At 34.2% G+C, this 57671-nt stretch carries 46 protein-coding genes (2 of these 46 cut by a window edge); 32 read left to right on the top strand and 14 right to left on the bottom strand.

The window, feature by feature from the left end; translation table 11 throughout:
- From B0E44_RS06510 to B0E44_RS06460, 11 genes are all read left to right on the top strand, one after another.
- Positions 1–640: the 3' portion of a PolC-type DNA polymerase III gene (locus B0E44_RS06510; RefSeq protein WP_077371800.1), read on the top strand. The gene continues 29 nt to the left of window position 1, outside the view; only the last 640 of its 669 coding nucleotides appear in the window; its start codon lies beyond the left edge, outside the window; the stop codon is at positions 638–640.
- A gap of 417 nt (positions 641–1057) precedes the next feature.
- Positions 1058–2503 carry an MFS transporter gene (locus tag B0E44_RS06505; protein ID WP_077371797.1) on the top strand — a complete coding sequence of 482 codons (1446 nt, stop codon included), beginning with the start codon at positions 1058–1060 and terminating at the stop codon, positions 2501–2503.
- Positions 2504–2663: 160 nt separating this feature from the next.
- Positions 2664–3500: a 5-dehydro-4-deoxy-D-glucuronate isomerase gene (kduI, locus tag B0E44_RS06500; RefSeq protein WP_077371794.1), complete on the top strand. Its 837-nt coding sequence runs from the start codon at positions 2664–2666 to the stop codon at positions 3498–3500.
- Between the two features lie 23 nt (positions 3501–3523).
- The gene (locus B0E44_RS06495; protein WP_077371791.1) at positions 3524–4318 is read left to right on the top strand and encodes a gluconate 5-dehydrogenase; all 795 of its coding nucleotides are present in this window, start codon (positions 3524–3526) and stop codon (positions 4316–4318) included.
- A 21-nt stretch (positions 4319–4339) separates the two neighbouring features.
- Entirely contained in the window at positions 4340–5740 is a 1401-nt protein-coding gene (gene uxaC, locus B0E44_RS06490) for a glucuronate isomerase (protein ID WP_077371788.1), read from the top strand.
- Positions 5741–5768: 28 nt separating this feature from the next.
- Positions 5769–6113: a cupin domain-containing protein gene (locus B0E44_RS06485; protein ID WP_077371785.1), complete on the top strand. Its 345-nt coding sequence runs from the start codon at positions 5769–5771 to the stop codon at positions 6111–6113.
- 24 nt (positions 6114–6137) lie between these two features.
- Positions 6138–7157 carry a sugar kinase gene (locus B0E44_RS06480; protein ID WP_077371782.1) on the top strand — a complete coding sequence of 340 codons (1020 nt, stop codon included), beginning with the start codon at positions 6138–6140 and terminating at the stop codon, positions 7155–7157.
- 10 nt (positions 7158–7167) lie between these two features.
- The gene (locus B0E44_RS06475) at positions 7168–7842 is read left to right on the top strand and encodes a bifunctional 4-hydroxy-2-oxoglutarate aldolase/2-dehydro-3-deoxy-phosphogluconate aldolase (protein WP_077371779.1); all 675 of its coding nucleotides are present in this window, start codon (positions 7168–7170) and stop codon (positions 7840–7842) included.
- Positions 7843–7931: 89 nt separating this feature from the next.
- Positions 7932–8747, top strand: a complete 816-nt coding sequence (locus B0E44_RS06470; RefSeq protein ID WP_077371776.1) for an SDR family oxidoreductase — start codon at positions 7932–7934, stop codon at positions 8745–8747.
- A 190-nt stretch (positions 8748–8937) separates the two neighbouring features.
- On the top strand, positions 8938–10398 hold the full coding sequence (locus B0E44_RS06465) for a tagaturonate reductase (RefSeq protein ID WP_077371773.1): 1461 nt from the start codon (positions 8938–8940) through the stop codon (positions 10396–10398).
- 144 nt (positions 10399–10542) lie between these two features.
- Positions 10543–12159, top strand: coding sequence for a UxaA family hydrolase (locus B0E44_RS06460; protein ID WP_077371770.1), 1617 nt, complete (start codon positions 10543–10545; stop codon positions 12157–12159).
- A 109-nt stretch (positions 12160–12268) separates the two neighbouring features.
- On the opposite strand, the gene B0E44_RS06455 is transcribed toward B0E44_RS06460, so the two are convergent.
- On the bottom strand, positions 12269–13291 hold the full coding sequence (locus tag B0E44_RS06455; protein ID WP_077371767.1) for a LacI family DNA-binding transcriptional regulator: 1023 nt from the start codon (positions 13289–13291) through the stop codon (positions 12269–12271).
- Positions 13292–13588: 297 nt separating this feature from the next.
- On the opposite strand from B0E44_RS06455, the gene B0E44_RS06450 reads away from it, so the two are divergent.
- The 11 genes from B0E44_RS06450 (at position 13589) to fbp (ending at position 30007) form a co-directional block, all read left to right on the top strand.
- Positions 13589–15037, top strand: coding sequence for a glycoside hydrolase family 28 protein (locus tag B0E44_RS06450; RefSeq protein WP_077371764.1), 1449 nt, complete (start codon positions 13589–13591; stop codon positions 15035–15037).
- A gap of 36 nt (positions 15038–15073) precedes the next feature.
- Positions 15074–18184: a SusC/RagA family TonB-linked outer membrane protein gene (locus B0E44_RS06445; protein ID WP_077371761.1), complete on the top strand. Its 3111-nt coding sequence runs from the start codon at positions 15074–15076 to the stop codon at positions 18182–18184.
- 12 nt (positions 18185–18196) lie between these two features.
- Positions 18197–19855, top strand: coding sequence for a RagB/SusD family nutrient uptake outer membrane protein (locus tag B0E44_RS06440; protein ID WP_077371758.1), 1659 nt, complete (start codon positions 18197–18199; stop codon positions 19853–19855).
- Between the two features lie 103 nt (positions 19856–19958).
- Positions 19959–20894 carry an alpha/beta hydrolase gene (locus B0E44_RS06435; protein ID WP_077371756.1) on the top strand — a complete coding sequence of 312 codons (936 nt, stop codon included), beginning with the start codon at positions 19959–19961 and terminating at the stop codon, positions 20892–20894.
- A 10-nt stretch (positions 20895–20904) separates the two neighbouring features.
- On the top strand, positions 20905–21873 hold the full coding sequence (locus B0E44_RS06430; RefSeq protein WP_077371753.1) for a DUF4861 family protein: 969 nt from the start codon (positions 20905–20907) through the stop codon (positions 21871–21873).
- 34 nt (positions 21874–21907) lie between these two features.
- Positions 21908–23143: a glycoside hydrolase family 105 protein gene (locus B0E44_RS06425; RefSeq protein WP_077372045.1), complete on the top strand. Its 1236-nt coding sequence runs from the start codon at positions 21908–21910 to the stop codon at positions 23141–23143.
- Between the two features lie 19 nt (positions 23144–23162).
- The gene (locus B0E44_RS06420; protein ID WP_077371750.1) at positions 23163–24797 is read left to right on the top strand and encodes a glycoside hydrolase 43 family protein; all 1635 of its coding nucleotides are present in this window, start codon (positions 23163–23165) and stop codon (positions 24795–24797) included.
- A gap of 10 nt (positions 24798–24807) precedes the next feature.
- A complete protein-coding gene (gene pelA, locus B0E44_RS06415; protein WP_077371747.1) occupies positions 24808–26838 on the top strand; it encodes a pectate lyase in 2031 nt (676 codons plus the stop codon).
- A 12-nt stretch (positions 26839–26850) separates the two neighbouring features.
- Entirely contained in the window at positions 26851–28200 is a 1350-nt protein-coding gene (locus B0E44_RS06410) for a glycoside hydrolase family 28 protein (RefSeq protein ID WP_077371744.1), read from the top strand.
- A gap of 20 nt (positions 28201–28220) precedes the next feature.
- Positions 28221–28952, top strand: a complete 732-nt coding sequence (locus tag B0E44_RS06405; RefSeq protein WP_077371741.1) for a rhamnogalacturonan acetylesterase — start codon at positions 28221–28223, stop codon at positions 28950–28952.
- 35 nt (positions 28953–28987) lie between these two features.
- A complete protein-coding gene (fbp, locus tag B0E44_RS06400; protein ID WP_077371738.1) occupies positions 28988–30007 on the top strand; it encodes a class 1 fructose-bisphosphatase in 1020 nt (339 codons plus the stop codon).
- Between the two features lie 145 nt (positions 30008–30152).
- Here fbp and B0E44_RS06395 read toward each other — a convergent pair whose 3' ends face one another.
- The 10 genes from B0E44_RS06395 to B0E44_RS06350 form a co-directional block, all read right to left on the bottom strand.
- Positions 30153–32879, bottom strand: a complete 2727-nt coding sequence (locus tag B0E44_RS06395; RefSeq protein ID WP_077371735.1) for a DNA gyrase/topoisomerase IV subunit A — start codon at positions 32877–32879, stop codon at positions 30153–30155.
- Positions 32880–33986, bottom strand: coding sequence for a YhcG family protein (locus B0E44_RS06390; protein WP_077371730.1), 1107 nt, complete (start codon positions 33984–33986; stop codon positions 32880–32882).
- Positions 33987–33999: 13 nt separating this feature from the next.
- Positions 34000–35871 (bottom strand): DNA topoisomerase IV subunit B, encoded by a 1872-nt coding sequence (locus tag B0E44_RS06385; protein ID WP_077371727.1) that lies wholly within the window; start codon positions 35869–35871, stop codon positions 34000–34002.
- Positions 35872–36041: 170 nt separating this feature from the next.
- Positions 36042–36344 (bottom strand): DUF6787 family protein, encoded by a 303-nt coding sequence (locus B0E44_RS06380; protein ID WP_077371724.1) that lies wholly within the window; start codon positions 36342–36344, stop codon positions 36042–36044.
- Positions 36345–36451: 107 nt separating this feature from the next.
- Complete coding sequence (locus B0E44_RS06375) at positions 36452–38557, bottom strand: ATP-binding protein (protein ID WP_077371721.1); 2106 nt, start codon at positions 38555–38557, stop codon at positions 36452–36454.
- 324 nt (positions 38558–38881) lie between these two features.
- Complete coding sequence (locus tag B0E44_RS06370; protein WP_077371718.1) at positions 38882–39313, bottom strand: DUF6146 family protein; 432 nt, start codon at positions 39311–39313, stop codon at positions 38882–38884.
- A gap of 213 nt (positions 39314–39526) precedes the next feature.
- Positions 39527–40084 (bottom strand): DUF937 domain-containing protein, encoded by a 558-nt coding sequence (locus tag B0E44_RS06365; protein ID WP_077372042.1) that lies wholly within the window; start codon positions 40082–40084, stop codon positions 39527–39529.
- A gap of 107 nt (positions 40085–40191) precedes the next feature.
- Complete coding sequence (locus tag B0E44_RS06360; RefSeq protein WP_077371715.1) at positions 40192–41157, bottom strand: D-2-hydroxyacid dehydrogenase; 966 nt, start codon at positions 41155–41157, stop codon at positions 40192–40194.
- 116 nt (positions 41158–41273) lie between these two features.
- Positions 41274–42344 (bottom strand): 3-phosphoserine/phosphohydroxythreonine transaminase, encoded by a 1071-nt coding sequence (serC, locus tag B0E44_RS06355; RefSeq protein WP_077371712.1) that lies wholly within the window; start codon positions 42342–42344, stop codon positions 41274–41276.
- Positions 42345–42536: 192 nt separating this feature from the next.
- Positions 42537–43595 (bottom strand): acyl-CoA reductase, encoded by a 1059-nt coding sequence (locus B0E44_RS06350; protein WP_077371710.1) that lies wholly within the window; start codon positions 43593–43595, stop codon positions 42537–42539.
- A gap of 147 nt (positions 43596–43742) precedes the next feature.
- On the opposite strand from B0E44_RS06350, the gene B0E44_RS06345 reads away from it, so the two are divergent.
- On the top strand, positions 43743–44093 hold the full coding sequence (locus B0E44_RS06345) for a 4Fe-4S dicluster domain-containing protein (protein WP_077371707.1): 351 nt from the start codon (positions 43743–43745) through the stop codon (positions 44091–44093).
- A gap of 156 nt (positions 44094–44249) precedes the next feature.
- Positions 44250–45413 (top strand): hypothetical protein, encoded by a 1164-nt coding sequence (locus tag B0E44_RS06340; RefSeq protein ID WP_077371704.1) that lies wholly within the window; start codon positions 44250–44252, stop codon positions 45411–45413.
- Here B0E44_RS06340 and B0E44_RS06335 read toward each other — a convergent pair.
- Both B0E44_RS06335 and B0E44_RS06330 read right to left on the bottom strand, forming a co-directional pair.
- On the bottom strand, positions 45397–46140 hold the full coding sequence (locus tag B0E44_RS06335) for a class I SAM-dependent methyltransferase (RefSeq protein WP_077371701.1): 744 nt from the start codon (positions 46138–46140) through the stop codon (positions 45397–45399). The two genes, B0E44_RS06340 and B0E44_RS06335, sit on opposite strands and share 17 nt — an antisense overlap.
- 79 nt (positions 46141–46219) lie before the next feature.
- A complete protein-coding gene (locus tag B0E44_RS06330) occupies positions 46220–48895 on the bottom strand; it encodes a TonB-dependent receptor (protein ID WP_077371698.1) in 2676 nt (891 codons plus the stop codon).
- A 505-nt stretch (positions 48896–49400) separates the two neighbouring features.
- Between B0E44_RS06330 and ychF the strand changes: the two genes are divergently transcribed.
- The 3 genes from ychF (at position 49401) to B0E44_RS06315 (ending at position 52160) form a co-directional block, all read left to right on the top strand.
- Positions 49401–50495: a redox-regulated ATPase YchF gene (gene ychF / locus B0E44_RS06325; RefSeq protein ID WP_077371695.1), complete on the top strand. Its 1095-nt coding sequence runs from the start codon at positions 49401–49403 to the stop codon at positions 50493–50495.
- A 208-nt stretch (positions 50496–50703) separates the two neighbouring features.
- Positions 50704–51621 (top strand): YihY/virulence factor BrkB family protein, encoded by a 918-nt coding sequence (locus B0E44_RS06320; protein ID WP_077371692.1) that lies wholly within the window; start codon positions 50704–50706, stop codon positions 51619–51621.
- Positions 51622–51632: 11 nt separating this feature from the next.
- Positions 51633–52160, top strand: a complete 528-nt coding sequence (locus tag B0E44_RS06315; RefSeq protein WP_077371689.1) for an NADPH-dependent FMN reductase — start codon at positions 51633–51635, stop codon at positions 52158–52160.
- Positions 52161–52169: 9 nt separating this feature from the next.
- On the opposite strand, the gene B0E44_RS06310 is transcribed toward B0E44_RS06315, so the two are convergent.
- Entirely contained in the window at positions 52170–52487 is a 318-nt protein-coding gene (locus tag B0E44_RS06310) for a hypothetical protein (RefSeq protein ID WP_077372039.1), read from the bottom strand.
- 193 nt (positions 52488–52680) lie between these two features.
- On the opposite strand from B0E44_RS06310, the gene B0E44_RS06305 reads away from it, so the two are divergent.
- From B0E44_RS06305 to B0E44_RS06285, 5 genes are all read left to right on the top strand, one after another.
- Entirely contained in the window at positions 52681–53373 is a 693-nt protein-coding gene (locus B0E44_RS06305; protein WP_077371686.1) for an ABC transporter ATP-binding protein, read from the top strand.
- 1 nt (position 53374) lies between these two features.
- Complete coding sequence (locus B0E44_RS06300; protein ID WP_077371683.1) at positions 53375–55072, top strand: hypothetical protein; 1698 nt, start codon at positions 53375–53377, stop codon at positions 55070–55072.
- Between the two features lie 4 nt (positions 55073–55076).
- The gene (locus tag B0E44_RS06295) at positions 55077–55841 is read left to right on the top strand and encodes a TIGR02757 family protein (RefSeq protein ID WP_077372036.1); all 765 of its coding nucleotides are present in this window, start codon (positions 55077–55079) and stop codon (positions 55839–55841) included.
- Positions 55842–56098: 257 nt separating this feature from the next.
- On the top strand, positions 56099–57160 hold the full coding sequence (locus B0E44_RS06290; RefSeq protein WP_077371679.1) for a HEAT repeat domain-containing protein: 1062 nt from the start codon (positions 56099–56101) through the stop codon (positions 57158–57160).
- Between the two features lie 101 nt (positions 57161–57261).
- Positions 57262–57671, top strand: the 5' portion of a protein-coding gene (locus B0E44_RS06285) for a glycosyltransferase (RefSeq protein WP_217341295.1). 1033 nt of this gene lie beyond the right edge of the window; 410 of the gene's 1443 nt are visible here — the first part of the coding sequence; the start codon lies at positions 57262–57264; its stop codon lies off the right edge, out of view.

The following is a 57671-nucleotide window of genomic DNA, read 5'->3' as shown; positions in this document are numbered from 1 at the left end:
CATACTATTTGATTTTTTAAAAATAACTAAAAAACCAATTGATGAAGTTCTTCTTAACAGCGTAGAAAGCACCCGTTTTGTAGTCCTAGACACTGAAACTACTGGTTTTGATTATGACAATGACCGAATGCTTTGCATAGGTGCGATTACTTTGAAAAATGGTGTTATTGCCATTTCTGAAAGTTTTGAAATGTACATACAACAAGAACATTATGACAAAAATAGTGTTCAAATTCATGGTATTCTAAGAGATTTGGTCATAAAAAAACCTAGTGAGGCAGAAGTATTACAGCAATTTTTGACTTTCTTGGGAGATTCCATTATCATTGCTCATCACACTATTTTTGATGTCACAATGATTAATCGGGCATTGGAGCGAAATGGACTTCCACTGTTAACCAACAAAACATTGGATACTGCATATCTTTATAAAAAAACGCTCATAATGTCCAATCTCTTGGAACGAAAGGAAAAATACGCTTTGGATGACCTCGCCGATAAATTTGACATTTCAAAAAAAGACCGCCATACCGCAATGGGAGACGCTTATATAACAGCTATTGCTTTCCTTAAAATTGTAAAAAAATTAAAAGATCTAAAAGGGAAAACAGAATTTACTTTAAGAGATTTGTTTAGGTAAAACTCAGCCCAATAAATATCATTTTATCGATAAGTTATACTAAATTCCGAGAGATAACTAATATAGCAATCCTCATTTTGGCCATGAAGTAGTTAAGATTCAATACTTATAAAATCTTAATTATTTCATGGCCTTTCTCATTTCATAAAAATTACTGATTCTGAGATTCTTATTAAAAAAACACTGATACTTATGGAAAAAAAACTTAATATCAAATGCAACATATTGCAAAACCTATTCTGTCGTAGAATACCTAATTAAAACCAAAATATACCGTTACAATAAAAAATAGCATCATTATTTATTACATCAAAAAAAAACTAGTTAAAAAATTGTATATATAAAAATAAAAACTATTTTTGTGTAATCGATTACATAAATAAAATATTGATAACTAACCAACCAATTATCTCAACAATGAGTGAAACAAATAAAAAGACTGGAAACTACCGTTGGACGATATGTTCTCTATTATTCTTCGCAACAACAATTAATTACCTAGATCGTCAAGTTCTTTCGTTGACATGGAGCGATTTCATTGCGCCTGAATTTCACTGGACCAATAATGATTATGGAAATATTACCGCTTTATTTTCAACTTTTTATGCAGTTTCTTTATTTTTTGCAGGTAGATTCGTGGATTGGTTAGATACTAAAAAAGGATTTCTTTGGGCAATTGGAATATGGTCGATTGGTGCTTGTTTGCATGCATTTTGCGGCATTGCAACTGCAGGATATATAACTGGAAATTGGTTTGTTGGTTTTGAAGGCGCAAAAGAAATAATCAGTACTATAGGTGATACTGGAATGGTCATTAACGTAAGTGTTACTTTATTCATCTTTGCTCGATTCATTTTAGCGCTGGGTGAAGCTGGAAATTTTCCTGCAGCAATTAAAACTACTGCTGAATATTTCCCTAAAAAAGACCGTGCTTTCTCTACAAGTATCTTCAATGCGGGTGCAACAATTGGAGCATTAGCAGCTCCAATAACAATTCCTTTTATTGCAAAAGCCTATGGTTGGGAAATGTCATTTATTATCATAGGTGCCTTAGGTTTTATTTGGATGGGATTTTGGGTTTATATGTACGATAAACCCGAAAGAAATCCAAAAGTTAGTGCTGCAGAATTAGAATACATTCAACAAGATATAATTGCCGATAGTAAATTGGTTGGTTATGTTCCTGAAACAGCTGAGAAGGTTTCTTTTGCAGCATGTTTTAAACACAAACAAACCTGGGCTTTCATTTTTGGCAAATTTATGACAGATGGTGTATGGTGGTTCTTTTTGTTTTGGACACCGGCTTATTTGAGTTCTGTCTATGGAATGGATTCTACTCAAGCTGCTTTCCCTTTATTTATCTTATATTTAATTACGTTACTTTCAATTTTTGGAGGATGGTTACCAACTTATTTTGTTGATAAAAAAGGAATGAATCCATACGAAGGCCGAATGAAGTCGATGCTTATTTTTGCATTTTTTCCATTACTGGCATTGCTTGCTCAGCCTTTAGGACACTATAGTTATTGGTTACCAATCATTATAATTGGTATTGCATTGGCAGCTCATCAGTCGTGGTCGGCAAATATTTTTACAACTGTGGGTGATATGTTTCCTAAAAAAGCAATTGCTACCATTGTTGGTATTGGTGGATTAGCCGGAGGCATTGGTTCAACAGTGATAAACAAAAGTTCCGGGCTGTTATTTGATTATAGCAAAGAAACCAACATGTCATTTATGGGTTTTAATGGTATTGAGGCTGGATATTTTATCATTTTTTCTATTTGCTCAGTTTGCTATTTAATTGGATGGACAGTAATGAAAATATTAGTACCGAAATACACTCCAATTACTGATTTGTAAACCAAAATAGAAATTGTAGCTCAAACCTAATATCTTTAAAGGTTGCTGTAATTCATTTACAACAATAAAAAACTCAACAAGTTAAAAAAACAGCATAAAACATTGTTTATTAAAAATTTAAAATTACTTTTGTGTAATCGATTACATTAAATTTTTCACCATGACAAATTATAGCTCAAGATACGCTTCAAGTCCAAAGGCTGTTAAGCAATACGACACCAAACAATTAAGAGAGGAATTCTTGATTGAAAATTTAATGACTGAAGGAGAAATTACTTTTACCTACTCTCATTATGACCGTTACATTGCCGGTTCTGCAGTGCCTATAACTCCCCTAACGCTTGAAACCATTGAACCTCTAAAATCTGCTTACTTTTTGGAGCGAAGAGAATTGGGGATTATCAATGTTGGAGGAGATGGCTCTGTTGTTGTGGAAGGAACTGTTTATAAATTGGGATTTAAAGATGCACTGTACATCGGCTGTGGGAATGTTGAAGTAATATTCAAAAGTGATGATGTCAAAAATCCGGCTAAATATTATCTGAATTCGGCTCCTGCGCACAAGAACTATCCGACAAAAAAAGTCAGTTTGGCAGAAGCCAACAAACTGCAGTTAGGTACAATGGAAACAGCCAATCACCGAACGGTGAATCAGATGATTATTGGCGGAATTGTAACTACCTGCCAATTGCAAATGGGCATGACCGAATTAAAACCTGGAAGTGTTTGGAACACCATGCCAGCACATGTTCATGATCGCAGAATGGAAGTTTATTTTTATCTCGATATTCCCGAAAATCAAGCTGTTTGCCACTTCATGGGAGAACCTCAGGAAACAAGACATATTTGGATGAACAATCATCAGGCAGTTATTTCTCCGCCTTGGTCTATCCACTCAGGTGCAGGAACTAGCAATTATACTTTTATATGGGGAATGGCTGGTGAAAATTTGGATTACGGAGATATGGATGTTTGCAAAATAACCGATTTAAGATAACTACTAACAATTAAATAAAAAATATGTCAATCAATCTTTTTGATTTAACTGGAAAAACAGCACTAGTAACTGGAGCAGTTCATGGCCTTGGAATGGCAATGGCAAAAGGACTTGGTCATGCAGGTGCAAAAATTGTAATAAACGACCGTTCTTCACGAGAAACTGTAGATAATGCTGTTGCTGAATACAAATCAGTAGGAATTGACGCTTACGGATATATATTTGATGTAACCGACGAAGCTGCCGTTATTGAAAATATAAAAAAAATAGAAGCTGAAGTAGGTCCAATCGATATTTTAATCAATAACGCTGGAATTATCAAAAGAACGCCTATCGTTGAAATGGAAGTGAAGGATTTTGCCGAAGTTATCAATGTAGATTTAATTAGTCCCTTTATCATGTCAAAAGCAGTTGCCAAAGGTATGATTGCTCGTGGAAGCGGAGGAAAAATCATCAACATCTGTTCCATGATGAGCGAATTAGGAAGAGATACCGTAAGTGCTTATGCTTCTGCAAAAGGCGGTTTAAAAATGCTGACTAAAAGCATGGCAACAGAATGGGCTAAATTTAATATCCAAACAAATGGAATTGGGCCTGGATACTTTGCTACAACCCAAACGGCTCCTATTAGAGTAGACGGTCATCCATTTAACGATTTCATTATTAGCAGAACTCCAGCAAATCGTTGGGGTGATCCTGAGGATTTACAAGGCGCAGCTATCTTCTTGTCTTCTAAAGCAAGTGATTTTGTAAACGGCCACATTCTCTATGTTGATGGTGGTATATTGGCTACTATCGGGAAACCATCAAACGAATAATAATATTTTAATAAAATTATAATGAGCGCAACATTCATACATGATAATTTTTTATTAGAAAATAAATACGCTGAAGAATTATACCATAATTACTCTAAAAATCAGCCTATTATTGATTATCACAATCACTTATCGCCACAACATATTGCTGAGAACACTATTTTTGATAACATTACCAAAGTTTGGATAAATGGAGATCATTACAAATGGCGTGCGATGCGTACATTGGGGATAAATGAAGAATTTATCACTGGCAACGGTTCTGATAAAGATAAATTTATGAATTGGGCGAAAACAGTTCCATATACCATGCGTAATCCATTATATCATTGGACGCATTTGGAATTAGCCCGTTATTTTGATATTCATGATTTATTAAACGAAAAATCAGCAGAATCAATTTACGAACAAGCTTCTGCAAAAATAAATTCAGCTGAATACAGTACAAGAAACTTACTTACAAAAATAAATGCGGAATTTGTATGTACTACCGAAGACCCAATTGACAACTTAGAATACCATCAAAAATTAGCAGTAAGTGACTTTACTACAAAAGTAAGTACCGCTTTTAGACCTGATAAAGCGATTCTAATTTCAAATGACGGCTACAACGATTATATTGATACATTGGGTCAAGTGGCTGGAATTGCTATTAACTCTTTTGCAGATTTATGTTCAGCATTAAAAAACAGGATTGAATATTTTGATAAAAATGGCTGTAAACTTTGCGATCATGGATTAGATCAAATATATTTTGAAAACTTTACCGAAAATCAGATAAATGTCATTTTCAAAAGAAAAAGAGACAATCAAAATATAACTTCTGAAGAGGCATTGAAATTTCAAAGTGCCATCTTGCTATTTTTATCCGAAACCTACCATGAATACGGATGGGTACAGCAATTTCACTTAGGAGCATTGAGAAATAACAATGCCCGTATGCACCGAATTTTAGGCCCTGATACTGGTTGGGATTCTATTGGAGATTATCCGCAGGCACAAAAATTGTCTGGTTTTCTAAATGCTTTAGACAGTAAAGACAAATTAACAAAAACAATTATTTACAATTTGAATCCTGCCGACAATGAAGTTATGGCTACCATGATTGGTAATTTTAATGACGGAAGCGTTAAGGGAAAAGTTCAATTTGGATCAGGATGGTGGTTTTTGGATCAAAAAGACGGAATGACCAAACAACTGAATGCGCTCTCCAATATGGGATTAATCAGTTGTTTTATCGGTATGTTGACAGATTCCAGAAGCTTTTTGTCATTTCCAAGACACGAATATTTCAGACGTGTTCTTTGTAATCTTCTTGGTGACGAAATCAAAAGAGGCGAACTTCCAAATGATATGGAATGGATTGGCAAAATGGTTTCGGACATCAGTTATAATAATGCAAAAGAATATTTCAAATTTTAAAAATAAAATTTAATTCAATAATTAAAATATGGCATTTCCTAAAAGCAATCTATTTTTCAAAGAAGACGAAACCCCTTGGAAAGTTGCAGGTGAAGGAGTACTGCGCCAAATTTTAGGATATGATGACCGGATTATGATGGTCAATGTGAAATTTGAAAAAGGTGCAATTGGTTATTTACACCATCATCACCATACACAAGTTACCCATATTGCTGCAGGAACATTCGAAGTAACTATTGAAGAAGAAACAAGAATACTGAAAAAAGGTGATTCCTTTTATATTCCTTCCAATAAAATACACGGTGTCGTATGCTTAGAAGCAGGAATTCTTATAGATGTTTTTAGTCCCATAAGAGAAGATTTTATCAAATAGAAAAAAATTAATTCTATACTATAAATGAGTAAAGTAGTTACATTCGGCGAAATCATGTTACGCCTTTCGACAGAAAGACATTTGCGTTTCTCACAGGCAAAGGCCTTTGGCGCTTCCTATGGAGGCGGCGAATTTAATGTGGCCGTATCATTGGCTAATTATGGTGTAACCGCAGAATTCATAACAAGACTACCCGAAAATGAAATTGGAGGTTGCGCTGTAAAAGAAATGCGAAAAATGAACGTCGAGTCCAAAAATATAATTTATGGAGGAGAACGTTTGGGAATCTATTTTCTGGAGACCGGTGCAGGAACACGAGGCAGTAATGTAGTCTATGACCGCGCCCACAGCTCGATGGCAACAATTGAAAAAGGAATGATTGATTGGGAAAAAGTACTCGAAGGAGCATCCTGGTTTCACTGGAGCGGTATTACTGCTGCCATTTCGGAGAGTGCTGCCGAAGCTTGTCTCGAAGCCATTAAAGTAGCTCATAAATTAGGTTTAACTATTTCCTGCGATTTGAACTACCGTTCCAAATTATGGCAATATGGTAAAACTCCAAGTGAAGTAATGCCCGAACTATTGCAATACAGCACTGTTATTTTGGGAGATATTGATACTGCCTATTTTATGCTGGGCGAAGCCAAAGTAAATCCAAATTATCAGGATGAGAAATCACTTCCTGTTTTGTATACTAAACTCTTTGAATTATGTCCAAACTTAAAAACAGTTGCTACCACATTACGTTATTCCGTAAGTGCTTCACACCAAAGAATTGGCGGTATTTTATTTGACGGAAAAACAATTTATACAGCAGCTGTAAAAGAAGTAACCCCTGTAATTGATCGTGTTGGTAGTGGTGATGCCTTTATGGGAGGATTAATTTACGGATTGCTGGAATACTCAAATAACCAAAGAGCTTTAGATTTTGCTGTCGCTGCTTGTTGTTTAAAACACACCATTGCAGGCGATTATAATTTGGTTACCTTAAAAGAAGTTGAAAATATGCTAGATGGTGATTCAGCTGGATTAGTGTCAAGATAAAAATATAGATATGGCAAAATATACAAGAATAGAAGTTGCAGCAGCGATGAAGGAAACGGGATTGGTTCCCCTATTTTATCATACGGATGTTTCACTAGGAAAAAAAGTAATAAAAGCGTGTTATGACGGTGGTGCACGATTGATGGAGTTTACAAGCAGAGGTGATTTTGCTTTCGAAATTTTCGGGGAACTTAATAAATATGCATTGGCAGAATTACCCGGAATGATTCTGGGTGTAGGTTCCGTTACCGATGCAGCGGCGGCTTCCCTTTATATGCAATTGGGTGCAAATTTCATTGTTACCCCTGTTTTTAGAGAAGATATAGCCATTGTTTGCAATCGCAGAAAAGTGCTATGGTCACCTGGTTGTGGTTCTCTAACTGAAATTGCCCGAGCCGAAGAATTAGGATGTGAGATTGTAAAATTATTTCCTGGTGATGTTTATGGGCCACAATTTATAAAAGGAATAAAAGGTCCTTGTCCATGGACGAGTATTATGCCCACAGGTGGAGTAAACACAACAAAAGAAAATCTAAAAAGTTGGTTTGACGCTGGTGCAACCTGTGTGGGTATTGGTTCCCAATTGATTACCAACGAGATATTATTGAGCAGAGATTTAGATGTATTACAAGTGAGTGTTAGAAAAACATTGGCTACGATTAAGGAAGTGAGAAGTGAGAAGTGAGATTGCAGATTTCAGAACGCTGAAAACAATATTGAAGTTGGAAGTTGAGATTCTTCAAGAGTGATTATAACTTAGAATAAAACAATATTTTGGAGAATAATTTTTCATTAAAAGACAAAGTAATAGTAGTAACTGGTGGTACTGGAATAATAGGTAATGCTTTTATAAACGGTATTGTAGCTGCTGGAGGAACGGTTGGAATACTGGGTCGGAATGAAAGAATAGCAGAAGAAAGAGTCCAAAACATTATTGATAAAGGAGGACTTGCCATTGCCCTGATTGCTGATGTGACTGACGAGTTACAACTAATTGCATCAAAAGAAAAAATGCTGTCCAAATTTGGAAAAATCGACGGTTTGGTGAATGCAGCCGGCGGAAATATGCCCGATGCAATAATAGAACCTGAACAGGATATTTTCAAATTGAATGTTACCGCCTTGGAAGAAGTAATGCGATTGAACCTTTTGGGTACTATTTTGCCAACACAGGTTTTTGGTGAAGCTATAAAAAATAACGGTTCTGGAAGCATAGTAAATATTTCGTCGGTGGTGTCGCAATTGGCAGTTACCAAAGTGTTGGGATACAGTTTGGCCAAATCTTCGATAGATTCTTATACAAAATGGTTTGCTGTGGAATTAGCAAGAAGATATGGAGATACAATACGAATGAATTCTATTGCTCCCGGTTTTTTCCTGACCGAACAAAATAAAACGCTCTTAACTAATCTTGACGGAAGTTTAACCGAAAGAGGGAATTTGGTCATCAAGAATACACCTTTCAATCGGTTTGGAAATCCGGACGAACTCATAGGAGCTTTAGTATGGCTGTTGAGTGATGCATCCAAATTTGTTACTGGTTCAAAAATTACTGTAGATGGCGGATTTACCATTTATAGTGGAGTCTAAAATACTTTATAAAAAAAGGCTATAATAAGCGGCTTGAAAAATTAGAGCTCAAGAATTCATTCCCCAATCCTCATTAAAGGTTTGAAAACTTACATTCTAAAACACGAGTCGTTTATTATAATCCAAACAAAAATACAGTCCGATGATTAAAAAGAATCAGTTAATAGAAACACCATTTTAAAGAGATAAAATGAAAAATTTAAACAGAAAAAATACAGGATTAGAAACTTTGCAACCCATAAAAGTGGTGCAATTTGGCGAAGGAAATTTTCTAAGGGCTTTTGTTGATTATGCTTTCCAGGAGCTGAATGATACCGTAGATTTTAATGCAGGTATAGCTGTTGTGCAACCCATTGAAAACGGGATGGTCGATTTGATAAACAGTCAAGACGGGCTGTACACTTTGTTTATGAAAGGATTGGACAAAGGAAAAGAAATTCAAGATAAAAAACTGATTTCCAATCTTGTGAAAGGCATCAATCCCTATTCAAATTTTGAAGATTACTTGGCTTTGGCCAAAGAGGAAGAATTAGCTTTTATCATTTCGAATACAACTGAATCCGGAATAGCTTATGTAGATACCGATACTCCATTGATGCAACCACCGAGTTCATATCCGGCAAAACTAACGCTTCTTTTGTATAACAGATACAAACATTTTAATGGAGATCCGTCTAAAGGATTGGCGATTATTCCTTGCGAATTAATCAATAACAATGCCGATACCTTGAAGGAAATCATTCTGCAATACTATCAAGATTGGAAACTGGAAGAAGGTTTTAAAACTTGGATTTTGGAAAGTAATACATTCCACAATACACTAGTAGACAGGATTGTGCCGGGTTACCCAAGAGCCGAAATTGAGGAATACAATAAACAACTCGATTATAGCGATAACTTAATCGTTACCGCCGAGACTTTTTTCCTTTGGGTAATTGAAGGCGGGGAAGATTTGACACAAAAACTTCCATTCCATAAAACCAAACTGGATGTAAAAATCGTTTCGGATATGCAACCGTATCGCACTCGAAAAGTGCGAATCCTTAATGGTGCGCATACAGCAATGGTTCCGTTTTCATTGCTTTTTGGAAATGAAACGGTTAAAGAAACGGTTGATCATTCGTTCACCGGAGATTTTATTAACAAAGCGATTTTTGATGAAATAAACGAAACCATCGAAATGGACAAATCGGAATTGGACAGTTTTGCCGAAGACGTTTTGGATCGTTTTCGAAATCCGTTTATTAAACATAATTTATCAAGTATTGCCCTGAATTCGATTTCAAAATTCAAAGTGAGAGTGTTACCAAGTTTATTGGGTTATGTTTCTAAATACGGGAAAGTCCCAACACATTTGAGCTTTGCATTTGCCTGTTTGATTTTGTTTTACAAAGGAACATGGAAAGGACAAGTACTTGCTGTAGATGACAGTACGGATATTACAGATGCTTTTGCAGCAATTTGGAAATCAGATGACATCAAACAAGTTGTTCAAAAAACACTTTCAACAGTTCCTTTTTGGGATGAAGATTTAACTAAAATAAATGGTTTGTCGGAAGCGCTGGTTCTGGCTATAGATGAAATAAACAATAACGGAGTTGAAGCAGGTTTTAAGAATTATAGCAAAGTTTATCAGTTGCAAAATTCGTAATTGATAAAAAAAATGGGCCACAGATAGTACGGATTAAACGGATTGTCACCGATTTTTTAAAACAAAAAAATAGAAATGCCCTGTTAGTTTTCTGGCTTATCCGCCCAAAAATAAAAAAGTATCAACATTTTATAATTGATTAAAATGCAAAAAAAATTAATAAAAGTAAACCCTTCGGATAATGTTGCCGTGGCATTGGTGAATCTTACCGCTGGCGAAATAATTTCGTTTGAGGGAGAAAACATCACAATCGAGTCGGATGTAAAAATGAAACATAAAATTGCGATGACTCCTTTGAATATAGGTGATCGAATTATTATGTATGGTGTTTTGGTGGGGAAAGCGAGTGCTAGAATTGAAAAAGGAGGACTACTTTCGACATTAAATGTAAAACACGAAAGTGATAAAGTAACCGGAAAAACAGAAACTATCGGTTGGACAGTTCCAAATGTAGACAAGTGGAAAGACAGAACTTTTCAAGGGTATCATAGAGAAGATGGACAAGTAGGAACTGAGAATGTTTGGTTGTTTTTTCCGTTGGTTTTTTGTGAAAACAGAAATATCGAAATCCTAAAAGATATTTTTGAAAAGGAGTTAATGAAGCCAAAAGAGAATGATTATCAGCTATTGCTTCGTTCTTTGGTAAAAACGGAAACTGGAGGAGCTGGGAATGAAGCCGCTTCAAATGATGCTAATTTATTTAATAATATTGAAGTAAAATTCATCACGCATCAAGGTGGTTGTGGTGGGATTCGTCAAGATTCACATAGCTTGGCAAAGCTTTTGGCTGGTTATGTGAATAATCCAAATGTGGCTGGAGCAACAGTTTTGAGTTTGGGTTGTCAAAATCTGCAAATTCAAATCTTTAAAGACGCCTTGTATGAAATTAATCCAAACAGTAAAAAACCTGTTTTGATATATGACCAACAGTCAATTGGAACAATAGAAGCAATGATGAGCAGTGTTGTAAAAGACACTTTCGCAGCAATTAAAGAAGCTAATAAAATAGAAAGAACTCCTGCCCCATTGTCTAAACTGACAATTGGTTTGGAATGTGGGGGTTCTGATGGTTTTTCCGGGATTTCGGCTAATCCAACATTGGGAGTAACTTCGGATTTGCTAACGGCATTGGGCGGAACTACTATTCTTTCTGAATTCCCCGAATTGTGTGGTGTTGAGCAGGAATTGGTAAACCGTTGCAATGAAGATGGAGATGGAAAACGCTTTTTGGAATTAATGAAATGGTATGAAAAAACCGTTGTCGATGCAGGATCAGGATTTGATATGAATCCGTCGCCTGGAAACATCAAAGACGGGTTAATTACCGATGCAATGAAATCGGCTGGAGCTGCCAAAAAAGGCGGAACCTCCCCTATTGTTGGCGTTTCGGATTATGGCGAATACATTACGAAACCCGGTCTGAATTTATTGTGTACACCTGGAAATGATGTAGAATGTACAACGGCTATGGTTGGTTCTGGAGCCAATATGGTACTATTTACTACCGGTTTAGGAACTCCAACAGGGAATCCAATTGCACCGGTTGTAAAAGTTTCATCAAACTCTGAACTCGCCAGAAAAATGTCTGACATTATAGATATTGATACTGGTGAAATTATAACCGGTGAAAAATCAATAGATGAAATGGCAGACGAAATGCTGGAGTTTATTATAAATGTGGCTAGTGGTACTATCAAAACCAAAGCGGCCATTTTGAATCAAAATGATTTTATTCCTTGGAAAAGAGGAGTTTCATTATAATATTTTTTGGGTTTTATTTTGTTTAAAAAAAAAGCTGTTAGAATTCATTTTCTAACAGCTTTTGTGTTTTTTCAAAAGTTAAACAGTGAATAAAATATTATACTTTTCTTTATTTTCTGGTAGATGATTTACGGATGTGTAATTCGGGAGTAAGTACAACTTTCTTTTCAATCTTAATATTATCAGTATTATTGATTTGTTCCAAGAATACTTTGGCTGCCATTTTGCCCATCTCCAGCGGTGACTGATCTACAGAGGAAATTGACAATTCCATGAAACGCGTAAAAGGTTCGTTACCAAAACCAAAAACGCAAAACTCCTCGGGAATTTTAACCCCTCTTTCCCTCAACTCCTGAATAGCACCTAATGCAGCGAAATCACTTGAAGAGAAAATTCCATCTGGAGGAGGATTCATACTTAATAATTTTTCAACAGCCTGTCTTCCAGCGTCAACATTACTTTTGGTTTGGAACACATAATTTTCGTTTAACTCTAAACCACTATCTGCTAAAGCTTTCTTAAATCCATTATTTCTATGTTCAAATATTTCCAGTGATTGGTCACCTGTTAAATGAGCAATACGTTTACAACCTTGTTCAATAAGATTTTTTGTTGCCAAATAACCTCCTTCAAAGTCATTAATAGTTACCGAACTCACACCTTCCATCTTTTTCTTTCTATCAAAAAAGATTAAAGGAACGTTTTTATCTACCACATTTTTAATTACATGATCATTTTCTTTGGAGACATTTGAAATTGACATCAAAATCCCATCGACTTGAGCATTTAATAAAGTGGTAATGTTTTCAATTTCTCTTTTTTCGTCCTCATGCGTCTGACATATAATAACATGGTAACCTTCCGGATGCAATTCCTCTTCGATTCCACGAATAACGGAAGCAAAAAAGTTACTGTCAATACGGGGAACGATTACACCAACATTATTACTCTTACCGCTTCGAAGCGATTGTGCCAATCGATTCTGCTTGTAATTCATTTTGTCAGCAGTTTCCAATACCAGCTTTCTGGTAGCTTCGCTGATCTTAGGATTATTATTTAAAGCCCTCGATACAGTGGCTGCAGTGATGTCAAGCCTCTTCGCTATATCGTAAATTGTCGTTTTTTGATCCATATATGGAAATAAAGTATAATATTATATTTGTAAAAATAAATAAAAAAAAACAATAAACACAGACAATGTTATCGATTACATTAAAATAAAAATATTTCTTATGATTTTATTTTAAACCACCTTTTTAAACACAAAATATTCATGCTTTTTAATCTTTTGCATAGAATATCATAAAAATATCCACTTTTAATTTTATTTCTAATTTTTTTAAGGACTTTTTTTTGTTTATATAAAAATTATATGTAGGTTTGTGTAATCGATTACATAATTGCATTTTTAAATTCAAAACATCGTTTAATGAAACCATTCAATACAAATCAAATTTTGAAAGCATTTATACCAAAAACCTTTTTTATACTTGCTTGTGCTTTATCTTTTAGCTCCATTTCTTGCGCACAGACAAAAGAGCAATCCAAAGATGTATGGAAAAAGATGCAATCTATTGTAAATATGGTGAAATACCCAAGTTTTCAAAATAAAACTTTTAACATATTAAGCTATGGTGCCAAAGCTGACGGTCAATCCGACAATACTGAAGCCATAAAAAAAACGATTCAAGAATGTAACAAACAAGGCGGAGGAATGGTTCTTGTACCAAAAGGCAAATACCTATCTCATGCCATCCATCTGGAAGACAATGTAAATCTTCATTTAGAGGAAGGTGCCGAAATTCTTTTTAGTACAAATCCCAAAGATTACTATCCACTGGTTCACACCTCTTTTGAAGGTACCGAATACATGAACTACTCCCCTTTAGTTTATACTTATAAAAAGAAAAATGTAGCCATTACTGGTAAAGGCACATTAAACGGTCAAGCAAATAACGAAAATTGGTGGCCTTGGTGCAGTAAAGAAGAATATGGATGGAAAAAAGGAACATCTTCTCAAGTGGATCCACTCAATCGATTGCGTCTAGTAGAAATGGCTGAAAATAATATCCCTGTTTCTGAGAGAATATTTGGGGAAGGGCATTACTTAAGACCCAATTTTGTGGAGTTTTTTGAATGCAAAAATGTACTTATACAAGGAATTACGATAATCAATGCTCCATTTTGGGTAATTCATCCTATCAAATCAGAAAATGTAATTATAGATGGAGTGACAATTAATAGTCACGGCCCGAACAACGACGGCTGTGATCCTGAATATTCCAAAAATGTCATTATCAAAAATTGTACATTCAATACAGGAGACGATTGCATTGCCATAAAATCGGGTCGCGATGCAGATGGAAGAAGAGTTGCGATGAAAAGTGAGAACATCATAGTGCAAAACTGTACCATGTTTGATGGACACGGAGGAGTTACTATAGGAAGCGAAATTTCAGGCGGTGTAAGTAATGTTTATGTTGAGAATTGCATCATGAACAGTCCAAATCTTGACATTGCTATACGATTGAAAACCAATTCAAAAAGAGGTGGATTAATTGAAAATTTCTATGTGAGAAACATTGAAATAGGACAAGTAAAAGAAGCGGTTCTAAAAGCAGATATGTTTTACAATGTTCATGGTAACCAAAAAGGAGAATTTATTCCTCGTATAGAAAACATCTCTTTAGAGAATGTCAAAGTAAAAAATGGAGGTCAGTATGGTATTTTGGCCAAAGGGCATACAACATCTCCAGTAAAAAATATAACTTTTAAAAATGTTACTATCGAAAAAGTAAAACAACCCTACTCAATTGAAAACGTAGACAATCTAAAATTTATTGATAGCTATATCAATGGAGAATTAATGAAAAACTAAAAAACCAATTTAATAACTAACCAAACAACTAATTTTATGAAAATAAAGCAACATTTAAAAAATAGTATAAGCTATTTTTATGCCTTAACCCTATTATTGGGCCTACTCATGAGCAATGAGATGAAAGCACAAAATGGGTCTACAATTGGCGGTCTAATTACAGATTCATCTGGTTTAGCTCTTTCTGGCGTAAATGTTATAGAGAAAGGCACTAAAAATTCAACATCAACAAATTTTGATGGAAAATTTTCATTTAAAGTTACAAATGATAATGCTACTTTGCTTATTACCTTTGTTGGCTTTGCTGCACAAGAAGTAACTCTTGCTGGGAGAACCACTATAACCATAAAATTAAGGGACGAACAAGAAACCCTTAAAGAAGTAGTAGTTGTTGGATATGGTACCGCCAAAAGAGCAGACGTTACAGGATCAGTGAGTACTATAAGCGCTTCTACAATCACCGAAAGAAACGTAATAAGCCCATTGGAAGCAATACAAGGAAGCACCCCTGGTGTTCAAATTTCGTCTAGTACTGGACGTGCTGCCGACGGTTTTAAAGTTGTAATTAGAGGAAACAATTCATTATTGTCAGGAACAACTCCACTATACGTTGTTGATGGAGTTCCAACTGATGGAATTGACTTTTTAAATCCACAAGACATCGCCCGAATGGATGTATTAAAAGATGCTTCATCTGCAGCTATATACGGATCAAGAGGTGCGAGCGGGGTTATAATTGTTACCACCAAAAGCGGAACAAATGCTAAGTCTGGATTTAATGTTTCCATTGAAAGTTCTTATGGTACAAAAACGGCTGCAAGATTACCAAAAATGATGAATGGTCAAGAATGGTGGTTATTTCACCAAGCCGCTTATTTGAGTGCTACACCATTAACTCAAACTCCGGCAAATCTTGCTTCACTTGCAGGAAACCAAAGTCCACTTTTAGTATCGAGAGCCAATAGCGGTTATACTTATGATTGGTATGATGCTGTACTACAGCCAGGAATGACACAAAACAATTACATAAACATTTCTGGACGTTCGGATAGTGGAATGGGTTACAATTTGGCCATGGGTATTCAGAGTGATGCTGGACTTATCGAAAATGATACTACTGATAAATACTCATTCAAATTAGGATTAAGCCACAAAATAAACGACAAGTTTTCAACAGGTGCAAATATCACAATAACACATACTGATTCAGAATTAGGAAGTGATTTAGCGATGCAAGATGCATTTAGGCTAAGTCCACTTATGTCTCCTTGGGCTGTTGATGCAAGCGGGAATGAATTAGTAGGTAATTCGTTTTTCCTGCCTGGAAAATTAACGTATCCTGATGGTTCTTGGGCTATCAATAAAACAAGTACCGTTAATCCATTAATGGAAATTGCCAATTCCTCTCAAACAGAAAAAATTTGGCAAACAGTTGGAAATATTTTCTTCCAATACCAACCTTTAAAATGGCTATCATTCAAAACAACATTTGCTGCTGGAGTTACAAATTCCCAAGCAGGAACAGCTTATGGAGCTCAAACAAATGCCGGTGTCGCTTTAAACAACAAAAATTCTTCATCAATAACCAATTTTGACAACTTTAATTATACTTGGGACAATCAAATTGACTTGAAGCACACTTTCAAAGAAGATCATGCTGTTAGTGTATTGTTACTACAAAGTTTGTACTCTAACGTTGATGAAACTTCTTATCTTTATTCCAATAACCAACCATTTGATACAGGAATCTATAACATTGGTTCAGGAGTTCAAACTAGCTACAATGTAAGTTCTGGCTACGCTAAAAACAGCCTAAGTTCTTATGCAATCCGTTTGAATTATGCTTTTAAAGACAAATATTTATTGACTGCTTCTAACAGATGGGATGGCTCATCAGTATTAGCAGAAGGAGTAAAATGGGAGAATTTCCCATCTGTAGCCTTAGGATGGAAAATCAGTAAAGAGTCATTTTTGGAAAACGTTACTGCTATTTCTGACTTAAAATTAAGAGCCAGTATTGGTTACACCGGTAACGACAATGTTGCTCCATATACATCACAAGCTTTATTGAACCAACAAACGTTCTATGCCAATGGTTCAAATTTGGTACCAGGTTGGCAATCATCAACTTTAGCAAACGAAAATTTATCTTGGGAAAAAACAAGAGAGCTTAACTTAGGTCTTGATTTTGGTCTTTTACAAAACAGAATTACAGGAAGTGTTGATGTTTATGACAGATTATCCGATAAATTAATTTATGCACAACAATTACCTGCGGAAACAGGCTGGAAAAACACAGTATCGAATGTAGGTTCTGTTAGCAACAAAGGGATAGAAGCATTATTGACTACCAAAAACATTAAAACTCAAAACATATCTTGGGAAACAACATTTACATTTACTAAAAACGTGAATGAATTAGAATCCATTTATAATCAGGATAAAGTGAGTGATATTGGAAATAAATTGATTCTAGGATCACCTTTAAATCCAAATTATAATTACATATATGATGGAATTTGGCAAGAAAGCGAAGCAGCCGCAGCAGCTTCTTACGGTCAGGCGCCAGGACAAGCTAGACCAAAAGATTTAAACGGAGACGGTAAATTCAATCAAGATGACAGAACAGTAATTGGAAATCCAAACCCAGAATGGCAAGGAAGTTTTTACTCTAAACTAACATTTGGACAATTTGATTTTAATTTTTCTGTTCTTACCAGCCAAGGCCAAACCGTGTTGAGCAGTTTTCATGATAATTTTGCTGACGTAACAGACAGAGGTCGTCAAAAAATAGCTATGGATTATTTCATCCCTACGAATGGTGCAGGCCTTCCTGCCAATGCTTCTACTTCAAACCCACGACCAGGACCGGCAGCAACAGGTGCTGGAACTTATTGGGCTTCTGACTTCGCATTCTACAGAGATGTTTCTTACGTAAAAATTAAAAACATTTCTGTTGGGTACACATTGGAATCTGACTTGCTTAAAAAATTAAAAATGAGTAATTTCAGAATCTATGTAAATGTTCTTGATCCTTTTGTATTTACTGATTTTGATGGATACGATCCAGAATGGGCAGCTTCACCTCTAGGTATTAACCGTCCAGCTTCTATTACAACCCAATTGGGCTTAAGTGTTAAATTTTAATAAAGACAAAAAATGAAAAAAATAATCATATTTTTAGGGATAATAGCAACTTTATTAACTTCTTGCAGCAATTACATTGAAGAAGAAAGTCTCTCTAATGTACCTGCAGACGAAACATATAAAACGGCTTCAGGGTTTCAATTATTGGTGAATACCAATTATGCATGGCTTAAAGGAATTTATGGAGGGGACCCTTGGTTGTTTGAGGCTGGAACCGATATGTACGCTGAAGGAAGAACTCCAGAACCAGCTGGTTTAAGCCAATATCAATTATTGATACCTTCTTCAACTGGAGTAGAACAACTCTATAATTCTTGTTACCGATTGATTCAATCTGTAAACAAAACAATGTATTATTCAACTCTTACAGAGCAAACTCCAAATCTAAACACTCTTGTGGGCGAAGCTAAATTTTTGAGAGCCAACGCATACTTTTTATTGGTTCAAACTTATGGTGGAGTTCCAATTGTAAACGAACATGTTACTTCTCCGGTTTTATCATTCAAAAGAAATACTGCAGAAGAAGTATATGCTCAAATCATTGAAGACTTAGATGCTGCTCTAGCTAATGTAGGTACAACTGCCTATGCTGGGAAAGTAAACAAAAGAGCGGTTAATGATTTATTGGCTAAAGTATATCTAACTAAAGGTTACGAAACATTTGGTACTCCTGCAGATTTTACTAAAGCTGCTACTTATGCAGAAGCGGCTATTGCAGGACAAGCATTGAATTTGGCTTTTGACCAATTGTTCAAACCAGCTAATGATCTAAATGTTGAAACGATTTTCTCTGTTCAATATGATAAAGTTTCAACCAGTACCTCTCCTACAACTTTAGGAAATAATCAATTCTACTATTTCAGTTCGTATTTAGGAGGAAGTGAAACCAAAGGAGGTGCACCATTGAGAAGTTATAATTTGTGTCCTACCAATTATGCTTTAGGTTTATATACCAAAGGAGATAAAAGATGGGATGCCACATTTATGACTACAGTGTATGAAAACTATTATGACTTTTTCAGAAAGCCTACCGAATTTGCCACTATGAAAATTAAACATTTCTATGAGCCTAGCTGGTTTACGGCAGCAGACAGAACGGCTAAGCAGGCTGAACTTGCCACAAGATGGCAGACCGGTTCAACTGTTGCAAATGGTTACCATAATTGGGGAACTTATTCTGCTGAATATGTAGAAATCAAAAATTTGGATTACACCTCTATTCCAGTTAAGAAATTTGACGATCCAGACCTTACTACTCCTGCAAGTACAGGACCTGTAAGTACTAGAGACATCATTATTTCCCGACTTGGAGAAACATATTTGGTTGCGGCAGAAGCTTATTTAAAAGCTGGAGATGCCTCAACAGGTTTAGCCCGTTTGAATGAAGTAAGAAGAAGAGCAGGTGTCGCCAATGCTACTTTGGCAGAATTCAACATAGACTATATTTTGGATGAAAGAGGTAGAGAATTGGTAGGGGAATACAAACGTTGGTTTGATTTGAAAAGAACGGGTACCCTGGTTGCAAGAGCATCTCTTTATCACCCTAAAATTAAAAAACTAAGTAACCCTTTTGTAGGAGTTGGTGGTGCTCTAAAAATTTTGAGACCAATTCCACAATTAGCGCTGGATTTGAACCAAAACAAAGATTTTCCACAAAATCCTGGTTATTAATATTTAGGCATGCAATTAATTATTTTAAGTTAGTAAATTAGGAGTTTGATATCATAATCAAACTCCTTTTTTAAAATATAAGAAAAGTGATTTGTATCAGCTAATGAGGAAAACAGTAATCATACTATTTTTGATTTCGATGGCCATTCGTGCTCAAAGCAAGTATACCGTCGACACTACCTACACGATACAAAGCGTTTACAATAAAGAGATAAAAAACTATCCTTTCATCAGTATTGTCCAGCCCAAAAAACATTCAAATGTACAGGAGAAAAAAGAGATTGAATATTCAAAAACAAGCGGCCGAAAATTACGTTTAGACGCTTATTTTTATAATAGCACTTCTAAAAATCCTGTGATAGTAATACTTCACGGAGGTGGATGGAAATCTGGGAATAAATCGCAAATGGAAACGTTTGCACAAGAAATGGCTTCAAAGGGATTTTCCTGTTTTACAATAGAATATCGATTATCTACCGAAGCAAAATATCCAGCTGCTATTTTTGATGTTAAAAATGCAATTCGGTACATCAAAAAAAATGCTTCCCAGTTCAATGCAGACACCACCAAAGTTGCAATTTTAGGCTGCTCATCTGGAGGACAAATGGCAGCATTAATCGGTACAACAAACAACAACAGTCTTTTTGAAGAGAAAGACATCAACAATAAATCTACATCAACAGTTCAGGCAATTATTGACATTGATGGGGTACTAGCATTCAAACATCCTGAATCACAGGAAGGAACTGTAGCAGGAATATGGCTTGGTGGGAGTTATGAAGAAAAACCAAAAATTTGGGAAGAAGCATCGGCATTGTCACATACCGATAAAAGCACTCCTCCTACTCTGTTTATCAACAGCAGTAAGGAAAGGTTTCATGCAGGAAGAGATGATATGATTGCAATTTTAAACCAACACAAAATTTACAATGAAGTCAAAACCATTCAAAACTCACCTCACTCCTTTTGGTTCTTGAATCCTTGGCATGATGAAACGATAACTTATACCACTCATTTTTTAAATAAAATTTTTAAATAAACTATAACAAATGAAAACAATAATAACCCTTTCAACTGTAGTGGCTTTTAGTTTTTTGAGTTGCAAAGCACAAAACAAATACGACATAAAAACAGCAAAGAACTATGCCGAGATTTCTGTAAAAGATGACGGAAAATGGGAAAACCGAAAATACATTGGAGGTACTGCTTTCAAAAATGTACAAACATTAAAACTTGCAAAAGAACATACGGATCATTCCTTTGACATTAGATATGAAGGTCCAGGCTGGGAAAGTAACAAAGTTGGTTACCGTTTGTACTTAGACTGGAGAAATGCTATCGATATCTTCGGGAAAAAGACCGAAGAAATCGTTTTACCTCAAGTGGGGCAGGATGGATTTGATTCGTACCATTTAATGCAGAATTGGGGTTCTGATATTTTAAAAGCAGGAAAAGGAATCGGAATTGGTTCGATCGATCGTTATATAAATAATGAAAGACAACACTTTTATGAAGTGGATTCTACTTTTGCCTATATTGAAAATAAAGCTAATGAATCTTCTGTAAAAGTACGTTACTTAGGTTGGAAAACAGTTTCCGATAAAATTGATTTCACCTCCGAATTGACCATTACGCCTGACCAACGTTATACCAAACATACCATTAAAGCTTCGAAAGAAATTAAAGGAATTTGCACCGGAATCGTTAAACAAAAAAACACCCAATTGCTTAAAAAAGAAAGCAAAAACAAAAAATGGGCCTATTTAGCCACTTATGGCACACAATCATTGGTTCCGGATAAATTAGGAATGGCTATTTTTTACGAAACCAATTCCATTGAAAATGTTACCGAAACCGAATTGGATTATCTTTTAATTTTCAAACCAAGTACAAAATCAACTTCATTTTACTTTTTGGGAGCTTGGGAGCAGGAAAAAAACGGAATAAAATCTCAAGAAGAATTTGTCAAATATTTAGATGAAAAACTAGAGCAGCTAAACAAAAAAAGTAAACTATAGCTTCTAAATGAACCTTCAACTTAAAACATTCAAAATGAAAAAAAATTTAAAAAACAGTTCATTTGCAACAGCAGTACTACTCTTCTCTTTTGTACTAATAAATTGTAAATCTGTAGCGCAAGAACCGTCTAAAAACACTGAAAATCAAAATCAAACAACAGTTTCATCAACTTTAAAATGGTCCGACAAGATGGCTTTGACGTTAATGAAACGTTATCCTGAAGCTTATATGATCGATAATGCCAAAACACCCAAATGGGACTACGTTCATGGTTTGGTTTTGCATTCATTTGAAGAATTATATAAAAAAAATCCAGACCCTAAGTATGCTGCATACATAAGAGATTATGTTGATAATTTTGTCCAAAACGATGGTACAATTAAAACCTATGAGTTAGAGAAATACAACATTGATATGGTTGTTGCTGGTCGTTTGCTTTTTAATTTATATAGTACTTCAAAAGAAGAAAAATATCTAAAAGCAATGCAATTATTACGCAAACAACTTGAGGAACATCCAAGAACTCAAAGTGGCGGTTTTTGGCATAAAAAAATATATCCAAACCAAATGTGGTTAGACGGTCTGTATATGGGAGAACCTTTTTATGCACAATACACTGTTGAATTTGAAAAAGGGAAAAATCTTGACGATGTAGCCAAACAATTCGAGCAAATACAATTACACGCCACCGATCCAAAAACAGGCTTATTATATCACGGTTGGGATGAAAGTAAACAAATGCCTTGGGCTAATAAAGAAACAGGAAATTCACCAAATTTCTGGTCAAGAGCTTTAGGTTGGTACGCAATGGCGCTAGTTGATGCATTGGATTATTTTCCAAAAGACCATCCGAAGCAAAAAGATTTAGTACGCTATTTGAATAATGTATCATCAAGTTTAGCCAAATACCAAGATAAATCAGGACTGTGGTATCAAGTAACCGACAAAGTAGGAGAAAAAGGAAACTATCTAGAAGGTTCAGGATCTTCAATGTTTGCATATGCTTTTGCAAAAGGGGCAAATAAAGGGTACTTGCCTTCTAAGTATAAAAAATTAGCCAACAAAGCATTTGATGGTTTGACAAAAAAATTGATAAAAACAGATAGCGATGGAACGATTACGATAACTGACGTCTGCGCTGTTGCAGGTTTGGGTGGCAATCCGTACAGAGATGGTTCTTACGAATACTATATAAATGAAGTAAAAAAAGACAATGATCCGAAAGCAACTGGCCCATTTATTTTGGCAGCTTTAGAATTGAATAGATAAGAAACAAAAAATTCTTCGAATGAACCGTTTAAAAATCATATTATCCTCTATTATATTCTTTTCCTCCTTTCAATTCCTGATAGGGCAAGAAAAGAACGAAAACCAATATTCCAAAGTTTGGGTGTCGGATAATGGAGACGGAACTTATAAAAACCCCGTCCTGTATGCAGATTATTCCGATCCGGATGCGATTCGGGTTGGGGATGATTATTATATGACGGCCTCGTCTTTCAATTGCATTCCCGGTTTGCCCATTCTTCATTCGAAAGATTTGGTGAATTGGAAACTAATAGGACACGCTCTTTCGAAACAAAAACCGACAGAAGTATTTGATAAACCACAGCATGGTAATGGAGTTTGGGCTCCTTGCCTACGCTATCACAACAATGAATTTTATATTTATTATCCTGATCCCGATTATGGAATTTATCAAATAAAAGCTAAAAATCCGAAAGGCCCTTGGTCTGAACCTGTTTTGGTAAAAGAGGGAAAAGGATTGATTGACCCTTCTCCCCTTTGGGACGAAGACGGCAAAACTTACTTAGTTTACGCATTTGCTGGAAGTCGTGCGGGAATCAAAAGTGTTTTGGTCATTTGTACTATGAATGCTGACGGGACAGTGGCAAACAATGACGAAGTAATGATTATTGACGGCCATCCCGATGAATCCACTATTGAAGGTCCAAAGATTTATAAACAAAATGGCTATTATTACATTTTTGCCCCAGCGGGAGGAGTTGCTACAGGTTGGCAAACGGTTTTAAGATCCAAAACAATTTTTGGTCCTTATGAAAAAAGGAAAGTCATGGACCAGGGAAAATCGGCGGTAAACGGTCCTCATCAAGGCGCTTGGATTCAAACCCAAACAGGTGAAGATTGGTTTATTCATTTTCAAGATCAGTTTGCTTATGGAAGGGTCGTTCACCTGCAACCGATGAAATGGGAAAACAATTGGCCAATTATTGGTAATGATGATGATAAAAATGGCATCGGTGAACCAGTAGCTGTTTACAAAAAACCAAATGTTGGCAAAAAAACTACCACTATTGAAACCCCTGTCGATAGCGATGAATTTAATTCTCCAAAATTAGGACTTCAATGGCAATGGCACGCAAATCCACAAATCAATTGGGGTTTTCCAACAAGTATGGGCTATTACAACCTGAATTGTATTCCGATTCCAAAAGAAGCAACTACACTTTATGAGGTTCCTAATTTACTATTGCAGAAATTCCCATCGAATGAATTTACAGCTACCGCAAAAATAAAGTTCAATGCGAAATTTGATGGTGAAAGCACTGGATTGGTCATAATGGGATTGGATTACAGTTATGTCTGCTTCAAACAAGAAGGTGGTAAATTCTATCTTTCGCAAAAAACTGCTAAAAACTGTGACAAAAAAGGAGTCGAAACCGAAAGCACACCAATTGCCATAAATAATCAAAATATATATTTGCAGGTAATAGTAAAATCAGGGGGGATTTGTACTTTTTATTATAGCGAAAATGGGAAAGACTTTACCCCAATCGGCGAACCATTCACAGCAAAAGAAGGCAAATGGATTGGTGCCAAAATTGGTTTTATAGCACTAAGGAAGGGTTTTATTAATGATGCAGGGAGTGTCGCTATTGACTGGTTTAGAATAACGAAATAACACTTGTATAATGAATAAAATAATCCTCACAATACTATTAATTCTGATATTCAACACGAGTATTCAAGCGCAAAAGGAACAAAAATGGACTTCAATTATTAATGATAAAGAAAGCACTTGGTTTGCTTCAGCTGAAGCCAAAGAAGTAGCCAAAAATGTGTTATTGTACCAACGCAATATTGGCGGTTGGCCGAAAAATATTCAAATGCAGAATCCATTGACGGCAACCGAAAAACAAAATTTGATTGCCCTAAAAACAGATTTAAACGAAATCACAACCGATAATGGCGCAACTTGTCAGGAAATGCTGTTTCTGTCCAAAATGTATGCTCAAGTTCCGGATGAAAGGTATAAAAATGCATTTCTTTCGGGTTTGGATTATTTGCTCAAAGCGCAATATGAAAACGGTGGTTGGCCACAATTCTATCCATTAAAAAAAGGATATTACAGTCATATTACCTACAATGACGATTCGATGGTTCATATCCTAAACGTATTGAAGGAAATTGCAGAAAAAACAGATTATTACAGTATAAAACCATCAGAAGCAACTATTGAAAAATCCAAAATAGCTTTCAATAAAGGAATAGATTGTATCCTTAAAACACAATACAAACAAAATGAAGTTCTTACTGCCTGGTGCGCGCAACACGATGAAATCACGATGCTTCCCGCAAAAGCCAGAGCGTATGAATTACCTTCATTAAGCGGAAAAGAATCGGCAAAAATTGTATTGCTTTTGATGTCCATTAAAAATCCCTCTCCCGAAATAGTGGCAGCAGTAAATAGTGCTTTTGTTTGGTTCGAAAAAACAAAAATCACCGACCTTAGAGAAGAACGTGTTCCTGTTCCCAATAGTAAAATCATAGAAAAAGTGATGGTTAAAGATCCAAGCGCCGAACCTTTATGGGCTCGTTTTATGGAACTTAGCGACAATACTCCTTTCTTTTGCGACCGCGACGGAATAAAAAAAGCAACCTTGGCAGAAATTGGACAAGAGCGAAGAACGGGTTATGCTTGGTACACCAATGAACCCAAAGAAGTATTGAAAAAATACCCAAACTGGAAAAAAAATTCGGAAAGTGAAACTATAATTTCCCTCAAAAAAAGTGAAGTCACTTTAAAAGATGAATTCAATATTGTGGTGGATCAAAATGGAAATGGCGATTTCAAAACCATTCAAGAAGCGGTGAATGCGGCCAAATCATATCCATCACAGAGAATTACCATCTTCATAAAAAACGGAACATACTATGAAAAAGTAAAAGTTCATGCTTGGAATACCTGCATTTCATTCATTGGTGAAAGCCGAGAAAAAACAATTATAACATACGATGATTATTTTAATAAAATAAATTTAGGCCGAAACAGTACTTTTCACACCTATACTGTTTTGGTCGAAGGGAATGATTTTATTGCTAAAAATCTAACCATACAAAACAGTTCAGGTGAAGTGGGGCAAGCAGTTGCTTTGAATGTAAATGCCAATAGAGTTGTATTCAGCAACTGTACATTTCTAGGAAATCAAGACACTCTTTATACCTCAGGAGAAGGAACCAAAAATTATTTTAAAGATTGTTATATCGAAGGCACCACCGATTTTATATTTGGAGATGCCACTGCCCTATTTGAAAACTGTACGATTCACAGCAAAAGCGACTCTTACATTACTGCTGCTTCTACTCCAAAAGATACTTCTTATGGCTATGTTTTTAAAAACTGCAAACTCACTGCCGATAAAAAAGTGACCAAAGCCTATCTTGGAAGACCTTGGAGGCCTTATGCCAAAACCGTTTACATTAATTGTGAAATGGGAAAACACATTCTTCCCGAAGGTTGGCACAATTGGTCAAAACGGGAGGCTGAAACCTCCTCCTTTTATGCTGAATACAAATGTACTGGTGAAGGGTTTCAGCCTAAAACCAGAGTTTCTTGGTCACATCAACTAAAAGATTCTGAGGCTAAAAAGTATACCATTGAAAAAATATTGGATTCGGATAGTACTAAAGCAACAAAACAATGGTATCTAAAATTCAATTAAAACTAAAAAGCTATGCGATATAAATTCATTCTTATATTACTTTTTTCGTTACACAGTTTTGGTCAGGAAAATGCTTTCCCAACAGATTCTGTTGATGCTATAATCAAGCGCATTCAATTGCCTATTATTCCTTCGTACAAAATCGAAGTAACAAAACTAGGTGCAAAAGGTGATTCCATTAGTGATTCCAAACCCGCTTTTGATAAAGCAATGGCTCTTTGCAAAAAAAATAACGGAGGTACAATTATTGTCGCAAAGGGAATTTATACCCTAAATGGTCCCATTCATTTTGCAAGCAATGTAAAATTGCATTTAAAAGACGGCGCAAAAATCCGATTTGGTTCCAATCCAAAAAACTATCCATTGGTTCTGACTAGTTGGGAAGGAACAATGCTTTACAATTATAGCCCAATGATATATGGCAACAACGTCGAAAACGTAGCCATTACCGGAAATGGAATCATCGATGGTGAGGCCAAAAACACTTGGATAAAATGGAAACCGCTTGAAAAGAAAGACCAACTATTAAGCAGGGAAATGAACCATAAAAACATTCCGGTCAAGGAGAGAATTTTTGGTGATGGTCATTATTTAAGACCTCAATTGATTCAGTTTATCAATTCAAAAAATATTCTTTTTGAAAATGTTCAAATAGAAGATTCTCCTTTTTGGTGTATCCATTTGCTGAAAAGTAAAAGCATAACGCTTCGTGGACTGAAATACAATGCCCATAACAATAATAATGACGGTATCGATCCTGAATATTCCAGCGACATTTTAATTGAAAACATCCAATTTGACAATGCAGACGATAATGTCGCCATCAAAGCGGGAAGAGATGATGAAGGACGTAGCAATTCCAATACTCCTTCTGAAAATATTGTCATCAGAAATTGTGAATTCAAAGGTTTGCATGCAATTGTAATTGGAAGTGAAATGTCTGCTGGAGTTCGAAATGTATATGTAGAAAACAGCAAATTTCGAGGCTATTTAAAACGAGGTATTTTTATCAAAACAAATTCGGATCGCGGAGGTTTTATCAAAAATATTTATTTCAATAACATAGCCTTTGGAAAAGTAGAAGACTGTCTTTATATCACAGCAAATTATCATGGAGAAGGTGGCGGATTATATCCTTCTAAAGTTTCTAATATTTCTTTTTCCAATATTAGTTGTCAGGAAGCTACAAATACAGGAATTGTAATTGAAGGATTCCCTACCCAAAAAGTCGAGAACATTAAATTGGATAACATAAATATACTATCTGCAAAAAACGGAATGACTGTTACCAATTCTGAAAAAATATCCATTAATGAAGTCGTAATTGGCGAAAAAGCCACAACTCCATCAGCAGCTAAATAATAATTTTAAACAAACTGAAAATGAAACACTACATATTGATTTTCACATTCCTTTCGATTAATTGTTTCGCACAAAAGCCAACTATCTATACTATTGGAGATTCTACAATGGCTAATAAATTACTCGTAGAAGACAATCCAGAACGTGGTTGGGGACAAGTATTACCTCAGTTTTTCAATGACAATGTAATTATTGACAACAGAGCAATGAATGGCCGTAGCACCAAGAGTTTCATCGATTTTAAACTTTGGGATGCCGTCTATAATGTTTTGAAACCAGGAGATTATGTTTTCATCCAATTTGGACACAATGACGGAAAAGTAACAGATTCTACACGTTATACCAATCCCCACACCGCATACCGATACAATTTAATTCGTTTTGTAACCGAAACCCGCAAAAAAGGAGCTACTCCTATTTTATTCTCTTCCATCACCCGAAGAACTTTTAATGAGCAAGGAGTGTTAATCGATTCACATGGAGATTATCCTTTGGAAATGCGACTTGTGGCACAAGAATTTACTGTTCCGTTTATAGATTTACAGTATTATACCGAAATATTAGAAAGATCATACGGTCCTGAAAAGTCAAAAAAATTGCATTTGCATTATAAGCCAGGTGAAAATGCCTGTTTTTTACAAGGTATTGAGGACAATACTCATTTGTCGGTAGAAGGAGCTACAGCCATTGCAAAATTAGCCGTTGAAGAATTAAAAAAAACAAAATTGGATTTGGTTCAACATATAAAATAATAATGTAAATTTCAACTATTCAAATAGTTATAAAAATGCAAGAGAACAATAAAACATTAGGCGAATTTATAATAGAGAACCAAAAAGATTTTCCCTATTCATCGGGTGAATTGTCTCGGATTTTTAATTCTATAAAATTGGCTGCCAAAGTAGTCAGTTATAAAGTGAACAAAGCGGGATTGGTTGATATCATTGGAGGTGTCGGAGAAAAAAACATTCAAGGCGAAGATCAACAAAAATTGGATGTTTATGCCAATGAAGTTTTTATTCAAACTCTTATAAACCGAGAAATCGTATGTGGTATCGCTTCAGAAGAAAATGATGATTTCATAACTGTTCAAGGCAGTGATAAAGGCAACAATAATAAGTATGTCCTATTGATGGATCCCTTGGATGGCTCTTCCAATATTGATGTAAATGTATCGGTTGGAACCATTTTTTCAGTGTATCGAAGAATAACACCTGTGGGAACTCCAGTTAAAATGGAAGATTTTTTACAACCAGGAACCAATCAGGTGGCTGCAGGTTATGTGATTTACGGAACCTCAACTATGCTCGTTTATACTACAGGTTGCGGCGTAAACGGTTTTACGCTAAATCCCGCCATCGGGACCTTTTACTTGTCTCACCCGAAGATGAAAGTTCCCGTTGACGGCTCAATATATTCAGTAAACGAGGGAAATTATGTTCATTTCCCACAAGGCGTAAAAGATTACATTAAATATTGCCAATTGGAAGAAGAAGACAGACCTTATACTTCGAGATACATAGGCAGTCTTGCTTCCGATATTCACAGAAATATAATCAAAGGCGGAATCTACTTATACCCAACAAGTTCTAAGGCGCTTAAAGGAAAACTGAGACTTTTATACGAATGCAATCCAATGGCGTTTATAGTCGAACAAGCTGGAGGAAAAGCATCCGATGGATTTAATAGAGTAATGGAAATTATTCCAACTTCATTGCATGAAAGAACTGCTTTCTTTTGTGGAAGCTCCAATATGGTCAACAAAGTAGAAGAATGTATGGAGAAAGCAAAATTGAGTAAATACTAAGGATTGTTGATGGATGCGATAAAAAAAACGCTCCAAAAAAGTTAACCATATAAGAAATATAAGTTTATTTAAGCTTGAATGCAAAAAAGCAAAAACTTATATTTTCTTAAATTTCTTAAATGGTTAAAACTAAATCCTGTTTATTCTAAAACAAAGTAACCTGTCCGTCATCATCCAATTGGACATCCATATCATCGGAATTTGTTTCTCCTTGTACTTCTATTTCTTCGGGAACTATTTCTTCAGGGGCTTCATATGGCAAAGGTTCTAACAAATTAACCTGCTTAAGTTTATCTGTTGTCAACTGATTACCAAGAGCTTTAAATCCTTTTACCGCAATGAAAGCCTCAATATCTACAGTCATATTCTCTTTCTGCACACCTTTTACTTTGGCAAAAACTAATTCGGCCACAGGACGATAATCTGTCGCTACAATTTCCAATCTGGAATTGGCATGTTCGGTGATAAAACTATCCTCTTTATTTTCGGTTTCTACCAAGAAACGCTTGATGTAGTAACGCTCTTTTTCACCGTCATAATAAATCGCCGAAATAGGCTTTTTAGGAACCCATTTCTCCAAAACAATCATATCTTCATCGAAATGTGTTGACAATTCGGGCGTAATGACTTTAATTTTTCCACCTTGCGAAATCACTAAAATCTTGTCACTTGGTCTGAATTCGCCCAACAGTTCTCCTCTTGCATCCACATTCAATCGCTGAACTGTGTCATCAAACCAGATTTTTCTTGGCAGTAAGGTAGAAATACCTTTTTCCTTTAATTCAATCTTCTTAATCGGATATTTGGTAACCAAATTCCCTTTAGAAGCACGCCCTTTGATCGCCAATGAAGCAAAATCAATATCAAATTTCAGCTTTTTAATACTTCCAACTTGGCGTAATAAAATTGTAATTACCTCAGCTTCTCCATTTGGATTACAAGAAAAATATAAAGTTTGTGAGCCTTTGCTTTCATTGGTCAAATCGTATAATTTATCTCGAGTAACCCCCGAAACATTGAAACGTTTTATATATGAAGGCCCCGATTTTCCGTCACGATAAATCATGTTATAAATCGTACGCTTATCGCTTTTGTCAAAAATTGCAATATGGATAATATCTTTACCTACGAACGTTTTGGCATCGACTTTAGTAATCATCATCTTCCCATCTCTTAGAAAAACAATTACATCATCAATATCGGAACAATCCGTAACATATTCGTCTTTTTTCAAACTGGTTCCAACGAAACCTTCTTCCCTGTTTACATACAATTTGGTATTTCTCAAAACTACTTTAGTCGCTTCAATATCATCAAAAATACGCAGCTCCGTTTGGCGTTCTCTTCCTTTTCCGTATTTCTCTTTTAATTTTGTAAAATATGCAATCGCAAAATCGGTAAGATGTTCCAAATTATGCTCCACTTCCTTCATTTCATCTTCCAGCTTAGCGATAAAATCATCGGCCTTATCAGAGTCAAAACGAGTGATACGAATCATCGGAATCTGAGTCAGTCGCTGCAGGTCATCATCATGAATTTCTCTGACAAATGATTTCTTGAAAGGCTCAAATCGGTCATACAAATAAACATAGAGCGATTCTCTGTCACCATACAATTTGAAATCGATATACATTTCTTCACGAATGAAGATTTTTTCCAAAGTTGAGAAATGCCATTTATTTTTTAATTCTTCCAACTGAATTTCCAGCTCTTGCCGAAGCAAATCAACTGTTCTGTTAGTTGAAATCTTCAACATATCCGAAACCCCTATAAACAATGGTTTATTATCTTCAATTACACAACCCAAAGGTGCTACTGAAGTTTCGCAAGCTGTAAAAGCAAACAAAGCATCAATCGTTTTATCTGGAGAAACGCCCGGGAAAAGATGAATTAATATTTCAACATCAGCAGCGGTATTGTCTTCAATTTTCTTGATTTTGATTTTGCCTTTATCATTGGCTTTCAAAATACTGTCAATCAAAGTTGTTGTATTAGTCGAAAACGGAATTTGGGTAATCACCAGCGTATTTTTGTCAAGCTGTCCAATTTTGGCTCGCACCCGAACACGTCCTCCGCGCATCCCGTCATTGTAATTCGACACATCGGCAATACCTTGTGTCAAGAAATCCGGATATAAGGTGAATGGTTTTCCTTTCAATATTTTAATCGACGCATCAATGAGCTCATTAAAATTATGAGGCAAAACTTTTGTCGAAAGACCAACCGCAATACCTTCAGCCCCTTGAGCCAAAAGCAACGGAAACTTTACCGGAAGATTGTTAGGCTCTGCACGGCGTCCATCATAGGAAACGCCCCAATCGGTAATTTTTGGAGAATACAATACCTCCAAAGCAAATTTTGACAAACGTGCTTCGATATAACGGGAAGCAGCAGCGCCATCACCCGTCAAGATATTCCCCCAGTTTCCCTGGCAGTCAATCAGTAATTCTTTCTGGCCAATCTGCACCATCGCATCACCAATACTCTGATCACCGTGCGGATGATACTGCATGGTGTGACCAACAACATTGGCAACTTTATTGTAACGGCCGTCATCCAGCTCTTTCAAAGAGTGCATAATACGGCGCTGCACTGGCTTGAAACCATCCTCAATAGCAGGAACAGCACGTTCAAGAATTACGTACGATGCATAATCCAAAAACCAGTCTTTGTACATACCGGTTACTTTCGTAATCACGCCCTCACCTTCCTCTTCCTGATTTTCGTAAAAATGCTGTCCTTCAAAATGTTTGGCATCTACCTCAATAATATCTTCCGAATCATTATCCTCTTGATTTTCATCATTAGAATAATCCTCCGAATTATTGTCTTCGTTTGCTGGAATTATGTTATCGTCTTCTTCGTCTTTCATTTATTTTGATTCCGAAATTAATTGTATTAAATCTTCTCTGCTTGGCAGAATTGTTTTGTATTTACTGGCAAATATTTGCTCGTTATTTTCAGGTAAAGTATATTCTACAACCAAATCACTTTTATTTTGGCAAAGAACAATTCCTATGGTTTTATTTTCATCTTCCAAACGCATTTCTCTGTCGTAATAATTGACATACATCTGCATTTGTCCTAAATCCTGATGCTTTAATTCCCCTATTTTTAAATCAATTAAAACAAAACATTTCAATATTCGATTGTAGAAAACTAAATCGATTCGAAAATGTTTATCATCAAAAGTAATTCTGTTTTGTCTTGCAACAAAAGTAAAACCGTGACCCAATTCCAATAAAAAATGCTCTAATTTATTGATAATCTCTTCTTCCAGTTCCGATTCAGAATACTGATGTAATTCTGGTAATCCTAAAAACTCCAAAATATAGGGATCTTTGATAATATCTTTAGGCTTCTCTATAATCTGGCCTTCCTGAGAAAGTTTCAAAATTCCTTCTTTATCCCGACTTAAAGCCAATCGTGTATAAAGTGCCGAATCGTATTGTCGTTTTAATTCGCGAACACTCCAATTGTATTTTTCGGATTCAATTTCATAGAAACGTCTTTCTTCCTCATCGTCAATTCGCATTAAGAATGAATAATGAGACCACGTTAGTTTGAAAAATGAAAGAAGAATTTGTGGTTTTATTGAATTCAATTCCGTAGACAGTGTCTGCGAATTGTTATCAAGCAATTCCGCAGACACTGTCTGCGTTTTTTGAATATTAAAAATCCGCAACACTGTCTCGGATTTTGAATAAATTAAATAGAATTTTCTTATTTGCTCTAAATTCCTCAATGAAAATCCTTTCCCAAATTCATTAGTCAACTGATCAGAAAGTCCTTTTAATAATTGCTTTCCATATTCGGCTCTGTCTTTTCCGTTTTGTTCTTCTTCTACAATCATCCGTCCTATTTCAAAATAGGTATAAACCATTGTTGAATTTACAGTACGCAAAACCTGTTGTCGAGCATTTTGCAATAGTTCGGCTACTTGAGAGAATAAAGCTTTATTTTTAAGTTCTTCTGACACTATTAAATCTGAATTATTTCACTTCCTCCAAAACATCCAACTCCACCTTCAAATTCTTGATGATAAACTCTTGTCGATCCGGAGTATTTTTACCCATATAAAACGACAATAATTGCTCGATAGAAGTATGTTTATCCATCATAATAGGGTCAAGGCGAATCGTATCTCCAATAAAATTCTTAAACTCATCTGGCGAAATCTCCCCTAAACCTTTAAATCGGGTGATCTCCGGTTTTGGTTTTAATTTTTCGATGGCATCTTTTCGTTCTTCTTCCGAATAGCAATAAATCGTTTCTTTTTTATTTCGAACCCTGAAAAGTGGTGTCTGTAAAATATACAAATGTCCTTCTTTAATTAATTCTGGGAAAAACTGCAGGAAAAAGGTAATCAGTAATAAACGAATGTGCATACCATCGACATCGGCATCGGTTGCAATTACGATGTTGTTGTAACGCAGTTTTTCCAATCCGTCTTCAATATCCAAAGCAGCTTGCAATAAATTGAATTCTTCGTTTTCATACACAATTTTTTTGCTCATTCCGTACGAATTCAAAGGCTTACCGCGCAAACTAAAAACAGCTTGTGTATTAACATCACGCGATTTCGTAATCGACCCTGAAGCCGAATCTCCTTCGGTAATAAAAAGGGTGCTTTCTAAATTTCTTGGGTTCTTGGTATCTGGAAGATGCGCACGGCAATCTCTTAATTTTTTATTATGCAGATTAGCTTTTTTGGCACGATCTGTAGCCAGTTTTCTAATTCCTGATAATTCTTTTCTTTCACGTTCAGCCTGAAGAATTTTACGCAATAGCGCTTCGGCAGTCGGAGGATTTTTATGTAAATAATTATCTAATTTAGTTTTAATAAAATCATTTATAAAAGTACGGACTGAAACAGGTGGTGTTCCATCATCCGAACCCATGTCCATAGAACCTAATTTGGTTTTCGTCTGCGATTCAAAAACAGGCTCCATCACTTTGATGCTTATCGCACTCACTATCGATTTACGAACATCTGACGCCTCGAAACTCTTGTTGTAAAACTCACGTATGGTTTTAACGATTGCTTCTCTATAAGCTGCTAAATGCGTTCCTCCCTGTGTGGTATTCTGACCGTTCACAAAAGAGTGATACTCTTCGCTATATTGTGTTTTACTGTGCGTTAAAGCAATCTCGATATCGTGTTCTTTCAAATGAATAATTGGATATTCTAAATCTTCTGCACTAATCGTTTCTTCCAATAAATCCCTTAGACCATTCTCCGAAATGAATTTTTCACCGTTGAATATAATCGTCAAGCCATTGTTCAGATAACAATAATTTTTGACCATTTTAATCACATATTCCATACGGAATTTGTAGTTTTTAAAAATAGTTTCATCAGGTGTAAAAGTAACTTTAGTACCTTTTCGTTTAGTTGTGTCAATTATATCCTCTTCCAAAACTAAATTTCCGCCTGAGAATTCTGCTGCTTTTTGTTTGTCATCACGAACAGATTCCACGCGGAAAGCACTTGAAAGAGCATTTACTGCTTTTGTACCCACACCGTTCAAACCAACAGATTTCTGAAAAGCCTTGGAATCATACTTACCACCCGTGTTCATTTTCGAAACCACATCAACCACTTTCCCTAACGGAATCCCACGGCCATAATCACGAACCGAAACCGTTTTGTCTTTTATGGTCACCTCAATAGTTTTCCCAGAGCCCATCACGAACTCATCGATACAGTTGTCGAGAACCTCTTTTAATAAAATATAAATACCATCATCCGGCGAAGAACCGTCACCAAGTTTTCCAATGTACATCCCGGGACGCATACGGATATGTTCTTTCCAGTCGAGAGAACGGATATTATCTTCGGTGTATTGATTTTGATCTGACATTTTGGAATTTTATCGAATTTAACTGCGTTCTTTCCGGTCTTTTCTTTTCACAAAGACCTCGAATGCGCTAATGTAGTGTAATTCGATAAAATTTAAAAGAAGTACTTTGCAAAGTTATCAAGAATGATATTGACAGGTTTCTATTGATTTTAGAGTCAGAAAGTAAAAAATTATTCTTTAAACAAAAATCCCAAACCCATTCCTTTGAGCATTTTTTTTTCAAAAGTCCAAAAAAAGTTAAATTGACCAAAAAGAAAACCTATTGCTACCAGTAAAACTTGATAAATAGGAAATATCAACAGTAAACGGACTGGTGTGAACCAATATCCTAAATCTTCCTTACCAATTCCTAACCACACACAAAAGGGTTTAGACAAATAAGCTGAAGCTGACCCTGTAATAGCAAAAACAACAAATATGATGGCTAACTGCCAGTTGGTAGTAACTCCCCAACGTTGTTTCAATCCTTTCATTTTTAGTTTATTCCTTTTTGCAAATATAACAGGTTTTAATGGTTGAATTTATTCTTATTTTCTTTTTTGTTTCTATAATTTCAACTATTGAAGACTGCAATCAAGTGTTAAGAAACTTTCTTTTTCAAAATGACATCTATTATTTCAAACAATCGTTCTCGGTCAATGGGCTTGGTTATGTAATCCGTAAATCCTGCCTTGAAAATTTTATTTTTATCTTCATTGGATGAAAATGCAGTTTGAGCAATCATAGGAAGATTAGGTCTTATTGGTGCTATTTTTTCAAGAGCTTCAAATCCATCCATAATAGGCATTTTTATATCCATTAATACCAAATCTATATTTGGATTATTGAAACAAATATCTACGACTTCTTGCCCATTTTCGGCACGAATTATTTTGTATTTTTTCGCTTTCATTATCTTTTGAAACAACAAAAAATTGATATTATCATCCTCTGCAATTAATATGGTTCCTTCTTCGTCTCCTTTGGAAACAGTGATTTCATTAACAGGTTGAACTGTAATTTTTTGTTTTTCTACATACTCCAAAGGAATAGTAAAACAAAACTCAGAGCCTTTTCCCAGTTTTGATTCTAATGTAATGGTTCCTCCGAGCATTTCAGCATAAGCTTTTGAAATAGCAAGACCTAAACCAAGACCTCCAATTTTGATGCTATGGTCACCTCCCACTCTTCTAAACCGATCAAAGATGTACTGCTGATTGTTCTCGTCAATCCCAAAACCAGTGTCTTTTACCTTGAATACAATTTTATTATTAAGCTCGTCAATTTCATAGCCAAACTCAACTGACCCCTGTTCGGTAAATTTCAAAGCATTAGTTACCAAATTTGTAATAATTTGTTTCAGTTTGACCTCATCCGTTTTTACAGGATATCTCGCTGGGCTTTTATTTTCAATGAGTTTAAAATCAATTTTTTTAGCTTTTTTATTTGTTATTTTGATGCTGTCATACAAATCTTTAACACACGATTCAATATTAACAGCGGTATAATTAGGCTTTGTTTGGTGAGATTCTATTTTTGACATTTCGATAAGATCATCAATAATGGCAATCAAGTTTTTCCCGCTTTTATCAATAACCGATAAATATTCCTGCTGCTCTTCTTTTTCAACTTCAGTATTCATGAGTAATTCCGTAAAACCAACTATGGCATTCATCGGAGTCCTTATCTCATGCGATAAATTAGACAAAAAGGAAGATTTTAGTTTGTCGTTTTCTTCAGCTTTCAATTTCGCCTTTACCAATTTGCTTTTTTGCTTTGTATTTTCCTCAAAAAGAGTTCCTATGTTTTTAAAATCCCCTTCTATGTTTTTTAAAATTTCTATAGATTCTTTATCCCCTGTTTCCAAAGCTTTGGTGATAGCATTCAAAGGGATTGAAATCCATTTTTCAGTATAAAAAAAGATCAGCAACAGCAAGATTAAGGAGATAAACAATATAAAATAAAGACTTTTTAAAATGTGAGCAATAAACTTTTCAAAGGGTCTTTCAAAATATACGCGAGTTACGAATTGATTTTTGTAATCCTCTAAATCAACTGTACATTGAAGAGTATAATTCTTTGCTTGATTATTTTCTTGACTATCAACTAGTGTTATTGTAGAATTAGTTGCTTTTTCTATTTTTTGTATAAAAGCTGAATTGATTTTTCTGGCTAAAATAAAATAACCTTCAGGTTTTGGTTTTACTTTTTCATTTGATCTGGTTATGACAATACCAAATACTTGAATTATTCCATCAGAAGTTTTTAAATAAAAACGGGATTTCCCTAATTTATTTAAAGTAATTAAAGCTTCTTTTGGGATAAAATCAACCTCTTTTATGTTGGCAGTATTTGTATGATTGATTATTTTATTGTCCAAACCATAAACACCTATATAGTCTGATTTAAAAAGACCGGGATTAGCATACATTTCGTTATACCAACTCGAATCTTTAGTCTTAAGATAATCCACAAAATCATTCCAATTCGCTTCACTTTCCATTGAGGAAATAACCTCGTTTAATCTAAGTTGAATTATTCTGGAGATTTCATCTTGAAATTGATTATTATAATTGTCTAAAATCTCTTTTTTTATATTTGTTATATACAACAATACAGTCAAAACCAATGCTATTGAAAAAACATTTATGCCCACAACAAGCAAGATTATTTTTGGTTTCGATTTTTTAGATTCTTTTATTTTCATCTGAAGAAAGAATATGTGTTTTTAATATAAAAAACAAAAAAGTTTTTTTCGATCAGTTAAGTCAATTACCATGCCGTTATTTCAGAGGTAATACATAAGAATATTGTTTTGCTGCAATAATTTAAAAAAGAAGTATATAATTGGATTTGGCAAATTTTTTTTCTGGTATCTAACACCAAATTTTTTTTATTTAAGAGGATAAAGATTAATTATAAATTTACAAAAAAAACAAACACCTGTTAATAAGATATTTACACAATAAAAGACATTCAAAAACTCCTATATATCTCTTTAAAATTCGCTTCTTTTGGCCAATTGCATTTCCTATCTTGACGGTACTCGTCCGTATAATCTTTGATTGTATTTATTTTGAAAATAAATCATATAATTATAGATAAGATAGTTTACTTCATAACCATAATTGATATTTGAATTGTAATCAATAGTCATTTCGTATAAGTTAGGCGGATAGGTTTGCGGTTGATGAACACGACTATTCCATTCCATAACATAGAAATTATTTTTGGTTTCTAAATAGAATTGTGAATAATATCCCCTCGGATAGGCGGTTGATTGCAACCAAAAATCAAAACCAGGTTCTATGATAATAACTTCATATTCCAGTTCTTCATTTACAATTTTTATGGTGTCATTGCTCGATTTTTTTCGGTTTTCCGTACTTGCAACATTAGATTTAGAAGTACTACATCCAATTATTATTAAAAGAACAATCAATATGTAAATCAAATTTTTCATAATAATGGCTATTTACGTATGCTCTAAAAAACAATTCCCCAAATAAATTTCAATTATTTTTATAATTAAACACAGGCTGTAATACCACTCAAAGTTAAGCCTTTTTGCACTGATTTTCTGCAATTTATATTAAAACTCATCAACCATTTTATGAAACAAAAAAAACATTTACAAATTTGCAAATGTCTTTTTTTTTATTGAAACGATTAAACTTTATTTTCCAAAAAGCTTTCCTAAAAAACCACCAATGCCTCCGTTGCTTTTGGTTACTGCAATAGCATCATTCATATCCAGTTTTCCATCGGCATTTTGATCTAGACCAAATTGAGTTCCATATTTTGAAATGGCATCCATTATTCCAGAAGTTTGAGCGCTACCTCCAGAAATAGCTCCAATTAAATCCGTTATTTGAAAACTGTCGTTTGGGTCATTAGCTTTGTTTACTAATCCTCCTAGAATTTTAGGAATCATACTACCGGCTACACCAGCAGCATCGCTACTATTTAAACCAAATTTTTCTCCCAAACTTCCTGTAAGTTGTTGCGTAATTTGTTGAACAGCTGGATTCGAAGAGTCTTGAGCGTTATTGCCTTGGAGTAATCCGGCAAGTTTCTCGATACCTCCTTCGGAAGCCATACTTTGCAAACCAGAAAATATAGAATTTCCAGCTTCACTCATTACGGCTTCATTATGTTCATTTGGAACCGCACTATTTTTGACAACTGCTTCTTGTCCAAATTCTTGCACTAATTGTGTTAATTGCTCAAACATAGGTTTTTGATTAAAATTAGACATCAAATTTAATCAAAAAAAAAGTGGTAACTTATTAATTGAAGTTAATAAATTACCACTATATAATTCAATATCAATAGATTGTTTTAACTAACTAATGATTTATTAAATAAACTAATAATTTGATGAGCGAGTTCGGTACCAATTCTGTCTTGGGCTTCTTCAGTTGCAGCACCAATATGAGGTGTTAATGAAATTTTCGGATTCATTAAAATAGTAATTTCAGGAGTAGGCTCATTTTCATAAACATCCAATCCAGCGAATAACACTTTGCCATCATCCAAAGCTTTTACAAGTGCTACCTCATCAATAGCACCTCCTCTAGCGCAATTAACAATTCCTACACCGTCTTTCATCATTTCCAGTTCTTTTTCACCAATAACGTGTGCATCCTGAGCAGGCACATGCAATGTGATGAAATCGGATTCCTGGAATAATGATTCCTGACTTTGTGAAGCTAGTGATATCGAAATAGACTGCCCATCAAAAAAAGGAACTTTTATATCTTTTTTTGGAATGTGTGTATCACTGTAAATCACTTTCATTCCAAGTCCGATAGCCATTTTTGCGGTAGCTTGACCGATACGTCCCATGCCTATGATTCCAAGTGTTTTCCCTCTTAACTCAAGACCATTTGCATAAGCTTTTTTCAAACCATCAAAATTGGTATCGCCTTCCAGCGGCATATTCCTATTTGAATCATGCAGAAATCGTACACCTGTAAATAAATGTGCAAAAACCAGTTCAGCCACAGACTCAGATGACGAAGCCGGAGTATTTATAACATGAATTCCTTTGCTTTTGGCATATTCAATATCAATATTATCCATTCCTACACCACCACGACCAATAATCTTAAGACTTGGACAAGCGTCGATAATATCCTTGCGAACCTTTGTAGCACTTCGAACCAATATGACACTTATACTATTTTTATTTACAAAATTAGCCACTTGTTCTTGCGCTACTTTTGTAGTGATAACTTCAAATCCAGCCTTCTCTAAAGCTACAATACCGCTTTTTGAAATTCCGTCGTTTGCTAATATTTTCATTTTTTTAATTTAAAGATTGAAAAATTTAATGATTTAAATATTCTATCCGGATTTTATAATTCTAAACTAGAATTGAAAGATTAAATGATTTCTTAAATCTTTCAATTTTTAAATAATTAAATTTTACTTTCTAGCTCTTTCATCACATCAACAAGAACTTGAACACTTTCCAAAGGAAGTGCGTTGTACATTGACGCTCTGTAGCCTCCAACTGAACGGTGTCCAGGCAATCCTGAAATTCCGGCTGCTTTCCACATCTCATCAAATTTAGCAGCATGTGATTCGTCGTTCAATAAAAAGGTTGCATTCATATTAGAACGGTCTTCAACAGCCGCCGTTCCTCTGAACAATGGATTTCTGTCTATCTCTGCATAAAGTAAAGCTGCTTTCGCATCATTTATTTTTTCGATAGCTTCAATTCCTCCTAATTTTTTCAACCATTGCAAAGTCAACAATGATGCATATACTGGAAAAACTGGTGGTGTATTGTACATACTGTCTGCCTTGATATGTTTGGCATAATCCAGCATACTTGGTATGGCACGTCCTGTTTTGCCAAGAATTTCTTCTTTGATAACTACCAAAGTGGTTCCTGCTGGGCCCATGTTTTTTTGTGCTCCTGCGTAAATGATATCGAATTTTGAAAAATCCAATTTTCTTGAAAAAATATCAGAACTCATATCACAAACAAGCGGTATCCCCGTTTCTGGAAATTCTTTCATTTGAGTTCCAAAAATAGTATTGTTACTTGTGCAGTGGAAATAGTCTGCATCGGCAGGTATAGTGTATCCTTTTGGAATATGATTGTAATTTTGTTCTTTTGAAGAAGCTACAACAGTAGTATCACCAAAAAATTTAGCTTCTTTTATGGCAGCCGAAGCCCAAGTTCCTGTATCCAAATAAGCTGCTTTTCCATTTTCTTTCAATAAGTTGTAAGGAACCATCAAAAATTCTAAACTGGCACCTCCTCCAAGAAATATGGCTTGATATCCTTTTCCTTTTAAATCCAAAAGCTCTAACACTAAAGCCCTTGCTTCTTCCATTACGGCAACAAAATCCTTACTACGGTGCGAAATTTCCAAAAGTGACAAACCAGAATCATTAAAATTTAAGATTGCTTGAGCTGATTTTTCAAAAACTTCTTGTGGTAAAATACAAGGTCCTGCGCTGTAGTTGTGCTTTTTCATGGTATAGTTAGTATTTGTTTTTTATTGTTTCTAATTAACTGCTGTAAGAAAGCATCAATTCCAATTCCATTTTTTTATTGGTAATCATGAAAATCTCAAGCTGTAGTTTTGTTTAATTTTTTTAAAGTGCAAATTTCGGGAATACGAGCTGAAATACCTTTAAATTATTCGCAATAATATAAAAACATTACTCTATATTATTGACAAAAACGACATAGTGTCAACATTGTCTGCGTAATCCCATAAATTTGGTTTTTGTGTGGTTCCAAATTTAATGCTGTTGTTTACAAGATTATTGCTCACAATACACTGAATTTGATCGCTTTCGTTCTCCAAACGTTTTTGCAATTCATCCAGACTTTCATAGTACTCATAAAAGACGCTCGTAATTGGCGAACCGTAACTCGAATCTTCTTTTATAGTCAGGAATCCGTTATCCAATAATTTGAAATTACTCATCAGAAAAACGGCTTTGTTGTAGTCATAATTATTGGCGTATTTCTCGTAATGAATCACATCTTGGTATTCAAAAATGGCTTCAAAAAAAGAATCAAAGGAATAGCCTTTTGGAACAAAAAGTTTAGAAACATTTCGACATCCTAAACCAAAATATCTAAAAATATCCTCACCAAGTGCTGTTAATTCCTCTTTGGTTTCTTTACCGTTCAAAACTGCAATTGAGTTCCTGTTTTTTCGTATGATGGAAGGTTTGTCTTTGAAATAATATTCAAAATAACGAGCTGTATTATTACTTCCAGTTGCGATGACGGCATGAAAACCTTCCAGCTTTCCTTCTACAAATACGATTTTGTTTTCAAATTCAGGTTCAGAAGCAATAAGATAATTGGCTAAGAAAGGCAAAAGATGCTGATCATTCGAGGAAGTTTTCACCAAAACATCATGTCCCGCAATCAAAACCGATAAGAAATCATGAAATCCAACTAAGGGAATATTTCCTGCCAATATCAAAGCTACTTTTTTTTGCTCTACCTTGCTTAAGTCATAAGTAGAAAGCCATTTATCTAAATTGTCTTCGGTTAATGCCTCTGCCCAAGACTGTATCGAAAAAAATACTTGTTCCGGCGTATACCAACCATTATGCGATTGTGAAAGTTGAATTAAATCAATAAATTTTTCAAAAAATAAATCATTATCAAATACAGCCTCATTCTTTATACAATTCCCTTCTTTGAATTGTCCTAGGAATTTACCTAATTTAACAAAAGCGTTTTTTTTTGTATCTAATGTCATAATGTTTGTTTATGAAAAGTTTTGATTGTAATTTTGCACAAAAATAAGCTTTTTATAAGCTTTAGGCAAAAGTTGTGTTCAGTATTCGTATTTCGTCTCATAGAACTCAAAACTTTTGAACTTTCAACCTTAAAACTAAACATAAAAATGGCAATTATAATAACCGATGAATGCATAAATTGTGGGGCTTGCGAACCAGAGTGTCCAAATACAGCTATATATGAAGGAGCAGATGATTGGAGATATAAAGATGGAACAAAGCTAAAAGGTAAAGTCATTTTGCCAGATGGAACAGAAATAGATTCAGACGAGGCACAAACACCTATTTCTGATGAAATATACTATATTGTACCAGGTAAATGTACAGAATGCAAAGGATTCCATGACGAGCCACAATGTGCTGCCGTATGTCCTGTAGACTGTTGTATTCCTGATGATAATCACGTAGAATCTGAAGAAACTTTATTAAATAGACAAGCTTTCTTGCACAACGAATAAAGCTTAACCATTTGAATTTTAATACAAACCTGTGTTTTTACACAGGTTTTTTTATACTGTACTTTTTTCTCTTTTAAAAAAATAACATTTAATTGATTTTTTTCCTATTTTTAAAGTGACTATTTTTTACTGATTTGTCATTTCCATTAAAAAAATATGAAAAAAACTCTCGTTTTGCTTCTATTCTTTTTATGTTTTAATGTTTTTTCACAAACCAATGAAAGAACATTAATACTATTGGATATTGATTCCAACCTACCGATAGAAGATGCTGTCATTTTAGTTTTAAAAACAAAGCAAGTTTTAATGTCTAATAGTGACGGAAAAGTTGTTTTTGAACTAAAAGGAGGATCAAATATAAAAGTGACACACTCGGCTTATTTACCACTTACCATAAAATGGGCTTCTTTAAATCAGCCTGAAAATATTATCTATTTAAAGAGTAAACTAAATACTCTTGATGATATAGTCGTAACAAAACAGCATCCTCAAGAAATAATTAAAGAATTAGTTGGTAATTCAATTAAAAAACTGAATGTACCCGCTAGACTGAAAGCCTATTCAAGAGAGTTTTTTAAATTAAATGGTAATTATGCCTACTTCAATGATGGTCTCATAAATTTCCAATTATACAAAGACCAGAAAAAAGTAAAATCGATTTTATTGGTAGAACAAAATCGCTCTTTTGGTTTAGCTGACGATGACATCAGTTCGGATCTCTTAGGGTATAATTTAAATGTTTCGATGGAGAAGTATTATATCTTCACAGTATTAAGACCATTATTGGATGAAAAAACAAGAAAAAAATACAACTTTATTGTAAAGGTATATCCCTTAAATCAGGAGTATAATGAAATATCTGCTATTCCTCTGGAAGGCACAACTGAATTATTGGATGATTTTAAAATTGTTTACGACGTTAAAAGAAAATTAATAATTGAGATAAATACTGAACTCTCACCTATTACATTGGCAGGAGTTAAAGAAGAAACCTCAAAAGGGACAAAAAATATAATTAGGTCTGTGTTTAAAACCAATTATAGGGTTGATGGAGAAAATTATTACTTATTCAGTTCTAAAGAAGAAATTAATTACGACGTCAATACCGGTAATGAAACAAAGAACATAGAAGTGCTTAATAACTTAATAACAACAAATTTTAATATTCAAAATTACACTTATAAGGAAAGTGATGTTTTTAAAGACAAAACTCTTTTCAATATAAAGAATTCCATACTAACAGATTATTGGAATGTTTCTGGACTCACTCCTACCGCTAAAGAATTAGAGATAATAAATAAAATTATAAAATCTTTCTAGCCATAATCACATAAGTATCATAAGCATATGTTTTTCGGTCTATAGTTTTGATGATTTCAAAATTATTGAGATATAAGAATAGTTGGATTTCATTTAATGTAAAAACCCGAACGGTAGAGAAATCATCCAATAAAATCTCTTTTTCATTATCCACAATCTTGTAATATTGTGCGCTCCAATCCAACATGAAATTTTCCATTGGAGTGGTTTCCCAATGGCTTTCCCGGATGTATTTTACTCCTTCATATGTAGCTTCGTGGAGTATCGTTTGATTTTCTTTGATAAAAGGAATGAACCGATTGGCATCAATAAAATCGAAAATAAGAACACCATTTGCATTTAAATTTTTATAAACAGATTCAAAAGTATCTATTACATCTTCATTATTGGTCAAATAACTTGTAGAACGACCAGTTATAATAATGGCATCAACTGTATTTTCAAGCACAAAATTGCGCATATCCCCATGAATAAAAATGCTGTTTTTATTTCTTTCCTGTGCAATTTCAATCATGCTCTGGCTATAATCAAGACCTATATAATTCTGATTGTTTTCTTGAAATCGTTTGGCTAAATTTCCTGTTCCGCTTCCTATTTCAAGAATGGAATTGCATTTTTTCTCTTGAATTAACGTATTATAAAACTCATGTTCTTCGTCATAATCGATAAAGGTTTGGTACATAGCATCAAAAATAGCGGCCATTTTTCCGTTAAATAAATTTGCCATAATAGTTCTTTGTATAGTATAAATTTAGGAAAAAAAATAAAGGACTCTCTTTCGATTGTCCTTTATTTTTTTTTGCTTTTTAGAATGTAAAACCTAATCTAGCATAGTAATAAGCACCGCTGAATCCCATTTGTACAGCATCCCAATATCCTCCAGCTTCAACCCAGTCATCTTGCTGATCAGGATAAATATTTAACAGGTTATTAGCGCCAACACTTAATTTAAGAGATTTAGAAAGCTTAAATCCTAAAGTAAGATCTGTTACAATTTTTGCTCCGTAAGTATCTGTTGCAGCTATTTTTTGCTCTTCAAAAGACCCATAGTCTGCTACATCTTCATACATTTGATAGTCTAAAAGTTTTACTTCGCTAAATCTTGTAAAAGCCAAACCGGCATCAAACCATTTTCTTCCGTAATTAAGGTTTAGTCCAAATTTGCTAGGTGGAGCAGAAGCTAGTAAAAAGGCTTTATCACGTTCTCCAAAAAATGTTTGTTCGTCTAAATCACCATTTTTTACTTTGTCAATCTTCATGTCATTGATATTTCCAACAAGGGTAGCGCTAAATCTATTTTCATTAATAGTTTTTTTCCAAGCTAAAACGACATCAAGACCTATTGTTTTTGTGTCTACACCATTTACGAAAAATTGCGCTTCATCAACACCAAGGTTAAATTGTGTTGCATCAAAATAGCCAGTCAGTACAATTCTATCTTTTACATTAATTAAATATCCGTCTATAGTGGCAGTAAAATCCCCGAAATTTGCTGTAAAGCCTAAAGATGCATTTATTGCTTTTTCTTCATTTAAATTATCAATGCCAAAAGCTTTTGTTACAGGACTGTCATTTGAAGAAAGTAAGACTTCGGTTGCTCCAGCTGAACTAAAGTTTGTAAAGCGTAAATTGTAATATATCTGAGCTAATGAAGGCGCACGGAAACCTGTACTTACAGAACCTCTTAAATTAATGTTATCAGTAAGTTCAATTCTTGAAGCTAGTTTTCCGTTTACAGTACTTCCAAAATCACTATAGTTCTCATAACGAACAGCTCCGCTAATCATCCAGCCTTTAGTAACATCTAACTCAGCGTCAGTATATAATGAGAAGTTGGTGCGACTTTTGTTTACTTCATTTAACGGACTGTAACCAGGAAAACCTTGAGAACCTCCTGGTCTAGCTTCTCCAGAAATAGGATCAATAGGGGCGCTTTGAGTTGTTGGGTCTGTAATTGGTTGCCCATTAGTGTCATAAGTTGCGTAAGAACCTTCTTCTCCAGCGAAAATTTCGAATTGCTCAACTCTAAATTCAGTACCAAAGGCGATATTCAGTCCGCTAAGAATATCGTCATAATTTTTTGTAACATCTAAATTTGTCGTATTTTGAAGTAAACTATGTCCGCCGGCATCAAATTCTGTTGGTGAATTCTCTTCAAGTGAAGCATTGATGGTTCCTTCTATATCATAATGAAATTTGTTTTTTCCCAAAGTATTGCTAAGATCCCATTTCCATCCGCCTGTGGTCTCAGTTCTAATACCTGCTGCAATCGAATTATCATTGATTTTTGATGTAATTCTTGGTGTATATCCTCCAGGATATATTGATTCTACAACTCTTTCTCCATCATTTCGGGTAAAAGCATAAGCATCAGTATCTCTGAAAGTACTTCCTCCAAAAGCATAAAATTCTGTTCTATCTGAGATTGGAACAGAAAGGTTCACAAATAAATTGACTCCTTGAATTTCTGCTTCTCCAAAACCTTTTCTAAAATCGAAACCAGGTCGTAAAGTTTTTTCTTTATTCAAAAATTCTCCTGTAACATTTACAAAGCCGCCTTTACTTCCAATAGCTGTACCGTAATTAGCACCTATTTTTATAGATCCGCCATCGAAAGACTTATTTTTACCGAAAGTATTTCCGTTTCCATTTTGGTCTAATCTGTAGTCTTTTGTGTTGGCAGTTCCAACAGGAAAATCACCTTTTGCATCCGTATTAAAAGCACCATAAGTTACAGCACCTGTAAATTCATCAACATTATCATTTGTAACGATATTGATTACACCAGCGATAGCATCTGATCCATATTGTGCTGCCGCACCATCTCTCAAAATTTCTATTCTTTTGATAGATGAAGCCGGAATTGCATTCAAATCTGTTCCTGTATTTCCTCTGCCTCTAGTCCCAAAAAGGTTGATTAGAGAGGATTGATGCCTTCTTTTTCCATTAATCAAAACAAGGGTCTGATCTGGCCCCATACCTCTTAATGACGCTGGATCTACGTGATCGGCACCATCAGAACCAGATTGTTTATTTGCATTAAAGGAAGGGGCAACATATTGTAAAAGCTCATTGATTTCTAGCTTTCCGCTTTGTGTAGTTACATCTTTTACACTGATAATATCGATAGGAACTGCCGAGTTGACCACTGTTCTTTTTGAATTTCTGGAACCTACAATTTGTACTTCTTTCAGTTCTTGTTCTCCTTCTTCAGATAAATCCACATCAATTATTGCTGCATCGGCAAGTTTTGTAACGCTTTTGTAACCAATATAACTAAAAATCAAAGTTGCTCCCTCGTTTACACTAAGTTTGTAACTACCGTTCATATCAGTAGAAACTCCATTTTTTGTCCCTTTTTCCTGAACGTTAACACCTGGTAGTGGGGTTCCTGTTTTGTCTTTTACGACTCCGGAAACTTCTCTTTGAGCCATCATAAACATGGCATTTAACAAAAAGAATAAAAGCGCGATTTTTTTCATAATCAATTAAGTTTGGTTGGTTATTGGTTAATTATCATGGCTAATATAACAAAATATTAACATAATAAATATATAATGTTATATTTTGTCTAAAAATTAGAAAATTTTTATCAATATGGTAATTCCGACAAGTCATAACTATTAGAAAAAAAGCTATTAGTATTTATATGAGTTTAATTTATGTTTTCCGTTTTTTTGATATATTTATTTCACAGTCTAATTTTTAGGCAATAATCAATATCGGCTTTAATAATTATTGTAGCGAAACTTGAAACAAGAGAAAATGTATTCTATCATTAATAAAAACCATTTAGCTAACCAAACTGCTTTTTTTGTGTTGTTACTAGATGAAAATTTTAGTATTTGAATTATTCTTGTGTGCTACATATAAAAGGAAGGAGGAATATTTGTGGAGTAATGTCTTTATATCTTATATTTGCAAACTTTAAAAAAGGAATTACTAAAGACAAATAGTAGACAACTGTTATTTGTAAACAAACATAATATGAAAGCAGGAATTGTAGGGTTACCAAATGTTGGAAAGTCAACATTATTCAATTGTTTATCAAATGCAAAAGCGCAAAGTGCCAACTTCCCTTTTTGTACTATTGAACCTAATATTGGAGTTGTAAACGTTCCAGATCCAAGAATCAATAAATTGGAAGAACTAGTTAAGCCAGAACGCGTGCAAATGGCAACTGTAGATATCGTAGATATTGCCGGTTTGGTAAAAGGTGCCAGCAAAGGTGAAGGTCTAGGAAATCAGTTTTTAGGAAACATCAGAGAGTGTAATGCTATTATTCACGTTTTGCGTTGTTTTGACAATGACAATATTGTTCACGTAGACGGGAATGTAAACCCAATTCGCGATAAAGAGACTATCGATATTGAATTACAGTTAAAAGATTTAGAAACGGTAGAAAAACGTTTAGAAAAAGTAAACCGTGCTGCCAAAACCGGAAATAAAGAAGCGCAAACTGAAAAAGCGCTTTTGGATCGTATCAGAGAAAATTTATTGCAGGCAAAATCGGCAAGAACAATTATTCCTCAAGGTAACGATGAAGAAGTTTTGATGGAATCATTTCAATTGATTACTGCAAAACCGGTATTGTATGTTTGTAATGTTGATGAAAATTCAGCTGTAAACGGTAATAAATATGTAGATCAAGTTCGTGAATTGGTTAAAGATGAAGAGGCAGAAGTTATCATCCTTTCGGTTGGAGCAGAAGCTGATATTACCGAATTGGAAAGCTACGAAGAACGTCAAGTTTTCTTGGAAGACATGGGATTGACTGAGCCAGGAGCATCTGTTTTAATTCGTGCCGCTTATAAATTATTGAAACAACAAACGTATTTTACGGCTGGTGTCAAAGAAGTTCGTGCTTGGACCATCAATATTGGATCAACTGCACCACAAGCAGCAGGAGTTATTCATACTGATTTCGAAAAAGGATTCATCCGTGCAGAGGTAATATCATTTGAAGATTATGTTCAGTACGGTTCAGAAGCAAAAGCAAAAGAAGCTGGAAAATTCAAAGTAGAAGGCAAAGAATATATTGTGAAAGATGGTGATGTAATGCACTTTAGATTCAACGTATAATTTTTTTTTTAGAAAATTGAGAAGAGAATAAAGAGAATAGTTAGAAACCTGTAAAAGTCATTTTACAGGTTTTTTTTTTTTGGACAATTTTGAATATGTAATTTATTTATAAAAAACATCTATTATTATGTAAAAACTAAAAATAATTATATAAAACTTTTAAAAAATGGATTGGATAAATTTGGTTTAATTTTTCAACAAACAGGTTATGTTAAACAGGGACTTATTGTCTAAATCTTGGTTTTTACTAAAAATTACAACTTTAGAATTTATAGATGATAATGCTATAAAACTAAGTGCTGCTTTGGCCTATTATACCATTTTTGCTCTACCGCCGCTTTTAATTATTATTATTACAATATGTAGTTTTTTCTTTGGAGAGGAAGCTGTTACCGGACAACTTTATGGACAAATTAATGCTTTGGTTGGTAACGATGCCGCTATTCAGATTCAAGGAGCCATAAAAAACGTTGAGCTTTCCGGGAGTAACGTTTTTGTCACTATATTTGGTATAACAATGTTGTTAATTGGGGCTTCAGGAGTTTTTGCAGAGATCCAAAGTTCAATCAATTATATATGGGGCTTACGCGCCAAACCGAATAAAGGATTAAAAAAATTCATTCAAAACCGATTAATGTCTTTCTCGATGATTGTTTCATTAGGCTTTTTGATGATAGTTAGTTTATTGGTAAATGTCATATTGGATATAGTAAATTCTAGATTGAAATTATATTTTCCGGAAAGCACGATTTACTTATTTTATGTAATTAATTCAGTAATTGTCTTCTCAATAATCACATTACTTTTTGCCATTATTTTCAGAACATTGCCTGATGGAATCATAAAGTGGAGAGATGCTTGTTTTGGAGCTGGTTGTACTGCAATACTATTTATGATAGGAAAATTTGCAATTGGCTATTATTTGGGAAATTCTACGATTGCTTCTATATATGGTGCAGCAGGTTCGGTAATAATTATTTTGGTGTGGGTGTATTATTCCTCCATAATTCTGTACTTTGGAGCCGAATTTACGAAAGTGTATGCAAAAACATATGGTGGAAAAATTTTTCCAAATGAATATTCAGTCGAAATTAAAAAAGATTTTTTTGAAATAGATAAATCCTAAAAATAAATTATATGAAAATCATAGCCTTTGCCGGAAGTCCCAGTAAAAAATCCATCAACAAAAAATTAGCTGCTTATGCTGCGGGTTTGTTTGAAAATGCCGAAGTAGTGGTTTTGGATTTAAATGATTATGAAATGCCATTATTCAGCGTTGACAAGGAAATAATAATTGGCCAGCATCCTTTAGCAAAAGAATTATTGGACAAAATTGCAACTGCCGATATTTTGGTGGTTTCCCTTGCCGAAAATAACGGAAATTACAGTGCAGCTTTCAAAAACACAGTGGATTGGTGTTCCAGAATAAATGCAAAAATATTTCAGGAAAAACCAATGTTATTGATGGCAACTTCACCAGGCGCAAGAGGCGGAGCAAGTGTTTTGGAAATAGCCAAAAATAATTTCCCACGTTTTGCTGCCGATATAAAAGCCATATTTTCATTACCAAGTTTCAATGATAATTTTGATGTCGAAAGTGGCAAAATTTCGAATCCAGAATTGGATAAACAACTGAAAGAAATTGTAAATAATTTTATACTTTAGATATTACTTCTATAGATTCCTTTTTCCTTCATTATCATTGCCTTTTATCCAATAGGTATATATCCAAGTCAGAGTAAAAGAGGGTACAACATCGGAAAACGGGAATATTTCTTCCACAAAAGTTAGAATACCGGCCACCTTACCTACTCTGCCTTCGTACATTTTGGTCATCAAAAAACCAGAAAGCGGCGCCCAAATTACATCTCCAAATTCTCCTATTCCCGGAATTGTAAAAGACAGCAGCCCGATAGCATCAAAGAGAATCCCTAAAACTAATCTTTTACTTTTTAGGTTATTATTTACTTCAACTGCATTTTTACTTTCCATTTTTTGAAATTTAATTGTCATAAATATACGAATCTAATTGTTCTTTTTAAGAATAAATCCTTTGGAAGTAAATAACTCTTTAATAATCAATCCCAAATTATTACATCAAATTTATAATTTAGACATTCGATAAAAAGAAATTATACAAAGGTAAATTAGCAAATACTTTGTTTCTTTGTAAAAACAGTTTGAAATGATACACGCAAAAAACATACATAAATATTACGATCAACTTGAGGTATTAAAAGGAGTAGATTTACATATTAAAAAGGGCGAAATTGTTTCTATTGTTGGCGCTTCGGGCGCGGGTAAAACAACACTATTGCAAATTCTGGGAACATTGGACAAACCCAGCCCAACAAAAAATGGATCCGAAAACAAAACACCCGAAAATAATACTTCCCTTTTCATAAACAATGAAGATATTTTGAAAATGAATGACAAATCATTATCCAAATTCAGAAATTTGAATTTGGGATTTATTTTTCAATTTCATCAATTACTCCCTGAGTTTACGGCTTTGGAAAATGTTTGTATTCCGGCTTTTATTGCGAATAAATCAAAAGCAGAAACCGAAAAGGAAGCCAAAAAACTGTTGGAATATTTGGGTTTATCACACCGAATAAATCACAAACCCAACGAACTCTCAGGAGGAGAACAACAACGCGTTGCTGTAGCACGAGCGCTAATCAACAAACCCGATGTGATTTTTGCCGATGAACCTTCAGGAAATCTAGACACGCATTCTGCTGAAAATTTACATCAATTGTTTTTTCAGCTTCGAGATGAATTTGGGCAAACTTTTGTGATTGTAACCCATAATGAAGAATTAGCCAATATGGCTGATAGAAAGTTAGTAATGACCGATGGACAAATAATGCTATAAAATGATTTTGATACTTTTAAGTTGGATTTATGTCTTTTTTTCGACAATCAATCTTGGTTTTGTGACCGACAAAATCTTACGGATAAAGAATCAAAACTTCGTTATTCATGCTGTTTTAGGTCTTTTTACGACCACTGTTTTTACAAGTATTTGGGCAATTTTTGGCAGAGTAAATTTTGAGTTTCATATCGTTTTGTTTTTCGTTAACCTCGCTATTTTCATTAAATATCAAAAAGAAATTTGGCTACTTTATAAATCATTTTTTAAGGAGATAATTTCACTGGCAACTCCTTTGAAAGTTGCTCTAAGCATTATTACCATCTTGATTTTGGCTCAATGCGCTTCTATACCTTATATTTTAGATAATGAATCCTATTATATTCAGACAATAAAATGGATTAATGAATATGGTTTTGTAAAAGGCCTAGCTAACTTACATTTTTTTCTGGCTCAAACAAGTGGTTGGCACATTCTCCAGAGTGCATATAATTTCTCATTTTTATACGACAAATTCAATGATCTTAGTGGTTTTTGTCTTCTTCTTGGAAACATATTTTCAATCACAAAATTGAATGATTATTTCAAAAACAAGGATAAAAATTATCTTATAATTGGAATGTTACCACTAGCAAACATATTTTTATTCCAATTCATAAGTTCACCTTCACCAGATATTCCGATCTATATTTTTTCGTTTCTAATCTTCTTTTATTTTTTACAAAATTTTAAAAAACTGGATGCTGAAAATTTTAATCTGATAGTGATTTTGGTTCTTTTTTCCTTGTTCATTAAAACAACTTCCTTTGCATTAATTTTTATCCCTATTCTTTTATTAGCAAAAAATTTCAAAAAATTATTACCTGATCTTTTCAAATCGGTGCTAGTTTCAGTCATTATATTATTACTTTTTGTTATTAAAAACAGTATCATTAGTGGTTTTACACTTTTTCCGATAATCAATTTCCATTTCTTAGAAACTGACTATATAATACCTGAAACAATAGCAAAATTTTATTACCAAGAAACCAAGCTATACGGTTATGTCTTAACCCATGAGCAATATGATAAAATATCTGTTTCTGAATTATTCATAAGATGGTTCACTTTACCAAAATTGCATGGTTTCTTCAACAAATTAAGTATAATCCTGATCATTGTCTGTCCAATATTCATTTACAAATTCTTTAATAAGAAAGGAATTTGGGTTCTTTATTTTATAATGTGCTTGCAGCTCGCATTTCTATTTTGCACCTCTCCACAGTATCGATTCTTTGTGAATTTTATATTGTTTTTTTCCTTTTTCTTAATGGCTTTGTTACTGAACAAAAGAAGATTTATCGTTTTATCTCTATACTTTTCAATTTTCATAACTGGATTTGTTTTATTAATCCCGATCAATTTGAAGATTTTTACCAAAAATAAATTTGTCTTATCAACAAGCAATTTTTCAGTAGAAAATATTGTTTACCCTTATAAAAACACAAAATCCAATACTACATTTGAATACCTTCAAAATGGTAATCTTCATTTTTACTCTCCTGTCGAAAATGATTTTTTCTGGAGTTCTGGAGATGGAGAACTACCTTGTGTGAATAAAGCCCAAATTGAATATTTCAATTATTATTACAAAGTAAAACCACAAATGCGGACAAGCAATTTAAAAGATGGCTTTTACGCTAAAAACACTTCGAAAGAATAACAAAATGAATAAAACGGAACTTAAATCTTTTCTGGACGAGAAAGTCGTATTATACAACAATCAGGATTTTATCGAAAGTGACCCTGTACAAATTCCACATTTGTTTTCACAAAAAGAAGATATTGAAATTGCTGGTTTTTTGAGCGCTACCATTGCTTGGGGCAATCGCAAAATGATTATCAAAAACTCTCATAAAATGATAGATTTGATGGGCAATGCGCCTTATGATTTTGTGATGTCACATACAAAAGATGATTTGGAACGGCTAGAAACTTTTGTCCACAGAACGTTCAACGGACAGGATTTTATCAGTTTCATAAAAGGACTGCAGCACATTTACAAAAATCACGGAGGACTTGAAGCGGTTTTTGTTAAACATCAGGAAACCGATTCGATCCAAAAAAGTATTTCGGAATTCAAAAAAGCATTCTTCGAAATTCCACATCAAAACCGTACACAAAAACACATTTCAGACCCAATGAACGGTTCTGCAGCCAAGAGGATAAATATGATGTTAAGGTGGTTTTGCCGTCAAGACAAAAAAGGCGTTGATTTAGGGATTTGGAAAAGTATTTCACCATCGCTTCTTTCTTGCCCACTGGATGTACATTCAGGAAATGTGGCCAGAAAATTGGGTTTGCTTACCCGAAAACAAAATGACGGGAAAGCTTTGGCCGAATTGGATTTAAATTTAAGGGAACTAGACCCTATGGACCCCGTAAAATACGATTTTGCCTTATTTGGACTGGGCGTTTTTGAGGGATTTTAAACAACTTATAAAATAATCCATCTCCTTTTTACTGAAATTTTAACTTTTACAAGTGCTTAACTTCAAAAAAACACTTCCCATCTATTAAAAACCGAATCACTTCATTTTCAATTCACAACAACCTATTTTAGATTATATTTATACAATAAGTATAGAATAATCATTATCTTTATGTAGATTTTTTTTATTAAAAAAATCAAAAACAATCCGATATTGGTTTAGTTTTTGCTTCAATTCCTAAAAAAAGACTTCTGTTAATGGATGTATTTATATATTATTTTATCCTGATTGTTTTACCCGTATTAATTTGTGGGTTTATTTTACTAATAACTATTTTGATAATTAATAGGTTCAGATACGATTTGTTCAAGCCAAAATTCGAAGCAGCCAAAAGTGAAATTGACAGTTTTCTGACCAATATTATTTTTTCTCCTTTTGATGAAACACTTTTTCAAACCGAAATAGAACAGTTTAAAAAAATAATCCCATTTGAAAAAAAATGGTGCAAAAAATTAATCCTAAATGAGATTATTTTCTTGAAATTGAATCTAAAAGGCGAAGTCACCAATACTTTCCATTTTTTATACGAGCAATTTGATTTATTCGAATACACCAAAAAACTTCTGAACAGCAATTATTCTTATTTAAAACGTGTAGGAATGTATCAGCTGGAATCGATGGACTATAAAAAAGGAATCCATTTCATTACACCACTATTAAATCACAAAAACGGAAGAGTAAAATCCAGTGCTTTTTTAGCGCTAATTTCATTAAAACCAAAAAAATTAGAATCTTTAATTGATTTCTCCCATCAAATCACTATTGCCGAAGAAATCAATATTATGGATATTTTACATCAGCAAAAAACGAAAATGCCTAGTAATTTAAATCAATGGATTCTTTCAGAAAACACATCGATTATCAAACTGGGAATTAAATTAATGATGTTTTACAATTATACCAATGAAAATGAAACCATTGTCAAATTATTAAAGCATAGTGACAAATCCGTTCGTTTCGAAGCGATTTCAGCAGTGAAATTCTTATTTATTTACGAAGCCGAATCCGTTTTGATCGAACAATTTAAATATGAGGATAAAGAAAACCAACTAGAGATTTTCAATACCCTTTCCGGAATAGGAACAGCAGACTCCGAGAACTTTATAGCGAAATTATTAGAAAATAAAACCGCAGAAAATATCAAACTAGATGCTGTTTATTGTCTCAACAAAATAAATCCCAATTATTTTGAAGATCACTTTTTGGATAATGAAGATGTACAAAAAATGGTCAAACATGTTAAAACACCCTATTTGTAATGTTAGAAAATATCTTAAAACATATAATAACATTCCTAAGAAAATATGAAACGACAAGCCTTTACAATCTTAAAATTAGAAACCAAATATAAAAGAACAATATGATGAAATTACTATTAGATATTTATGAAATATTCGTCGGATTATTTTCCATAACCTATATTCTGTTATATCTAACATTGGCTTTCTTGTCTTATTATGCCATAAAACAATATCTCAATACAAAACATTTTATCACAAATAATGTATTGGTAAAATCCAATCATATTCCTGGTGTATCGGTTATTGCACCTGCCTTCAATGAAGGGGCAACAGTAGTGTACAATATAAAATCCTTATTGTCGCTTAACTACCCTAAATATGAAGTTGTCTTAATCAATGATGGCAGTACAGATGATACTCTTGAAAAACTGATACGAGAATTTGAATTGGTCAAAGTCGATTTCTACTATGAAGAAAAAATACCAACAGGTCCAGTACGAGGACATTACAAATCCACTAATCCATTATA

The organism is Flavobacterium sp. A45 (assembly GCF_002001005.1).
GTDB lineage: Bacteria > Bacteroidota > Bacteroidia > Flavobacteriales > Flavobacteriaceae > Flavobacterium.
This window is presented reverse-complemented; position numbering and strand designations above follow the sequence as displayed.

Coding starts and splice junctions, on each gene's coding strand:
- B0E44_RS06505 (WP_077371797.1), top strand. CDS start 1,058: ATGAGTGAAACAAATAAAAAGACTGGAAACTACCGTTGGACGATATGT.
- kduI (WP_077371794.1), top strand. CDS start 2,664: ATGACAAATTATAGCTCAAGATACGCTTCAAGTCCAAAGGCTGTTAAG.
- B0E44_RS06495 (WP_077371791.1), top strand. CDS start 3,524: ATGTCAATCAATCTTTTTGATTTAACTGGAAAAACAGCACTAGTAACT.
- uxaC (WP_077371788.1), top strand. CDS start 4,340: ATGAGCGCAACATTCATACATGATAATTTTTTATTAGAAAATAAATAC.
- B0E44_RS06485 (WP_077371785.1), top strand. CDS start 5,769: ATGGCATTTCCTAAAAGCAATCTATTTTTCAAAGAAGACGAAACCCCT.
- B0E44_RS06480 (WP_077371782.1), top strand. CDS start 6,138: ATGAGTAAAGTAGTTACATTCGGCGAAATCATGTTACGCCTTTCGACA.
- B0E44_RS06475 (WP_077371779.1), top strand. CDS start 7,168: ATGGCAAAATATACAAGAATAGAAGTTGCAGCAGCGATGAAGGAAACG.
- B0E44_RS06465 (WP_077371773.1), top strand. CDS start 8,938: ATGAAAAATTTAAACAGAAAAAATACAGGATTAGAAACTTTGCAACCC.
- B0E44_RS06460 (WP_077371770.1), top strand. CDS start 10,543: ATGCAAAAAAAATTAATAAAAGTAAACCCTTCGGATAATGTTGCCGTG.
- B0E44_RS06455 (WP_077371767.1), bottom strand. CDS start 13,291: ATGGATCAAAAAACGACAATTTACGATATAGCGAAGAGGCTTGACATC.
- B0E44_RS06450 (WP_077371764.1), top strand. CDS start 13,589: ATGAAACCATTCAATACAAATCAAATTTTGAAAGCATTTATACCAAAA.
- B0E44_RS06445 (WP_077371761.1), top strand. CDS start 15,074: ATGAAAATAAAGCAACATTTAAAAAATAGTATAAGCTATTTTTATGCC.
- B0E44_RS06440 (WP_077371758.1), top strand. CDS start 18,197: ATGAAAAAAATAATCATATTTTTAGGGATAATAGCAACTTTATTAACT.
- B0E44_RS06435 (WP_077371756.1), top strand. CDS start 19,959: ATGAGGAAAACAGTAATCATACTATTTTTGATTTCGATGGCCATTCGT.
- B0E44_RS06430 (WP_077371753.1), top strand. CDS start 20,905: ATGAAAACAATAATAACCCTTTCAACTGTAGTGGCTTTTAGTTTTTTG.
- B0E44_RS06425 (WP_077372045.1), top strand. CDS start 21,908: ATGAAAAAAAATTTAAAAAACAGTTCATTTGCAACAGCAGTACTACTC.
- B0E44_RS06420 (WP_077371750.1), top strand. CDS start 23,163: ATGAACCGTTTAAAAATCATATTATCCTCTATTATATTCTTTTCCTCC.
- pelA (WP_077371747.1), top strand. CDS start 24,808: ATGAATAAAATAATCCTCACAATACTATTAATTCTGATATTCAACACG.
- B0E44_RS06410 (WP_077371744.1), top strand. CDS start 26,851: ATGCGATATAAATTCATTCTTATATTACTTTTTTCGTTACACAGTTTT.
- B0E44_RS06405 (WP_077371741.1), top strand. CDS start 28,221: ATGAAACACTACATATTGATTTTCACATTCCTTTCGATTAATTGTTTC.
- fbp (WP_077371738.1), top strand. CDS start 28,988: ATGCAAGAGAACAATAAAACATTAGGCGAATTTATAATAGAGAACCAA.
- B0E44_RS06395 (WP_077371735.1), bottom strand. CDS start 32,879: ATGAAAGACGAAGAAGACGATAACATAATTCCAGCAAACGAAGACAAT.
- B0E44_RS06385 (WP_077371727.1), bottom strand. CDS start 35,871: ATGTCAGATCAAAATCAATACACCGAAGATAATATCCGTTCTCTCGAC.
- B0E44_RS06380 (WP_077371724.1), bottom strand. CDS start 36,344: ATGAAAGGATTGAAACAACGTTGGGGAGTTACTACCAACTGGCAGTTA.
- B0E44_RS06375 (WP_077371721.1), bottom strand. CDS start 38,557: ATGAAAATAAAAGAATCTAAAAAATCGAAACCAAAAATAATCTTGCTT.
- B0E44_RS06370 (WP_077371718.1), bottom strand. CDS start 39,313: ATGAAAAATTTGATTTACATATTGATTGTTCTTTTAATAATAATTGGA.
- B0E44_RS06365 (WP_077372042.1), bottom strand. CDS start 40,084: ATGTTTGAGCAATTAACACAATTAGTGCAAGAATTTGGACAAGAAGCA.
- B0E44_RS06360 (WP_077371715.1), bottom strand. CDS start 41,157: ATGAAAATATTAGCAAACGACGGAATTTCAAAAAGCGGTATTGTAGCT.
- serC (WP_077371712.1), bottom strand. CDS start 42,344: ATGAAAAAGCACAACTACAGCGCAGGACCTTGTATTTTACCACAAGAA.
- B0E44_RS06350 (WP_077371710.1), bottom strand. CDS start 43,595: ATGACATTAGATACAAAAAAAAACGCTTTTGTTAAATTAGGTAAATTC.
- B0E44_RS06345 (WP_077371707.1), top strand. CDS start 43,743: ATGGCAATTATAATAACCGATGAATGCATAAATTGTGGGGCTTGCGAA.
- B0E44_RS06340 (WP_077371704.1), top strand. CDS start 44,250: ATGAAAAAAACTCTCGTTTTGCTTCTATTCTTTTTATGTTTTAATGTT.
- B0E44_RS06335 (WP_077371701.1), bottom strand. CDS start 46,140: ATGGCAAATTTATTTAACGGAAAAATGGCCGCTATTTTTGATGCTATG.
- B0E44_RS06330 (WP_077371698.1), bottom strand. CDS start 48,895: ATGAAAAAAATCGCGCTTTTATTCTTTTTGTTAAATGCCATGTTTATG.
- ychF (WP_077371695.1), top strand. CDS start 49,401: ATGAAAGCAGGAATTGTAGGGTTACCAAATGTTGGAAAGTCAACATTA.
- B0E44_RS06320 (WP_077371692.1), top strand. CDS start 50,704: ATGTTAAACAGGGACTTATTGTCTAAATCTTGGTTTTTACTAAAAATT.
- B0E44_RS06315 (WP_077371689.1), top strand. CDS start 51,633: ATGAAAATCATAGCCTTTGCCGGAAGTCCCAGTAAAAAATCCATCAAC.
- B0E44_RS06310 (WP_077372039.1), bottom strand. CDS start 52,487: ATGGAAAGTAAAAATGCAGTTGAAGTAAATAATAACCTAAAAAGTAAA.
- B0E44_RS06305 (WP_077371686.1), top strand. CDS start 52,681: ATGATACACGCAAAAAACATACATAAATATTACGATCAACTTGAGGTA.
- B0E44_RS06300 (WP_077371683.1), top strand. CDS start 53,375: ATGATTTTGATACTTTTAAGTTGGATTTATGTCTTTTTTTCGACAATC.
- B0E44_RS06295 (WP_077372036.1), top strand. CDS start 55,077: ATGAATAAAACGGAACTTAAATCTTTTCTGGACGAGAAAGTCGTATTA.
- B0E44_RS06290 (WP_077371679.1), top strand. CDS start 56,099: ATGGATGTATTTATATATTATTTTATCCTGATTGTTTTACCCGTATTA.